Origin of the sequence: Desulfatibacillum alkenivorans DSM 16219, from assembly GCF_900142135.1 — a bacterium.
Classification (GTDB): domain Bacteria; phylum Desulfobacterota; class Desulfobacteria; order Desulfobacterales; family Desulfatibacillaceae; genus Desulfatibacillum; species Desulfatibacillum alkenivorans.
The window spans coordinates 1-46,368 of record NZ_FQZU01000043.1; the positions used below are offsets into that span (position 1 = coordinate 1).

Below are 46,368 nucleotides of genomic sequence, written 5' to 3' on the forward strand. Positions count from 1 at the left end.
AACCGGGAGCTTCTGGACGGCCGGTGGGATAAGAACGACGTCAAGGACGCAGCCAATGTGGCGGACCTGGTTTCCCAGGGCAAATTCCTGTTTTACGACTATCCTGGCCCGGAAGTGCGGGAACTCCAGGATCTCACCTCCTTGAAGATCAAGCTCAAAAAGCTGGAGCATGGACTGAAGGTCCGCATCCGCAACCATCTTGCGGCGGTGTATTTTCCCGAGTTGGACAAGTATTGCGTGCAAAGCTCGGCCCTGAGCCTGACCATCGTCCGGCAGATGCTGGACCCAAAGCTCATCGCCGCCATACAATTTTTGGGGACGTCTTTGCATAATTGACTAACATTAGTTACACAGAATCAGTTAGCACATGCCAAGGCTTTTCATCCTCCGCCACAAACTGGTGCGGCTCATGCCCAGCAGATTCGCCGCCTCCTGACGCTTGCCCCCGGCCTTTTCCAAAGCCCGTAAAATGGCCCTGCGCTCCGAAGCCTCGTCATCAATTTCCTGGGGAATGCCGCTTTTTCGTTTGGCTGCAAATTCCTCGATGGTGGGTAAATGCTTCATCATGATCACGGGGCCTTTTACGAACACATAGGCGTATTCCATGACCCGTTCCAGTTCGCGCACGTTGCCCGGCCAGTGGTACTCCATAAAAAAATTAAGCACCTTGGGGTCCAAGGCCCGCACTTCCTTGTGGTGTTTTTTGTTGAACATCCGAATGAAATGTTGCACCAATAGCGGGATGTCCTCCACCCGCTCCCTCAAGGGGGGCAGGTGCATGGGCACGGTGCGCAAACGGTAGTACAGGTCCTCCCGGAAGGTTCTTTCCTCCAGCATGGCCGTGATGTCCAGGTTGGTGGCGCTGATGACCCGCGCTTCCATGGGAATGGTTTTTGTTCCGCCGACCCGCTCAAACATCTTTTGCTCCAGGACCCGCAGCAGTTTGACCTGGTGCTCGGGCCTGAGTTCGGCCACCTCGTCCAAAAAAATCGTGCCCCCCTTGGCCACCTCGAACCGCCCCGCCCGGGATTGGTCGGCGCCGGTGAACGAGCCTTTTTCATGGCCGAAAAATTCCGCTTCTATCAGGGATTCGGCGATGGCTGAACAGTTCACCGCCACAAAGGGGCCTTTGGACGACGGAGACAGGGAATGGATGGCCCTGGCGAAAATTTCCTTGCCGGTCCCCGACTCCCCCGTAAGCAGTACGCTGGCCTCGCTGGCCGCAACGTCCGGCAGCATCTGAAAAAGCCTGCGCATGACATTGCTTTGGCCCACAATGCCCTGGAACAGCCCGGTTTTGTCCGCCAAACTGGGCAGGTGATACTCGTCCGTCAGACAGCGAAAGGTCTCCACGGCGCCCACCAACTGGCCGTCCGTGTTGCGAAGCACGCTCACATTGACCAAAAGGTTCAGCTTGGCGCCTCCCTTGTCCAGAATGCGCACGTCCTGATCCATCTTGGCGGATCCGGACTCAATGGCCTGACGCATGGGGCAGCCCCGTTCACACAAGTCGGAGCGAAAAATGTCCCGGCATTGCTTGCCCAAGGCCTCTTTGCGGGAAAACCCCGTCATTTGCTCCGCCGCCTGGTTGAAGGAGGTGATGCGCCAGTTGGTGTCTATGGTGAAAACCCCCTCGGGCAGGCTGTCGAACACCGCCCCCAACGAAGAGGGGGAACTCGCAAGGGAATTGTCCTCCTCGGTGGCATCGGCGAAGTATTTCACTTCCCGGAAAACCAGGATGACGCCGATCACTTTGGCGGTGTGCCCCAAAAGGGGATGGACCGAGTATAAGCACGAAAACCGCTTGCCCTCGCCGTCGATCATCTGACCGCGAACGCCGGTCCTGGGAGCGCCCCGGGTGATGGCCGTGTGCATGGCGTCTTTCGCCTGAGTCAGGCTGAGCCCTTTCATGACTCCTTCCAGCGGAAAAGGAACGCCGGGCCTGATGCCTCTCCCCAACAGCCGGCGGGCTGTGCGGGAGCATCCCATCACCGTTAATTCCTTATCCAGGGCCACAACTCCGTCCCCGGCGTACATTGCAAGCTGTCCTTCGATTTCCTGTCTTCTCATGAATGATTCTGCGTCCTGGATTCCATGCCTGAAACACCGGCGATTTATAATGCTTCATAGTACCAGAAGGCGGCCTTTCTGCAAAGGCTTCTTTCCTAAAATGTTTCACCCGTGTTTCAAAAGAGGTATTCAATATATTTATTTGATTTTATTGATAAAATATTTATTTTGGCTCAATCGCCGGGAGTGTTTCAAATCTGTTTCATATTATGTTTCATATTTAATAAATTGCATAATATTAATATGTTATAGTCAAAATCAAATGGAAAGTCACACGCAAGCTGAAACAATTTCCGGCCTCCTGGGTGTTGCAGGGATCGCCTTAACCGCCTGTTGTGTAAATTATTCCTTTAAAAACAAGTTGTTATTCAAGTTGGCCCGGTCCTTGCCTTATAGTAGGTCGCAAGACGAAAAAGGGACCGGCGCCGGATCCGGCGGGCCGCCCCCAAAGATGCTTTAAAAAAGCGACATATAAGGAGGGAACATGCAACAAACCGTAGACATAGAATCGATCATTGATCACTACCCGGGAGTTCAGGAGTCCATGGTGTTTATTCTCCAAGATATCCAAGAAGCCTTTGGCTACATTTCTTTGGAAAACATGCAGGCCGCCTGCGACCACGTAGGGGTGCCTCTGACGCACGCCTACTCCATGGCGACCTTTTACAAGTCTTTCCGCCTGGAGCCTGTCGGCGAACATGAAATTCACGTATGCCTTGGCACGGCGTGCCATTTAAAAGGCGGACCGAGAATCGTCGATGAACTGGAACGGCGTCTGAACGTCCATGCCGGAGCAACCACGGAGGACATGCGGTACACCCTGGAAACCGTGAACTGTTTGGGCGCCTGCGCTCTTGCCCCGGTTGTTGTGGTGGACAAGGAGTACGTGCCCAAGGTGACCGCCAAGAAGATCCAGAAAACGCTGAAAACGATCACAGACAACGAATAGGTCGTAGCAGGAGGCCAATAATATGGGAATTGCAAATTTAGCTGAGAAAATAGACGCGAAACGCCTGGAGTCCTCCGACGACCTGGTGCAGCTCCGTCGCGAGATCCAGATGAGGCAGGATCCCAATCAGGTCCAGATCGTGGTTTGCCACGGGACTGGGTGCCTGGTTAGCGGAAGCCCTGCTGTAACCCGGGCTTTTAAAAAGGTCCTGGGCGAGACGGATATTGAAGCCAAAGTCATGCCCGGCGTTAAGACGACCGGCTGCCAGGGGTTTTGCTCCCGGGGGCCTTTGGTCACCATTATGCCCCAGGGGATCTTTTATGAAAGGGTCAGCCCCAAGGACGTTGAGGACATCGTGGAGCAAACGGTGAAAAACGGCAAGCCGGTGGAACGCCTGCTGTACAAGGACGTGAACACTGGGGAGCCTCTCCAGACCATGGATGAGATTCCTTTTTACAATCTCCAGACTCGCAACGTTCTGAAGAACATCGGAACCATCGACCCCACTGACATCTATGACTACATCGCCGTGGGCGGATATCAGGCCCTGGCCAAGGCTCTCACCACCATGACTCCGGAACAGGTTCTGGAAGAAGTGGAAAAATCCGGCATCAGGGGCCGCGGCGGCGCAGGCTTCCCCGCGGGACGCAAATGGCGCGGCGCGGTGCAGGCCAAAGAGCGGAAAAATCAGCCTCTTTACGTGGTGGTTAACGGCGACGAAGGCGACCCCGGCGCCTTCATGGACGGCAGCGTGATGGAAGGCGACCCCCATGCCGTGCTGGAAGGCCTGATCCTGGGCGCTTACGCCATGGGATCCGAAAAAGGCTACATGTACGTCCGGGCCGAATATCCTCTGGCTATCCAGCATTTGGAAATGGCCATGGCGGCCGCCAGGGAACTGGGCCTCCTGGGCGACAACATTCTTAACACCGGCTTTTGCTTTGACGCCCAGATCAACCGGGGCGCAGGCGCCTTCGTCTGCGGCGAGTCCACGGCTCTGTTCACCTCCATTGAGGGCAAGGCCGGCGAGCCCAGGCCCAAATACGTCCGCAGCGTGGAGGAAGGCCTCTGGGGCTGCCCCACGGTTTTGAACAACGTGGAAACCTGGGCGAACATTCCCAAGATCATCGACAAAGGCGCGGAGTGGTACGCCAGCATAGGCTCCCCCAACAACACCGGCACCAAGGTTTTCTCCCTGGTGGGCAAGGTAAACAACGTGGGCCTGGTCGAGGTTCCCCTGGGAACCTCCCTGTCCACCATCATCGAGGATATCGGCGGCGGCATCCCCGGCGGCGGCGAATTCAAAGCCGTCCAGACCGGCGGTCCTTCCGGCGGCTGCATCCCGTACAAGCACAAAGATGCGCCCGTGGATTACGACAGCCTGACCAAGCTGGGCTCCATGATGGGCTCCGGCGGCATGATCGTCATGGATAAGCGCGACTGCGTGGTGGACGTGGCCCGCTACTTCCTCAAATTCCTGGAAGAGGAATCCTGCGGAAAATGCAACCCCTGCAGGCTGGGCCTTACCCGCATGCGCGAGATCCTGGACGACTTCTCCAAAGGATGCGGCAGCGAGCAGGACATTGAAGACCTGATGTCCCTGGCCACATCCATTCAGGACGGCGCCTTGTGCGCCTTGGGAACCAGCGCTCCCAATCCGGTGCTCACGACCCTGCACTTTTTCAAGGACGAGTACCTGGCTCACATCAAGGATCAAAAATGCCCGGCCGGAGTCTGCAAAGACCTCATCACCTACTCCATTGATCCGGACGCCTGTACAGGATGCGGCGCCTGCGCCAAGCAATGCCCCAACAACGCCATCACGGGCGAGAAAAAGGAACCCCATACCATCGACACAGACGCTTGCATCCGCTGCGGCATCTGCGAGGAAACCTGCAAGTTCAACGCAGTGCTGGTGTCCTAAGGGAGGAGACGAATATCATGCTGAAATTCAGAATAAATGACATAGATGTTGAGGCCGAACCCGGCTGGACGGTTTTGGAAACCGCCAGAGAGTACGGCATCGAAATTCCCACCCTGTGTTTTCACGAAGCCGTGCAGGCCAGCGGCGCGTGCCGCCTGTGCATGGTGGAATTGCGCGAAGGAGACTGGACCAAATTAGTCGCCTCCTGCGTGTATCCCGCCAAAGACGGCCTGAATGTGTATACCGAATCCGAGCGGATCACCAATGTGCGCCGCTGGATTTTCGAAATGCTTCTTTCCGAATGTCCGGCAAGTCAGGAAATCCGGGACATGGCCGCCAAATACGGCGTCACATCCACCCGGTTTGCCATAAAGGACCCTGAACAGGACTGCATCATGTGCGGTCTGTGCACTCGGGTTTGTGCGGAGGTTGTGGGGGTTCACGCCATCGCCACCCAAAGCCGCGGCGTCTACAAAAGAATCGGCTCTCCGTTTATGAAACCGAACGAAGCATGCGTGGCTTGCGGCTCTTGCGTGTCAGTGTGCCCCACCGGCGCTATGGCCAGGCGAATTGATCTGGTGCGCGGGAAGATGGAAGAGAACCAAACCAACGCCGCATAATGGCCGGCAAGGAGGTATGTTATGAGTACTGCACCCAAAGTAGGCGTCTTTCTCTGCGAATGCGGAGACAAGATCAAAGGCAACGTGGACATGGGGCTTCTGGCTCAAAAGGTTGTGGAAACCCCTGATGTGGCTTTTTGCAAAACCATGCCCTATCCGTGTCTTAAACCCGGCATAGCCGGCATCAAAAAGGCCATTGCAGATGCAGGCCTGGATCGTATCGTCATTGCCGGCTGCTCTCGCCGCCTCATGATGAAAAAATTTGAAAACGAAATGAAGGATTCCGGACTGGACGTGGGCCAGATCGCCATGGTCAACCTGCGCGATCACGTGGCGCTGGTCCATCCCGGCCTGGAGCCCGCCCAAAGGGCCGAAAAAGGCGTCAAGCTCATCAGGAGCTCCGTGGCCGACCTGGCCGCCATGGTTCCGGGCCTCCGGTTCCAGATCTCCATTGAAAAGCCTGTGCTGATCATGGGCGACGGCATCGCCACCTATGCTGCGGCCCAGCAGTTCGCTCGCCACGGCGTGGAAAGCATCATGGCCCTTTCCCTGGATGATGAAGAGGAAATCCGCCTGCTTCATGAAAGGTATCCCGGAGAACGCCAGAATTTCGGCCGGGTGCGCAATATCATGAAAGCCGTGGAGGAAAGCCCCCTGGTCCAAAGAATCACGGTGGGAGATCCCATCGCCAAAAACGGAAAGACCGGAAACTACTCCGTCAGCTTTGAAAATCCTGAAGGCGGAGCGCCCATCGCCGTGGAAGCCGGTTTGATCATGGCTTGTCTGGACGGCGAGATGGAAAGCCCCGGACCGGAATTCGGCCATAACGGCGATTCGGTGATCTGCCAGTCCGAGGCGGACGAACACCTTTGGACGGTAGGCCCTTACAAAGGCAATGTGGTCTTCTGGATCAACGACGTGGAAGCCGGAACCCCTGAATTCGCTCATCTCTCCATGCGCGGCGCCTGGTCTTTGGGCCGGGCTATGGTGGAACGCTCCGACAAGTGCAACGTCACCATATTCCATAACCAGGACACGCCCCTGCCTCTGTCTGCGGAAGAACGCCGCATTTCCCGAAAACTGGGCATCCAATGGGTGGCGTACGACGGCAAAATCTGCCCCACGGTCCAGGCGCGGAACCTGACCTATCTGGTGAAGGATGACGGTCTGGAACGGGAGCTCCCCTGGGATCAGCTTATTCTGTCCCCCGTCCGCGTGGTCGGCAGACACGCCATAGACGTGGCCTCCCTCTTGAACCTGGACCATAAGGAAGGCCGGTTCCTGCGGGCTTACCATGCCCAGGTCAGGCCGGAAAACGTAGGACGCAAGGAAGCCATCCTGGCCGGCTCCGCCGCCTATCCCTGCGACTTGAGCCAGGCTTTGGCACAGGGCAGAAGGGCGGCTATCAAGGTCGCCGAAACCATTGACCTTTCCAAGGACGGCAAGCTGTTCTCCCCCGCCATCGTCAGCGTCATCGACCTGGAAAAATGCATCGGCTGCGGACAGTGCGAAGAGCTGTGCGAGTGCGGCGCCATCCAGGTGGTGGAAGGCATCGGCGGCGCCTTCGGAAGAGCCGTCGATCCCTTGATCTGCACCGGCGGCGGAACAGGCGCGGCAGCCTGCCCCGAGCAAGCCATGTACCTGCAGAACGCCTCCACAATTCAGCGTGAAGCGGCGGCCGGCGCTCTGGCCAAGGAACTGGCCCCCGGCGAAGTGGCGGCTTTCGGCTGCACCTGGGGCGGATACGCCGCAGCGGACAACGTGGCCAAATCCGGGCTTGCAATGGATCCCCGCCTGCACATGATCTACGTGCCCTGCGTGGGGCAGATTGATGCAACGGTCATGGCCAAGGCTCTGCTGGACGGCGCCAACGGCGTCATCCTTTTCGGCTGCGTGCCTGAGGAATGCCATCATTCCTACGGCGTGGACCATGGCTGGAGCAGGGTGAACATGCTGAAAAAGCTGCTTGCCCTCGCCGGCTTCGACAGAAAACGCATAGCCCTGGCCCATGCGGACTTCAACAATCCCGAAGGCTTTGTCAAAACAGTCGAAGGTTACACGGAAATCATCGCCGGAATGGAGCCCATTGAAAGGTCGCCCCAGAACCTGGAAAAGCTGCACGCCATCTACGATACGACCAAAAACTCCAGGGTGCGCCTGCTGCTTTCCGCCGCCCTCCGCAGGCCGTGGGAAAGCGTATACCGCGGCGCCCAACGGCATGCTTTGGAATACGATCAGGAATTTGCAGGAGTCCTGGCGGAAGAATTCGCCCAAACCCGTCTTACCAGAGCTCTCAAAGCTCAGGGCGAACCACAGACCATCAAGGACCTGGCCGTCCATCTGGATGCGGACAAGGATTACATCGCCGAGATGCTTATGGAAATGGCCTCTGAAGGAAAGGTCAACATGATCCACAAGCAGCGCAAAGCCCACTTTATGGTATAGAGGGCTGTCAGGCGACTGACTATGCATAAAAAAAGGTTGCAGGGCTTATACGCCCTGCAACCCGCCTCTTCACACCCAAAACGCCCTGAACCACGTTTTGGGTTGGCGCTTGCTCCAAACGACCCTCCCTGTCGCGGCGTGAGAGGACAGGGCGGTTAAGCGGCATCAACGTCTCCAAATGCCGCTTACAGCCCTGTCCTTTTCTGACCACTGGAGCAAAGGCATGGGGGAAAGGCCTCCTGAACCAAGGCCTTTCCCTCTCTACTTTTTTACCTTTTGCACTTGCTTCTTTTTTAAAACCCGGGAACCCTTTCGGGCTCCCGGAACCCCTCGCGTACAAGCCATGCCGGATTAACGGCCGGGCTTTTGCTCCTCCCCGTTAGCAAGGTCGGAATGCCATTTTACGGTACGCTTAAAATTTTTTTCAATGAGACAACCGGGGCCTTTGCGCCGCGCACGGGCAGTCGGATTGTAAAGGCTGCGCCGCTGTCCGCCCGGTTTTCCACGCTGATGAATCCCCGATGCTGGCGAACGAACCCATGAGTGATTGATAAGCCGAGCCCGGTTCCCGTGGGCTTGGTGGTGAAAAACGGTTCAAATATTTTATCAACGATGTTTTCCGGCAGCCCCGGCCCCGTGTCCGCCACCGATATTTCCATCCAGTTTCCTTCGGGCAGGAGTTTGGTTTCAAAGGTAATGGTCCCGCCCGGCTCGGTGGCGTCAATGGCGTTAAGCGCCAGATTGACCAGGCATTGCAGGATCTGCGCTTTGTCGCAGTGCGCCTTGATTTCCCGCTCATGAAGATCGCATGTCAGGCGGATGTCTTTAAAATTCGCAGGCTTCCTGACCAAGGCCGCCGCCTCGGCCACAATGTCGTTCACGTCCTGATCCGACTTGCAAGGCTCGGACTGCCGCGCAAAATCCAGGAGGTTGCTGACGATGTTGCGGCACCGCAGCGCCTCCTTGGCAATGAGCGCCAGTTCCTCGTGCTCGGGATTATGGGCCGGAATATCCTCCTGAATGAGCATGGCGCTGGTCAGGATGGTCGTCAGGGGATTGTTGATTTCATGGGCCACTCCCGCGGCCAATCTGCCTATAGCCGCCAGCTTTTCCTGGTCTCCAAAATGCTTTTGCAGATTGGTTTCCCAGGTGATGTCCCGCAGGAACTGCACCATTCCGGCCACTTCTTCCCCCTCGAAAACAGGATAGGATGAAATGGAATGAATCAGCTTGCGGCCCTCTTTATCCAAATGAATATGCACGCAACGATGGGGCTTACCGGTTCTTTTGACTTCAGCAAGAGGGCAGGTGTATCGCGTGTCCTCGTTGTAGGTTTTTTGATGATGAAAGATTTCATGGCATCTTCTGCCAATGGCTTGCCTTCTGGTCAGACCGTACTTTTCCAAAGGGAGGCTGCTGGCGTCCACAATGCGGAACGCTCCATCCACCACCACAACCTCTTCCTGGCCGAACTCCTCGAATATGCGGTTGCATATTTCCCGGGCCCTTGTAAAATCCAGCTTCTCTTTATGTGAAGGAACGGGATCTTCTTCCGGGCTTAAATCGTTTGCAGCCCCGCGTGACGTTTTCATTCCCTTACTCCCGCTTTTTAAACGAAGGCCCGCCGACAACGTATTCCTCTACGGCCTTGTGCAATGCCTTGGCGCTTAGCTGGATGCAGTCCTGCTTTTCGTCCGGCAGGTATTCCAGCATTCTTACAATGTCTTTTTCTTCAATGGCCAACGCTTCTGTGAGGGTCTTTCCCTTGGCAAGCTCCATCGCCGCCATGGCCGAGGCCACCGCTCCGGGGCAGCCGGACACCAGGGCCTTGGCCCGATCCACTTTACCCTCGCGGATGCGAAGGTAAACCGTTATGCTGTCGCCGCATGGGCCCGCCACTTCCGATACCTGGTCGGCGTCCGAAAGAACGCCCCGGTTGGGTTGCTCATTACAAAATCTTATAGCCTTGGCCGAATAGCCAGCCGTTTCCATCATGCCGGGATCGAAGCCGCCTTCGTCTGTTTCGGGGATGGGTTGCTTTTCCATCATAACCCCCAACCTAGCTGCAAGAAAAATTATCTCGGGGAGCGGCCTCGCCTTGGACAGGATGATCGCCGGGAGACAAGTGGTTAAAAGCGATCCGGCCGCTCCCCGAAAACTTAAAGCATTCTGCTGACGCCGTTAGGCGTATATGTTATCCGGTTTGTACGGATGGGTTCCTTCAATAACCTCCACGCCCGCTTTGGCCTTGATCTTTTTGATCAGGACATCCTTATGGGGGCAGTGGTCCACGATGCAGGGCGCAATATGCACCTTGGTGGGTTTTTCCTCCATGGGGGCGTTCCACAGCTTGAATTGGGCCATCCGGGTGACTATGGCGGCGCCCGGGCAGCCGCCGCAGCCCAGTAAACCGATCAATTCCACGTCCTGGTCCTTGTACTTTTCAAACTCTCCGGCCTTACGGTTGAAGCCCACCAAACAGCGGCTGCAGGCAATGCAAACATCGTCCATGGCCCTTTGGCAGCCAATGATCAAAACTTTTTCCATGTTTCCCTCTTTCTCTGCGGACATCCGGCTTGCAGGTAAATCCATTGGAGGTCTATTTCCAATCTCCCTTAAGCCGTTGGGTTGAATATTCCCTCTTTATGCCAATCCTTTAGTGATCGCACACATGATCCGGCCCGTGGCCGCAGGCATTTTCGCCGGTGATCAGCGCAGCGTTAAGATAATTCATGACCACGGATTCGGGCTCATCGGCCGGAGCGCCGGTGATCACCTGAACGCCCGCCTGCTGAAAAAGCTGGATGGCTCTTCCGCCCATGCCGCCGGCGATAACCAGCTTGGCGCCCTGTTCCGCCACCCAGGGGGGCAGCACGCCGGGCTCATGCGGGGGCGGAGTGAGGAATTCCGTGCCCAAAATTTTCTTGGCTTCCGGGTCTACTTCCACAAAGGCAAAGACCTCGCAATGCCCAAAATGCATACAAAGTTTTCCCTGGGCCGATGGTATGGCAATTTTCATTTCTGTCGTTCCTCCTTGGGTTTATTTTGGGATCAGACAATGGATTTCATGGTTTCCAGAACCGTGTTCCAGATGCTTTTCAATTCATCGCCTATCCGGCTGGACTTATATTCCACAATGGTTTTGGCCTCTATCATGGCCTTGGTGAAATCCGTGTCATAGGGGATTTCGCCGATTATGGGGGCCTCGGCTTCCTGGGCCCACTTTCTGACCGCCTGGGTCACTTCGGGATTCAAATCGCATTTATTGACTATGATGTGGATGGGAATCTTAAAGTGATTGCATAAGTCATTTACTCGAATCAGATCTTTCAGGCCGGACTGGGTGGCCTCGGTGACGGCGATCACCAAATCCGCTCCCGTCAAAGACGCCATGACCGCACAGCCAATGCCGGGAGGCCCGTCCACCAGAACCAGGCCCAGCTTTTCCTTTTCCGCAACTTCGGCGGCGGCTTTCCGCACTTCGGTCACCAGCTTGCCCGAGTTTTCCTGGGCGATGCCCAAACTGGCGTGCACCATGGGGCCCGTCCTCGCCTGGGACAAAAACCAGTACCCGGCCTGACGCTCCACCGTGCCGATGGCCTGCTCCGGACAGTGTTCCTTGCAAACCAGGCAGGCTTCGCAAGCCAGGGGATCCACGGAATAGTTGTCATCCTGGACCACGATCGCCTCGTACCGGCACAAATCGTTGCACAGGCCGCACCCTACGCATAGATCCTGATTGATCCGGGCGATGGGCATGGCGTAAAAATCTACGGATTTCTCCACTTCAGGGGAAAGCAAAAGGTGCAGGTTGGCCGCGTCCACGTCGCAATCCGCTACAACCACCGGAGCGGCAAGGCTTGCAAACGCCGCGGTCACTGAAGTTTTGCCCGTGCCGCCCTTGCCGCTGATAATGGTTATGGTCTTGGCCTTGCCGGTTTCAGCCATTATTCAATCCTTCACTAATTGTATTGATTACTTTTTTAAACCCGTCTTCCAAAGAAGGCATGGACGATAAAATGTCCTTGCCGGCCGCGTAGCCTTCGGCGATCTCCCGGCTATGGGGAATCTCCAACAATATGGGAATGCCGTTGGCCTTGCAGTAATTCTGGATGCAGTCGTCCCCCATGCCGGCCCGATTGAGTATGACGCCGGCGGGGATGCCCAACTCCTGGACGGTCTGGTACGCCATGTTCAGGTCGTGCAGGCCGAACGGCGTGGGCTCGGTCACCAGGATGCAATAATCCGCTCCGCCCACGGCTTCCACCATGGGGCAGGTGGTTCCCGGAGGGCAGTCCAGAATCGTATTTTCCGCCTCGGATAATTCCGCCTGATGCTTCAACGCTTTTATCAGCGGAGGGCTCATGGGCTCTCCAATGCGGAGCTTGGCGTCGTAAAAATCCAAATCGCCCGCCTTGCCCCATTGCATGGTTCCAATCAGGCGCCCGCCTTCGGTAATGGCCTTTGGCTCACAGGCGAGCACGCACCCTCCGCATCCATGGCACAACTCGTTGAAGACAAGAACGCTTTTGCCCAAAACGGCCAGGGCGTTGAACTGGCAAACCCGGGAGCATTCTCCGCAGCCCGTGCATTTGCCGTCGTCCACTTCCGGGATCATGACGTAGGCGTCCTGGGTATTTTGAACCTCGGGATTGAGAAACAGATGCGCATTGGGCGCTTCCACGTCGCAATCCACCAGAACGCACGACCCCATCACCCTGGCCAGGGCTACTGCGGCAGTCGTCTTACCGGTGCCTCCTTTTCCGGATGCGATTGCAATACGCACTACCAGTGTCCCTCCACGTCTGCGCCCGCAGCTTTCTGCAGTTTGCCGGCTTTGTAATCTTCAATGGCCTGGGCCACGGTTCCGTTGCATCCCGTATAAACTTCTATGCCCGCCTTGTTGAGCGTCACATAGGCTTTGGGGCCGCAATGGCCTGTCAGCAGGGCCTTGGCGCCTGCATTGGCCACCGTCATAGCGGCCTGGATTCCGGCGCCTTGAGCCGCCTGCAGGTTTTGCTTGTTATCGACGGCCTTGGCTTCTCCGGTTTCCGTGTCCGCAATGATAAACTGGGCGGCCCGGCCAAACCTGGGGTCCACCTGGCTGTCAAGATCCGGTCCTTGACTTGAAATGCATATCAACATCTTATTCGGTCTCTTTCTTGGTTAGTTGGTTTACAGCCTCCCTAAGGGCCTGTACTTCCGACCTTAAGGATTCCAGCTCCTCCTGGTTACCGGACTCCACGTAATCCGCGTTCACAGGGCCTGCTTGCGCAAACCCGCGATTCCCGAATCCGCGCCCGGCGCCCATTCCATAGCCTAAGCCCCGGCCCATGCCGAGACCGCGTCCGGCGCTTCTGACTCCCCGGCCGCAAAAACCTGCTCCGCGTCCAGTCAACGGGCCGTTACCCAACGGGCCTGTTCCGTCTCCTCCTGGCATAGCTTTCACCTCCTTTCACACGCCGCCTTTGCCGCGGCCTTTATTGGATGCGTTTCCCTGGCCGGAGCCTTTACCTCTCCCCCGGCCTGTTCCGTCCTGCTTTCCAGTGTTAGAGTTCACATTCCTGCGGCGCCCTTGTCCTTGTCCTCCGCCCTGTCCGCGGCCTTTTCCCCGTGGCCCGGTTCCGTCCTGGTTGGGCATGGAACCTCTCCTTTCGCACGGACCGCATGTGCAGGCCCGGGCATAGTACCTGTGCAGCCCCTGGCATCCGGGCATGGCGAAACAGGGATTATCCAGGGCGCCTGAAACACAGGCGTTTACAATCTCATCCACGTCTCCGGCTACAAAGGGCATCACTTCGATCCCCACCGATAAGGCGCGGGCGGCAAGGGGCTCGGATATTGCTCCGCAAACAAGCCCCCTGACCTGCAAATTCTGCAAGGCGGCCAATCGTTGCCCCGGGATATCCGGCAGCGTCTCAAGGCGGCGCTCCACCACCTCTCCCTGCTCCACGTCCAGGACCAGCACTTGACGGGCTACGTCAAATACCGGGGATATCCTGTTGTTCCAAATTGAAAGGGCAATTCTCATTGGTTTACCTCGCTCTGCCGCCCCTATAGAGCAAGGCTCGTGCCAAAAAAGTTTCAATGGCCGCTATTCTCGTTTATAGATAATAAATACAGTGGGTTGTTTTTAGATATGCGGGAAAGATTCAATGACGTTTAGTAGCTGATATGCTACTCAATTTTTGAGTTTTGTTGCAGAAGCGCTACTGTATGGCCGGCGCTATTTGGAAGTGCGGCGCCGGCCGTCCCGGGCGGGCAGGGGAATGCCCAGAGCCTTGATTTTACGGAACAGGGTGGTCTTGTGCATGCCCAGGTCCCGGGCTGCCGCCAGACGGTTGTAATTGTGGCGTTTCAGGGCGTCCTGAATGGCCTGGGCTTCCACGGCCCGCAGGGTTCCGGAGAGGTCTGCATCGCCGTGATGCTCAATGGCGCTGGAGCGGAAATGCTCGGGCAGATGCTGTATTTCTATGGCCCCTTTTTGGCAGAGGACGAAGGCGTGTTCGATGAGATTTTCCAGTTCCCGGATGTTTCCGGGGAAGTCGTGGGCCATAAAAGCGGAAAGCACCTCCGGGCTGATTCCGGTAAGGTACTTGTTTTGCATCCTGTTGAATTTGGCCACGAAGCGGTCCACTAAAAGGGGGATGTCGGCCTTACGCTCCCTGAGAGGCGGGAGTTCCACGGCCACCACGTTAATGCGGTAGTACAGGTCCTGGCGGAATTTCCCCTTTTTTACGAGGCTGGCCAGGTCCTGATTGGTGGCGGCCAGAATGCGGGCGCTGGTTTTTAGGGATTGGGTTCCGCCCAGGGGGTCGTAGGTTTTTTCCTGCAAAACCCGGAGCAGGCGCACCTGGAGGGCGGGGCTGATGTCTCCGATTTCATCCAAAAACAGGGTGCCGTCCTCGGCCAGGGCGAAGCGCCCGGGTTTGTCCTTTTCCGCGCCTGTAAAAGCGCCGGCCTTGTAGCCGAACAATTCCGACTCCAGCAAGGAGTCGGGCAGGGCGCCGCAATTGACCGCGATGAACGGGGCGTCTTTGCGGGGCCCCAGGTTATGCACGGCGTGCGCCAGCATTTCCTTGCCCGTGCCCGTCTCCCCCTGGATGAGCAGGGTGCTGTCGCTGGCCGCCACCTGGGGGAGTATGTCCAGAATACGGCGCATGGAATCGCTTCGGCTGACCATATCCCCCACCTGAAAGCGCCCCTCCAATTCCTTGCGAAGCCCTTCCACCACGCTGAGATCCCGGAACGTCTCCACCCCTCCGGCCACATTGCCGTCTTCGTCCCGCAAAACAGCCGTGGAAACGCTGATGGGGGTCCGGCCGCCGTCGGCGTTCAGAATATAGGCGGATTTATTGATGATTTTTTCGCCGGTGTCCATGGTATGGCGCAGGGCGCAGGCGGTTTCGCACATGCTGGCGCGAAAAACCTCCCAGCACAAACGGCCGATGGCTTCCTGGCGGTTGACCCCGGTGATGTCCTCGGCGGCCCGGTTAAAGGAGGTGATTCTCCAATCGTGATCCACGGTGAACACGCCGTCGGAGATGCTTTCCAGAATGACGTCCGTTCTGTCCAAAAGAGGGGCGGTGTTTTTGTTTTGTTCAGCCAAGCCAGCTCCCTGTTATTTGAAATTTTTAATAAAAATATCAAATTCAAAAGACCTGTCCTACAATAACACCAATTATCCCGTTCGGCAATGTCGGTCCAATTAGTTTTTCGTGTAACGCCCGGCGATTAGTCGGTTTCCGGGTTCATTTCCAGCTTACCCGGCGCCCTGCCCGTCCTGAGTCCGTGATAGACGGCGAAAGCCAGCGCTATGGAGCAGGCCATGGAAATCATCATGGCCAAGGCGGGAGTAAAATACCCGGTCAAAAAGGTTACACATGCGCTGGCCGCCGAACCAATGAACATCTGCAGCGAGTTCAAGGCGCCGGAGGCCGTCCCCGCGATGTGGGGCAGGGGCGCCACGGCTTCGGCCATGCAATTGGGCTGGATGGTTCCGGCGCACATCATGATCAGAAACAAGGCCGGCGCCATGGTTTCCAGGTGGACGAATCCGTTCAATACCAGAACCAGAGCCGCGGCGACCGCAACAACCATGCACGCCAGGCCCCGGTTGATGATGGAGCGCGCGGGAACGTCCCGCTTCCCCAGTCTGTAGCTGATATAGGACCCGCACATGATCCCGAACGAGGTGAATGCGAAAACCAGAGAGTACAGGTTTTCGGATAAGCCAAGCTGCACCTGAAGCAATCCGGGAGACCCGGAAATATAGGAAAACATGCACCCGAAAGTGAAGGCCATTAAAAAGGAAAAGCCCAGGAAGGTCTTGCTCGTTGCAATTTCCGCGTAAGCGCTTCCAATCTGCCTCATGCTCAAAGGGGTCCTTCTGTCTTCCTCCAGGGTTTCCTCAAAACCCATGGCCGTCAGCAAGAGTAAAAGTGTACTTAGCCCGCCTTGGACGGCGTGAATGGTTCTCCAATCCGACCAGCTAAGCACCCAGGCGCCGATGATAGGGGCGATGAGCGGAGCGACAGCCACAACAAGCATGATCCGGGAAAGCAGCTTGGGCGCCTCGGATTCGCTCAGCGTATCCCTGACAATGGCCAGGGGCAGTAAAATGCATATGCCGCTGGCGATCCCCTGGATCAGCCGAAATATCAGCAAGGTCCGGAAAGAGGGGGCGATCATGCACGAAAAAGCGGCAATGGAAGTAAACAGCAGGGACAGCAGCAAGGTGGGCCTGCGCCCGAACCGGTCCGCCACAGGCCCCCCCACGATAGGGGCGATGGCGAATCCCAGCAAAAACAAACTGAAGGTCAAAGCGCCCTGGCCTGAGGCTACTCCCAGGGAGGCCTCGATGGCCGGAATGGCCGGGAGATTCATGTCAATGGATAAAGGCGGCAGTGAAGCCAGCCCTGCGAGCATGCCTGTGTATAGCAGGCTTTGGGGTTTTATGGGTCGAACCAACATCAAATAATCCTGAAAAATTAAGGTTGACGCTCCGGAAAGCGCAGACCGGGAAGAAATTCCGGCAAGTGGGGTTTTATTGTCCTAAGAAGGTCCAGGAGGTCCTGGAGCAGATTTTCGGGAACGCCGGCCATGAAGTCTTCATAAGCGCCGGCTGTGATGGCCTGGACGCTTTCCACAATTTCCAGCCCGGCGGGGGAGAGTATGACGTCCTTCTTACGCCGGCAGTCCGGGTTTGGTTCTCTTTTCACCAGGCCCTGGCGCACCAGCTTGTCCACCATCCGGCTTGCCGCCGCATGGCTGAGATGAACCCCTTCGGCGAGGGAGGCTATGCTTTGCGGGCCCAAGCCGAATATCCTGAAAAGCGCGTTCATCTGGCTGTAGGAAAGGTCAAAAGCATGCATGGTGCGGGCCATGCTGTGGAAAAGACGGGTGACCGCCAGGCCGTGCATCCTTTCCAGGATGATGGAGAGCTCCCTGCTTTTATCGCCGTTCCACTTGGTTTGAGTCGTCATTACGCCGTCCTTGAAATATGCAATTGTGCAATATATGCATCTGTGCATATATAATCCCGAAACAGCGCCTTGTCAATGTGGAATTATGGCGGGTTTCGTCAACGGTTTCCCGGTGTCGAATTTTTTTTCGCATTGCCAAGGCTTTTAGCGAGGCGCGATGGGAAAGCTCTTATTACGGATGCATTCAACGCCAATGCTTGTTAATTAATAATACTAATAATTCGGATGTTTATATATTTTAAGTTGCGATTTTGCTACTGTGTCTTCCGTCGGTGAATTCTGGCGCCTGGTTTGCTCTATTGGTCCATGCCGGGGATGCGCGTCTTTGGCCGGGAGAATTATTGATGAACAGGAGCGGTGCAACGATGATGCCTAAAATCAATCTATTGCCTTTAAGCCAGGATGGCCTTGCTAAAATTTTGGAGCGGGAGAAAGTGCTGTTTGTGAATATGCAGCGCTCCGGCGGGGAAAAAGGGGTGCTTGTCATGACCTGGATTCCCACGGACGGCCGTCCTTTAAGCGATGAGGCCATGGCAATGGCGAAGAAGAATTTCATGACGGCTTCGGAGAACCTGTCCCTGTTCCATCGCATGCGCATGCTGGCCGCTTACGATGAGTTGACGGGCCTGTACAACCGGAGGGTGGGCAAGACGCGTCTGAACGAAGAAATTTCCCGCTCCCAAAGGCGAGGCTCTCCATTATGTGCGGCCATGCTGGATTTGGATCATTTTAAGGCGGTCAATGATACTTTCGGGCATCAGGCGGGAGACCGGGTGCTCAGGCATGTCTGCCGGGTTTTTCGGGAGTGTCTGCGCGCGGAAGACATCCTCATACGGTATGGAGGCGAGGAGATTCTCGCCGTCATGCCCGGCACGGAGTTGGAAGACGCTCGCGATATTCTGGAGCGCCTGCGAGAGTCCGTCGCCGAGGAACCCTTAAACCATAAGGGGCGTTGCATCCCTGTAACCGTGAGTGCAGGCGCGGCAAAACTTCATGAAGCGGAAGACGGGCCTAATGACGCCGGCAGCCTCGTTGCCTTGGCTGACCGGCGTCTATATATGGCTAAACAGAAGGGGCGCAATCAGGTGGTTTGTTTTGATTTAGAATAAATTGCCTGATCTGCGCATGAGCGAGCGGGATTCCGCCTTGCGTATTCTTTCCTCCTGTTCCGCCTTGCGTTTTCTGGCGCCCTCCAGCTTCTCCATGAGGTCCTTGAAATCCGCAGGCTTGTTCAGGTAGTCGAAGGCGCCCAGCTTCATGCCTTCCACGGCGGTGTCCGTCGTGCCGTGGCCGGTCAGCAAAATCACCTCGGTGATGGGCCTCCTGCGTTTGATTTCCCGCAGGGTTTCGATCCCGTCCATGCCGGGCATTTTGATATCCAGGATAACCACGTCCACGTCGGTTGATTCAAGGACATCCAGGCACTCCTGGCCGCTGTTCACGCCTTTGACGATTTCCCCCATTTCTTCCAGCCGCAGGGAAAACATTTCCACAAAATCCTCTTCGTCATCCACGACGAGTATGTTAATGGGCACCCGTACCATGGTTGTCTCTCCTTTCAAGTTCCCTGGCTTTGTCCCGCCAGTCGATATCGTTGCAAACTCCGGGGCAGGTTTTGCTCAGGCGAGGCACGCTCACCTGAAAAATGGTTCCCTTGCCCACTTTGCTTTTCACTTGCATGTCGCCTCCCAGGCGTTTGACAATGTCCAGGCTTACAAAAAGGCCGAGCCCGGTGCCCTTTCCGGGAGGTTTGGTGGTGAAAAAGGGTTCGAAAATCCGCTCCAGGTTTTCTTTGGGGATTCCATGGCCCGTGTCCTTAACCTGGATGGTCGCCCAATCGTTGGACGAGTCAAAACTCAGGGACACCCTGCCGCCCCGGCCGCAGGCGGCGATGCCATTGGAAACCAGGTTGATGAGCACTTGCCTCAACCTGTGCGGGTCCGTCCATAAGGTTACTGAGCTGGGGTTCTTTTCCTTTGCGACGGTCACCCCGGCCGCCGAGGCCTGGCCGGCCGCCAGCAGGATGACTTCCTCCACAAGATCGTCAAGCTCGATTTCCCGGTATACCGCGTCCGGCTGCCCGGCGAAACCCAGAAGCTGCATGGTCGTGCGCCGGGCCCTTTTCACGCTTTTTTCTATCTTTTCTATAGCCTTCTCGAACCGGTCATGAAAAGGCATTTCCCTGCACTCATCCTTTTTCAGGAGCAGTTGCAAGTACCCGGCGGCTTCAGAGATTATCGCCAGGGGGTTGTTGATTTCGTGAGCCACGCCTGCTGCAAGAGTTCCCAAAGAAGCCAGCCTTTCCGCCGTGGCCATTTGTTTTTCCAGGGCTTCCCGTAATTCCGCTTCTTTGGCGAGGTCGTGCTGGTGCCTGCTCTTGTCGTAGGCCTGGTGGATTTTATTGAGCAGGTTCTCCGTTTCCACCGGTTTTTGAAGATAGTCAAACGCCCCGGCCCGAATGCCGGCAATGCCGTCCTCCACCGCAGCATGGCCTGTCAGGAGGATAACCTCCGTATCAGGAAAGTCGCGCTTGATGCAGGCCATGGTTTCCAATCCGTCCATGCCGGGCATTTTGACGTCCATGACCGCCACGTTGACGGGGAATGCCTTAAGCGCTTCCAGGGCGCTTTTTCCGTCGGCAGCCTGGAAAACCTCTATGCGGCGTCGCTCCAGCCTTTTGGCCAAAGCCTGCCGGAAGGCATCCTCGTCATCCACTAACAATACTTTAACGGCCTTTTCGGTGCTCACGATTTATCAAATTCCCCATGTTGAGCGGTTGCGGCGGATCTTATCCGGGATTCGCTGTGGAGGCCCGTGACCCGGACCTCGCATTCAGGAAACAGGACATGCAGCATGGCTGCTATCGCTTTGCCTTCTTTTTCAGGTTTGCTGGAAGTTACGATAATCTTATGCATTTTCCACGCTCCTTTCCGGCTTTCCAGCCATGCTGCTTCCCGAATTCATCCAAAATCTAAGCCGTCCGGCGCCATCGGGGTTTACGTAAGGCCCAGAATATGCCACCAGACTGCAGCCACCAGCACCAGGATGCTCAACAGGATTGGTGTGGCCACCGCACCGACCTTGGTAAGGTCCGATGCCTTAAAGTATTTGTAGCTGTAAGCAATGGCGTTGGGAGGACACCCGATCACCAGCAGCATGGCGAAGGAGGTCGCCGTCCCCAGACACAGGGCCATGATCCGGGGGTCCACGCCTTCCAGTTGGGCCATGGGAATTACGATGGGCAGGATCAACGCGGCCGCGGCCACGTTGGCCATGGCGTTGGTCACCAGAGCGCCGAAGACGCCCACGCCAATGAACAGAAGCAGCCAGCCCCCTCCCTGCACATAGGGGAAGAACAGGTTGGCGAAATAGCCTGCCGCGCCTGAGTAGCCCATGCCCAGCCCCAGGGAGATTCCACCGCCGAAGATGAATAAGGCGGTTCCCCATTCCAGGTGCTCATGTATGTCGTCCCAGTGCAAAATGTCCATCAAAACCAATGCTCCCACGGCTATCATACCGGTAACGGAGTAGTCCAGGCCGTGAAGCCCCTTGGTGAGCCACGCAATAAATGCAAGGCCAATGATTATCATGGTGATTTTTTCCCTGCCGGTCCAGGGGCCCAGGGACTCGTCGAACTGGGGCAGCTGGTATTTCGGGTCGGGCCGATACACCATGTACACAACCATTACAGCCGCGGGAACCGTAATAATGGCCGCGGGCATGCAGTATACAATCCAGTCCAGAAAGCTGATTTCTATGCCCGTGAATTCCTTCAGGAACGCTGCGGCGACCATGCAGCGCCCTCCGCCGATGAGCGACCCCATGCCGCCGCAGGAGCAGGCAAAGGGCAGGGAAAGCATCATGAACTTGGCCGTTTTGGAATGGGGCTGAATTCCGGCCGCTTTCATCAAAGGCAGCATGGTGACGATGCCCACGGCCACGGCCGCCGCGTCGTGCATAAAGGACGAGGCTATCCCCAGCCCAATGGAAATGATAAAGGTGAACTTCACCACGCTGGTTCCAGCCATTTTTACGACAAAATAGCCTAGCCTCTTTGTGAGCCCCGCCTTATCCAGGGCAATGGCGAATATGAGGCAGCACATGATGAAGACGACCACGGGGTGCATATACGGCGCCCAGGCGTCTTTAACATCGGCCACTCCCAGGAGAACAAGCGAAACGCCGATGCCGATGGCCGTGATTTCCAAGGGTATGGGTTCCATGACAAAGAGGAAGATCAAAACTCCCAATATGGCCAGAAACCGTTTCCCCTTGGGATCCAACCCATCCACATATTCCACGGTGATGGGCCCGTCCCCCTTTGTATTGGCGGCAATGTCCCTCAGGTAATCGCCAATATCCGGACCGACCTTTTCGGTGTTGACCACCTTGATGTTGTAGGAATGGTCTTTGGCGTTTTCCGAAACCAGTTCAAAGTCGCCCGACACCTGCTCAAGCACCAGGCGGTCAAAATCGCCGACAACTTTAAAAGTCGTGCCTTCCGGTCTGGGCAATAAGAGGACGATAACCCCCAACCCAAGCGCCAGGCACAATTGAAAATACTTATTTTTGAAAATCATGACTCGTCCTTTCCAGGCGCTGAAACAGCCCTCTGAGCGCAGTCCTTTCCCTGAGACTGGCAAGCCTGAAAAATCTTTTCCAAGAGGTCCTCCAGGTCGCAGGGCTTGGTGAGATAGTCGAATGCTCCCTGGGCCATGCCCTGTCTGGCGGCCTTTTCAGATCCGTGCCCCGTGAGGATGATTACAGGCATCTCAGGGACCATTTTTTTAAAAATATTCAGGACTTCTATGCCGTCCATGTCTTCCATTTTCAAGTCCACCACAGCCGCGTCAAAATCCGTCCCCCGCAATATCCCCACAGCGTCTGTACCGGTGGCGGCAGTGGTGACTTTTATGCCTCTGCGCTCCATCCGTTTTTCCAAAACATGCAGGTATCCTTGCTCGTCATCCACAAGCAGCACCTGGAGCGGAGATTTTTCAGGTCTGTTTTCATTCATGACGCGGCCTTTCTATCCCTAGTCTCCTCGCCTGTTGGCGATGTTCATAGCTCTGGCCTGGGCGATTTTGTGCTCATGATTTTCCTTCTTTGCTTTGGCCTCCCGCACCTTGCTCAGAAGGTCATCCATGTCGCAGGGCTTCATCAGGTAGTCGAAAGCCCCCTGTTTCATTCCATCGATGGCGCTTTGCACCGTGGCATGGCCGGTAAGCATGATCACTTCCACTAACGGATAGCGTTTGCGGATTTCCTGCAGGGTTTGAATGCCGTCCATTCCGGGCATTTTTACATCCAGCACGACAACATCCACGCCAAAGACCTCGTTCAACTTTTCAAGGCCTTCCTCCCCGGAAAAAGCCTGGACGACTTCCAGGTTCCGTTTGGTCAGCCTTTTGGCCATTGCTTCGACAAAAGATTGCTCGTCGTCCACGAGCATCACTTTGATATCAGACATGTTTTCCTCCTGTTAACTAACTGGTTCCGCGTTCCCGCCGTTTTTTTCGCCTTGAGAGGCCGGCAGGCTGATGTGAAAGGTGGCGCCCACCCCAACCGAACTGTTTACTGAGATTTTGCCCCCCATCTTCTCGATAATGCCGTAGCAGATGGAGAGGCCGAGTCCCGTGCCCTTTCCCACGGGTTTGGTGGTAAAAAATGGATCAAAAACTCTTTTAAGGACCGCGTCAGGAATGCCCTGACCCGTATCCGCCACATGAATATTCACCACGCCTTCGCCGTTCTCCGTTGAGATGGTCACTTCTCCTCCCTGTTTGTGATCAATGGCGTCTATGGCGTTATTGATTAAATTAAGCAAAACCTGCTGCAGTTCCGACGGCGAAGCCTGGATAAGGTTCAGATTGTCGTCCAAAACCTGATGCACCTTGACATTGGCGTACTTGGCCCTTTGGCTGCTCAGATCCACCACTTCCCCAATCAGCTCGTTCATGTTTACTTCCTGCTGCCGGGGGTCCGTCCGTCTGGCGAAACTCAGAAGCTTGTGCGTGATTTCCTTGCACCGATCTCCCTGGGTCTTGATCTGGGCGACCGATCTGCTGATTTCCGCAACATTTTCCGTGTCCCCAAACTCGTCTTCCTCCAGCAGATCCCCAATCCATCCGGACTCCTCCACCATGATGGCCACGGGATTGTTGATCTCGTGGGCGATGCCGGCGGCCAGCTCTCCCAGGGAGGCGAGCTTGCCCGCCTCAATGACCTTTTCGTTCATCATTTCCTTTTCGCGGTCCGCCATTTCCAGACGCTTGACCGTTTTCGCCGAAACAAGAAAGGCCATGAAAAAGATCGATAAACTGCCAAATAAAAATATGATGACCGCTACGTTCCGGGTTTTGTACCAGGCGCTGAACGCATCGTGGGTGTCTTGCCGGTAAATCAGGGCCCATTGCCCCTGCTTAAGCTGAGTCATGACATAGATGGAGGTTGCTCCGGGCTTTTGAGGATCGTCTGCCACTATGGCGCGGACCGGCATGGCGGTCGCAAAATCTTTGTATTGGGGCCCCAGCCAATTGTTCATATGGCTATGCGTCAGCTCCGGGGCCGCCGCATGCTTGCCCCACACCAGATCTCGAAGGGATTCCACGTGGGCGTCCAACTGGATTCCCGGCTTTGTCTGAAAAGCGCCCTGCCTGTTTATGATAAAGGCCAGGCCTGTTTCGCCGATCCTTATGTTTTCCACCAGCCTGTTGAAGCCCATGAAGTCAATGGTGCATCGCAGAAGCCACTCCCTGCCATCGGCGGAAATTTTGGTGGCAACGATAAAATGGGGCAATCCTCGCAGGCCCATGAACACGTCGCTGATGTAGTTCTGGCTGCCCATGGCTTCCTTGAACCATGTGGCGTCGGCATACACGGCCTTGCCCAATTTAAACGGACCCGAATACGCCGCCTGAACCCCTTGGTCATCCACCAGGCCCATATCAACGACCATTCCGCCATGCTCCGCCTGTAGATTGCGCAAAAGCTCCGAAAGGAAGGCTTCGTCCTTAAATTGTTCATAGGGATAGGTGTTGGCGATCACCCGCAGATCGGCCAGGTTTTCGTTCAGGAAAGTGTCTATGTTCTGCTTATGCTTTTTAACGACCTGTTCCAGATGCTCCAAAACCTTGGACTCATACGCATGCTTGAACTGGTAGCCGTTCACGATGGCTATGAGGGCCAAAGGCGCTAATGAAATCAACACGATGAGAAACATCAGACGCCTTTTAATCCCGCTGTAATGTCTTTCTTTTTCCATTAATTCGCCCCGGAGGCAGCGCTGCGTTCATTCAAAATTCGGGAAACCACGTCGCGTAATCGATGCGTGCTCTCCCCCTTTTCCAAAATAGCTGCGGCTTTATGCGCGGCCGGATGATTCAGGGCCTCACCGGGAAAGGCGTGAAGCACCACAGGCAAACCGGGCATGAACATGGAAATGCGGGAAAGGATCGGAGAGGAATCCGCACGGGATATCTCCGGGTCCAGCACCAGCAGGTCAGGAGGATGGTCCGACAGACATTTGTCCACCACCTCCTGGGCGGCGCCTGCCATCTCCACGTTGCAGCCAAGGGAGGAAAACTCCCTTCGAAGCAATTCCCTCACCCTGGGGTTTGGGTCGGCGACGCAAATTGTAATTCCTGGTCCAAGCATGCCTATTCTCCTTTAACAGCCTAAGCTGTTAAGGGTGTTCGCAACAGGCGTACCAGAATTCAAGACGGTCTTATATATAAGTAACTATTTGAAATAGAATGGAAAAATTCATGGTTCCTCAAGGGCCTGAAAAAGGCTTTTGACAGGGGGATGTAAAAAACTTTTACACTTTGTAAAAAAGCGCTGGGGTCTAATCCACGGAGGTTCTTATCTTAAGATCGTACTTCTCAATGCGGGATAGCAGGGTAGGCCGGGAAAGGCCCAAAATTTTGGCCGCCCTGGTGCGGTTTCCGCCGGTCATGCGAAGGGCTTCGGCAATGACCAGGCTGCCCAAATGATCCATGATTTGCTCGAACAGGCGCCCATCGTGGTCGACGGTCATCTGCTCCCGGATCCACTTGCGGATGAGGGCGTCAATGTGCTCGGAATCGGTTTCTTCATTTTGAATGCCTTCGGGCATGTTCCATGCCGCGGCGCGGCTGATGTCATTGGACTCCAGGGGGTATCCCTTGGAAAAAATCAGGGATTTCTGCAATGCATTGGAAAGCTCCCGAACATTGCCCGGCCAGGGATGGGATTCCAGGGCGCGGACGGCGTCCTTGGTCAGTCCGGGGTTGGGCATGCCCATGGATTTTGCGTGCCTGGACAAAAAGTAATCCGCCAGCAGGGGGACGTCTCCGGCCCTTTCCCTGAGGGGCGGCAAGGACAGCGTCACCACCTTGAGCCGGTAGTACAAGTCCTCCCGAAAACGGCCCTGGCGCACGGCTTCCTCGAGATTTCGGTTGGTGGCGGCGATAATGCGCACGTCCACGGGGATGGGCTCGCGTCCGCCCAGCCGTTCTATGCTTCTTTCCTGGAGAAGGCGCAGGATTTTTGACTGGATTTCCAGGGGCATGTCCCCGATTTCATCCAGAAAAATAGAGCCGTGGTTGGCGCGTTCGATTTTGCCCACTCTTCTGTTGGAGGCGCCGGTAAACGCACCTTTTTCATACCCGAACAACTCGCTTTCCAGCAGGGTGGGAGGGATAGCCACGCAGTTGATGATCAAAAACGGGCGATGAGCCCTTGCACTGTGCTGGTATATGGCGCGGGCCGCCAGTTCTTTGCCGGTGCCGGATTCCCCTCTGACCAAAACCGTGGCGTCCGTGGATGCCACCCGGCCGATGGCTTTGTAGATCTCCTGCATGGCCGGGCTTGCTCCCACAAGGGCGTCCTGGGGTTCGTCGTCCGAATAAACCCCCACCTGGACCTTGGAATGCATAAAGCGGGAGGCCTTGACGGCTTGGTCGATCATGTCCAGGATGGCCGGAATGTCAAAAGGCTTGAGGATGTAGTCGAAAGCGCCCATCTTGGTGGCTTCAATGGCGGTTTCCGTGGTTCCGAAAGCGGTCATGATGATCACCGGCAGCCGGGGTTCGATTTTGCGGATTTCCTTGTACGTCGTCAATCCGTCCATGCCCGGCATGCGAACGTCCATGATTACCAGGTCCGGCTTGACCTGCTCCACTTTGACAAGACCCGTCTCGCCGGAGGAGGCAGTATGCACCAAATGCCCTTCTTCCTGTAAAATCCGCTCGAAACTTTGCCTCAGTTGGGGGTCATCGTCCACAATCAGGATGGTAGCCACTATTCTTCCTCCTCTAAGGGCAAGGCTGCAAAAAAGCAGGCGCCCATGCCTTCCTCATGCTCCAAACGGAACACGCCGCCGTGCTCCATGATAATGCGCTTGGCTATACTCAAGCCCAGGCCCGTGCCTTCCTCCTTGCTGGAGAAGAACGGCTCAAAGGCTTTTTCCTCAACGTTTTCCGGAATGCCGGGGCCTGTGTCGCAAATGCGAAGACAAGCGCAGGCCCCAAGGCCTTGGACGTCCGCGGCCTCTTCCCGGATGAAAATCTTGCCGCCGTTCACCATGGCTTCGCAAGCGTTCATGATCAGGTTCATGAGGAATTCCTTGAGCTGGTCCGGATCCGCAACCAAAGAAGGCAGCTTGAGTTTGCGCTGCACAATGGCTTCCACGCCGTAGGATTCCAATCGGTGTTGGGCCAGTTGCAGGGTCAGGTCCACCACTTCGGACAGGCTGGTCCTCTGCATGCGCAGCCTGGGCGGCCTTGCAAACTCCAGGAAATTGCCGACAATGGTATTCAAATGCCCGATTTCCTCCGATATAACGTCAAAATCCTCTCTCTGGATATCGTTCAAGTCCAGGGACCTTTCCAAAGAGAAAAGGCGCATCTTGACCGAGGTGAGCGGGTTGCGGATGCTGTGGGCCACGCCTGCGGACAACTTGCCGACCATGGCCAGCTTCTCCGCCTGAATCAAATGCTCACGGCTTTGCTCCAGCTCCATCTGGGCCTGGCCCACGTCCTGCACCAAACTGTCCACCCGGCGTCCCAGGGCCTGGACTTCATTGCCCATGGCCCTGCGGGATCCTGTATCTTCTCCAAAGGTGGCCAGGCGCCTAAGGGGCTCGAGAATCTGCTTGTAAATCATCGTGCCCAGTAAAAGCGCGGATCCCAAGGCTGCCAGAACGGCGGCCACGGAAAAGCCGGAAAGCACAGTCCCCCGTTGCTGGTAGGCTGCATGGGCGGCCTCGATCTGGCTTCTTTGCAGATCCTTATATTCTTCGCAAAGCGTATAAATCGCCTGGAATTGTTTGCGAATCTCCCAGTGTTTGCTGGCGCCCGCCTTGTCGTTGCCGTCCTTGTATAGCTGGATCACGACCTTACGCTGCACGCTGAACTCCAGGTAGGCCTCGGCGATTTTCTCCAGAATCCGGTGTTCGTGATCCGTGGAGGACGCTTTTTCGGCCTGATCCATGCCTTTCACAAAGGCCTGGTGATGGGCCTTGAGGCTTTCCAGCCACTGCAGGTCGCCGTCCAGGAAGAAATAGGTGGTGTAGCCCTTTTGCATGATCAGGGCCGTCTCCAATTCCTGGGCTGCAATGAGCGATTCAATGCCGCTGGAAAGCTCCGTTTTATACAACTTTTGCGTGGAGAAGGTGTACCAGAGTGTGGCGCCGGCGCCCACAAAGTTAACGCCCGCCAAACACGCTAAAAGAAGAAAGATTTTCGAGCGAAGAGTCAAATATGCGCGCATCTGAACTCCTGTAGTCATTAGCGCGTCGCTCACCGGAAAAACAGAGCTACGGGCCGGGATTGGCGTTGAAGGGCGGAATGCATTTCAACCTGCAACGCGCAGGAAGCCGTTAACGCCGGTTTGCACACCATGAAACACATAGCAAAGCCTTTGCCAAGGCGCCAGAAAATCTTACAACAAATGAAGGAGCTCTATCAACTATACTATTTGTTATAATTATAGAGCCTTGTGCGTATGTCTGGCAAGGAGGTTTTTTTAGATTGTAAAAATGACATGCAGAGGAATGCGACAAGTCCTTATGAAATTTTTTCAAACTGTAAAAAAAGCTGACGCTTTTGTAGTTGAACATAACGCCCATTTTTCGGTGCGCAACTGTCCGGAGCCTCTTCCCTCCATCGCTTTCCATCATTTACACGAAAAAAACAACGGGGGGATTGAGGCTGGAGGTGGAGGGGGTTGATCTTATCCCTTCGGAAGTCAGATTTCTTCCTCAAATAGAGTATTGGCAGGAATCGCATCCTCTGACACAAAGCATGCCTGCCTGTTCAAAAGCAACTTGATGTGCGTTCCATCACTGGATGTCCGGTCAGCCGGCGAGGCCAGGCTCATTGGGGAATCCCGCTAGAGAGCTTTTACAGCCCGTAAAGATACCTGACAAAGAAAGCGGTTTATCTTCTGGTTGCCTCAATAATTTAGTTATTCAAATTCACCGTAATTTTAATTTGTTATTCAAAAATGGCCATCCTGAACCCCCTTGGCGCCAATCCTGCCAATATAGCTTTTCGGAACGTTTTTCGTACCGCAATTAATCCAAGCTTAGTGGGGCTGCAATGCAAGAAAATCACTATTTCTCGTTAAAAAGGAAAATTCTGGCCAGCATGCTTATCACCCCCCTGGTCCCTTTTGTATTGGCGGCGGCGGTGGCGTACGAACATTTTTCCATATCCACAAAGGCGGACGCCGTTGCCAGGATGGAGAGGATTGTGGAGGACCACGCCGGCCTGGTGGACACCTTTTTGAAAGAGCGTAAGGCGGACCTGGGTTTTGTGGCTGAAGCCTATGGGTATGAATCGTTGAGCGACCAGAAAACCTTGTCCCAGGTTTTCAGAATTCTTCAAAAGGAGTCCAACGCGTTTTTGGACCTGGGCGTTTTTGACCAGGCCGGAGTGCATGTGGCCTATCACGGCCCCTACGAGCTTGCCGGCAAACTCTATTCAGACTCCCAATGGTTCAATCAGGTCAGGAAAAACGGCAGTTACGTATCTGATATATTCAAGGGGTTCAGAAAAGTCCCTCACTTTGTAATCGCCATTGCCCAAAAGGATGAAGACAGGACATGGGTGTTGCGGGCCACCATCGATCCCTATCTGTTTACGGAAGTGGTGGAGAAGGTCCGCATGGGCAAGACGGGCGAGGCCTACATCCTGAATCAGGAAGGCATGTTCCAGACCAGCCGCCGCTCGGGCGGATACCTGATGGAGCTGGACCCGGAGGCGGAAAACCTGCTCACGCAGCATCATGGCGCCCAAAGCTGCATACTGCAAGACAAGAACGGCAGCGAATATCTTTACGTCGCCACCTGGCTTCCCTCGCAGCCCTGGCTGCTGGTCGCCAGGCAGGAGACGTCCGATACTTTTGCAGACCTTAACCAGGCGGGTTTTTGGGTCTTGATAATCGCCCTGGTCGGCGGCGCCATGATTTCATTCCTGGCCTTTTATATGAGCAACCGGATTATCGCCCGGATTCAGCAGGCGGACCAGGAAAAAAGCCAGCTTAACCAGCAATTGGTGGTGGCCGGAAGGCTGGCTGAAATCGGCGAGATGTCTTCCGGGTTCGCCCACGAGATCAACAATCCCTTACAGATTATCAGGGCGGAAAGCGCGCTTATCGACACCATAATCCCTGACCTGAAAAAACGCGGCGAATTGCAGGAATCCGAGGACTCCAGGGATATGGAAGACTCCTTGGAGCAAATCAAAAAGCAGGTGGACCGGTGCGCGTCCATTACAAGCGCCATATTAAAATTCGCCCGGCAAAAAGATTTGACTCCCCAGACCATTGATCTGTGCGAAACCCTCCCTGAAGTGACGCACATGATCGCCCGAAAGGCTGAGCTGGACGGCGTTGCCCTATCCCTCCAAACCGAGCCCCCCCCAATACGGGTTAACGCCGATCCGGCACAGCTTCAACAAGTGCTGCTCAACCTTATTAACAACGCGATCTACGCCATGGTGGACAGGCACGGAACCGCCGGCGGCGGAGAGTTGAAGCTGGACTGCAACCGGGAAGGCGATAAGGCGGTCATCCGGGTTAAGGATAACGGCGGCGGCATTTCTCAGGAAAACATGGAAAAGATTTTTACGCCCTTTTTCTCAACCAAGCCCGTGGGCAAAGGGACTGGCCTTGGGTTGTCCATTTGCTACGGAATTATTGAAAAAATGGGTGGAAACATAACCGTTAACAGCGAGCCGGGCGTGGGAACCGAATTCGTGATTACCCTGCCGGCGGCGGGATGACCAAAAATGGCTGGCCGAATTGCGCGTCGTAATGACCGGCCATCCGGGAAAGGAGCAAGGGATGGAAAAATTAAAGCTGATGCTGGTGGATGATGAGGAAAGATTCCTGGAAACCACGAAAAAACTCCTCACCAAGGCGGGGTACGAAGCTCTCACCGCCTCCAGCGGGGAGGAATCTTTGGAACTGCTGGGCATGCACACCGTCCACGTGGTTGTACTGGACGTTAAAATGCCCGGCATGGACGGTCTGGAAACGCTCAAAAAGATTAAAACCCTGTACCCGCTTACGGAAGTGATCATGCTGACCGGGCACGCCACCGTGGAGGATGCGGTGGACGGCATGAAATCCGGGGCCTCTGATTACGTGATGAAGCCCTGCGACATCAACGATCTGTTGGGCAGGGTGGAACAAGCCTTTAAAAGGCGCATGGGAATTGAGGAGCGGATTTCCATGGCCCAGGCCCGATCATACGTCAAGTCTCCCAGGGAAATACTCAGGCAAAAGGCGGAGTAGGCGCCTGCCTCCAGGCCGTCCGATAAAGTTCAGGAGATCGCCATGTCAGAAACAAAAAAGGGAAAGGCCACCGGCTACGACAAGTTCGTTGATTGGAAATTGTTCAGCATCCCGGTGATTTTATTTTTCGTCATCCTCATCCTGCCTACGCCTTACGGAATGAAAGACGTGGGCGCCGAATACCAGGTGGGGACCAAAGTCGTCGTTAACTCTATCACTCAAGAACTGTTCGGCAAAACCAGCGCCGATGCCGAGCAATGGCAGCTTTTGCTGGCCAAGATGATGGAACAGAACCTGCGCATGGGCGCGTTGACTAAAGACCGCTTTATGAAACGCAACATGAAATGGTGTTCCAAATACGACATTGAGGCCACGCAGGCCAATTTTGACAAAGCCCAGGCCTATGTCCAGAACAATCTGTCCGGCGAGGCCTTCGGAAAAATGATGCAGGACGCCCTGAAGCTCCGAAAGCACGACCTGAAATACGAGGAGCTCACCGGCAAGGACAAAGCCGCTGCTGACAAAGGCGCCTGGCACATCAAGGTGGCCATAGCCATGATGGCTTTCGTGGTGTTCTGCTTCCTGACGGAGTGCATTCCGTTGCCGGGCGTTGCCTTCTGCATCGGCCTCATACTGGTGTTTACCGGCGTGGTGTCCCGCAACGACGTGGCCGGGCTTTATTGGAGCGACGCCTGCTGGTTTATCATGGGCAGCCTTATGTTCGCCGCCGCGTTTGTAAAAACCGGGGTGGACAAAAGGGTGTGCCTCATGATGTTCAAGAAGCTGGCCGTGCCAAACGTCAAGTGGGTCACCCTGATCTTCTTCGTCATCATTACCCCCTTGGCGGCCTTTATTTCCGACCACGCCCTGGCCGCCATGTTTTTGCCCATCGGCATCCTTTTATATCAAAACAGCCTGAGCAAAGAGGTTCCTGAAGACAAGGAACTGGCCAAACTGCTCATGATCGCCATCGCCATGGCCTGCAACATCGGCGGCCCCGGCGCCCCTTCGGGCGGCGCAAGGAACGTTATCATGATGACCTATCTGAACGACATGTTCGGCATGGATATCGGATATTTCCAATGGGTCACCTATTGCTTCCCCTTTCTCATTATCATGATCCCCATCACCTGGTTCATGGTCAACTGGCGGTTTAAGCCCCAAATCCACTCCCTGGCGCCCGCCATGGATCAGTTGTCCCGCGAGATAGGCAAGATGGGCAAGTGGAACTCCAAGCAAATCTGGGCCTTTGTGATTTTCGTGGTCATGGTCTTCGGCTGGTTTACGGAAAAAGCCTTTTACGACATGGGCATCTACCCCGTCCGTTTGGGCATCGGCGTCATCGCCGTGGCCGGCGCCGTGGCCTACCTGCTTACCGGCGTGTGCAACTGGCGCGACTACCAGGAGCGGGTGGACTGGGGCGTAGTCTGGCTGTACGCCGGCGCCATCATCTTCGGCCGCACTCTGGACAGCACGGGCGCCGCTTACTGGATGGCCAGGAGCATCCTGGACGCCCTGGCGCCTATGGGCATGGACTCGGGCCTGCCTCTCATGCTGGTGAACAACGGCCTCACCGCGGTGCTCACCAACCTCATGGCGGACGGCCCGGCTGCAGCCGCCGTCGGCCCCATATCTCTGAATATGGCCGGCCTGGTTCATCCCGGCACCACCTATCTGCCTTTCATGGCCATGGGTACGGCGATTGCTTCGTCCTTCGCCTACTGCCTGATCATAGGCACCCCGCCCAACGCCATCGTCTACGCGGGCGGATACCTGGAGCCCAAGGACTACCTGCGGGTGGGACTCCCCATGTGGTTCGTCGCCAACATCGTGGTCATTCTCTTGGTCGCGGTTTACTGGTGCTTCAGGGGGTTTTCCGGCTTGCCGGCCTTCTAAGGCCGCCGGGAAAAACATTCAGCCAAGGAGGAAATGCGCATGCATCCATTTGAAGGAAAGGTCAGAGACGACAGCGCCAAACGGTTTGTCCACGAAAAGGGACGGACCTACTTTGACCGGGATACGGAGAGGCTTATATTCTTTATCCTGACAGGCGTCATGCTGGTCCTGGGAGTTCTGGGCAGACTGGGCGTTTTGTAAACCCATATCAGCAAAGGAAGACGGAAATTATGGATTTGGCGGAAAAAGCAAGACCCAACAACTCGGGAATCATAGGTTACTTTCAAGCCCTGACCGGGGTGTTAAGCAGGCCGGGGGTGTTTTTTGCGTCTCTTGACCAGGAAGCCTCCTTGTCCAAACCCCTGGGATTTCTGCTGGCCAGCGCCCTGTTTTTCACCGGCGCCAGCCTCACCTGCCTGGCCCATGATTACGCGATCATGGCGGGCGTGTACTTCATAAACGCCATGTTCATGCCCATGGTTTCCGCGGCGGCTTGCTTCCTGTTCATGACCATGTTCATGGGGCGGACCGTCAAATTCAGGGCTGTCATGGCCATACACGCCTACGCTTCCGGCGTGACCATGCTGGCCGCCTGGATTCCTTTGTTTGTGTGGTTTACCGAACCCTGGAGATGGATTTTGATTATTCTCGGAACGGTCAAGGCGTGCAAAATATCCTGGCTGAAATCCATCCTGGCGGCTTTGGCCGCCTTTGTGACGACCAACGTTTTTTTCTGGTCCCTCATGCTTGCCATAGCAGGCTTGCGGTCGAATTAGGGTCCAACAAGTGGAGGATCCATTGGATAAAATGCAAGACACTGGGTCCCCGCTTGCGGGACAGACCCCAAAAAGCGGGCCGTCCCTTGCGGGGATGACGATCCTTTCGGGCGGACGAAAGTTCCAAGGGCGCATGCAGCCCATTGATGGAAGGGGGAGGGTTCCCAAAATTATTGCGGCTGCAACGGCCTCCAGTCCCCGTCATCCCCGTGCAGGGAGCCGGCGGGATGATTGCGGCAGTATGCAATCATCATGACGCGCTCCCGGAAACGGGGATCCAGCGTCTTTTTGAAATCATGACAAGGCGGCGAAATCGCCCTTTTTTGGTGCAGGCCCGGACAACCCTCCGGCCTGCACGGGAGGAAACATATGAACGAGTCCATAAAAGTCCTGCTGGTGGATGACGAGGATCAATTTCGGGCCACTACGAAAAGGATCCTGGATAAACGAGGCTTTGAAACCTTGGCGGCCGCCACCGGAGAGCAGGCCCTGACGATGATCAAGGAAAAACCCGATGTGGTGATCCTGGACATTAAAATGCCGGGAATCAGCGGCCATGAGGTTTTGAAGGAAATCAAAAAAATCAGCCCGGAAACGCCGGTGATCATGCTGACCGGCCACGGCGCCCTGCCGTCGGCGGAAAAAGCCAAGGATCAGGGCGCCTTCGACTACCTGTCCAAGCCATGCTCCATGGATCTGCTGGCCTCCCGCATTACCGACGCTTACCGGCAAAGCGGACATGACATAGGTAACGGAGACTCCGAAAAGCTGGTGCGGGACGTCATGATTCCCATCAGCGCATACAGCACCCTGGCGGAAAACGCCACCCTGAAAGACGCCGTGGCCACGCTCAAGCAATCCTACCTGGGCCGGGACAACACCTCCAGCCTCACGGAGTCGGGGCACAATTCCCTGCTGGTCTTGTCCTCCTCTGGAAAGATGCTGGGCGTGCTGGCCATAGAGGACATCTTCAACGCGGTCGTGCCCGCCTATCTTTCGGCGCCCAAGCCGTCCACGGCGGACAGCATCCAGTATTCCCCCATGTTCTGGCGAGGCATTCTATGCGCCCAACTGGCGCAAAACGCCAACACGCGCCTGAAGGATATAATGAGCCCGGCGCCCCTGACCATAGACGCCGACGCCAATCTCATGGAGGCCGTGTATTCCATGCTCCAAAATGAAACCGGCAGACTGGCCGTGACGGACCAGGGAGAGGTTCTGGGCATCATACGGAAACAGGACATTCTGTTTGAAATGGGCAGGATTCTGAAAGAATAAAAACACCGAATTGGGTTTGACTCCTGTCGGTGGATAAACCCAGGGGGGCGTCCGCGGAATACGGGGCAATATTCCCGGGCGTCCCCAATTATCCAGCCTTGACGCTGCTCCAATCCAATCCGAACTTGGCAAGATACTTCCGCAGCCAGTCCGCGTCATTGGGGCTTTTTTGCCTTGCGGGATTGGGAAAACAGACTGCGCCCCGCCTCGTCCAAAAAAACAAGACGCCCTTGTCCGCAGCCCGGATGCTTGGCTGTCTTAGAAGAAGAAAACCAGCAAGGCGGCGGCATTAAAGGCCTTGTTTAAAAAACGGGCATGAATGGCTACTGCTCATGCGCATCGTGATCCAAATCTTCTTCCCGCCAGACGGGCAGAAAAATGGAAAAGGTCGTGCCTTCCCCCTCTTCGCTGGCGACAGTGATCCTGCCGCCCATTTTCTCGATGATCCCATAGCTGACGGAGAGGCCCAGGCCGGTCCCCCGGCCCACTTCCTTGGTGGTAAAGAAAGGATCGAAAATGCGTTCCAGGTTTTTTTTCTCGATGCCGCTGCCTGTATCGGCGATATCCATCTTCAGCCAATCGCCTTCCAGGTGGGATTCCACATCAATCCTGCCCCCTTGGGGCATGGCGTGGATGGCGTTCAGGAACATATTCAACAGGACTTGCTGAAGATTCCTGAAATTGGCGCGAGCTTTCGGCAGGCCGATGTCGATGAGGTTTTGCGTCTCCACCTCGTTCAGAGAACACTCGTTTTCCACCAGTTGAAAGCTGGACTCCACAACCTCGCCCAGGTCCACGGGCTCGAATCTCGCCTGATCCTTGCGGGTGAAGTCCAGGAGGTTTTTCACCGTGCCGCTGGCCCGCTCCACCTGGACAAAGATGTCCCTCAGCATTTCCAGGGCTTCTTCCCGGGTATAATCCTCCATCCCTTCCAGCAGGGTTTCCGTGGTCAGGCTTATGTTGTTCAGGGGATTGTTCAACTCATGGGCGATGCCCGAGGTCAGAGTGCCTACGGCGGCCATTTTGCGGGATTGCAGAAGCTCTTCGTGCTTTTCCAAAAGCTCCCGCACCATGCTGTTGATGGCGATGGCCAGGTTGGAAAATTCGTCCCGATACTTCCGCTGGGGCGTGACCGGACGAAAATCCCCGGCGCCGATTCTTTCCGCATATCCCACAAACCTTCCCAGGGGCTGCAGGATCTGGCGCGCCATTTCCGTTGCCACCCAAATCATCACGATGAGATTCAGGATGATGATGAAAATGGCGGCGACCATGAACATATGCGCCATGGCCCGGACTTTCAGGTGCGCCTGATTCATAAGGTTAGTGGCGTGGGTCATAACCTGATGCCCGGCGACGCGCACCCTGGCTTCCAATCCTTTGTCGCCGTCCTCCTGCGCCGTCGACATTGCGGGCGCATGGCTTATTTCGGTCAGCAACGCCGAGTATTCCTTTAACTCTGCTTCCACCTGGGTGAAGATGTCCTCGCTTACCAGGGGCCTGATTCCCTGAGCCTTGCCGTGAAACGCTTCCGTCGCCAGTTGGATGCTGGCGAGAGCGTCAAAGATGTCCGTCTTGGCGCCGTAGAGGAAAAAGTTTTTTTCGTGCCGGCGGGCTTGCTCTATGTTGAAAACCAGGGCGCCGACCCGGTCCAGGTGCTCCTGGTTGACGTTCAGGCGTGATATGAACACTATGGAGGATATGGCGATTGCGAACGAAAACAGGAACGCAATGGTAAAAGCCATGGTGATGCGAAAGCGAATGCTCAATTTAGGCCTTTCCGAAAGAGCCTTTTCAATGGCCATGATGGAATCGGCCACGGAACGGCTGGAAGGTGCAATCACCGCATCATAGGATGCTTGTTCGTCCTTGTTCGACATAGGTTCCCATGCGTTTTTTTGTTTAGAGGCCTGTTAGGGCGCCATTTTGACAACATTACCTAAGGATCAACACTGACGACTGAGCCGTTTCTATCAGCTTGCCAAGGCGTTGTCTAAAGAAGATTTTGTCCAGAAAAGATTGCTTGCCCATCCACAAGGCCACCAGGTCCTTTTGGGCGGCCTGGGCGATGAAAGACTCCAAAGAGGACGCCTCCACCAGCTGGACCCAGGCCCGGATGTCGCTCCCGGCGTAATAATCCAGCAACTGGCCCATCTTGCGGTCCACTTCTTCTTTCAGACCTTCCGCTCCGGTAACCCCCACCAGGCCCAACTCGGCGTGATAGATGGTAACAAGCTGGTTGACCAATTCCAGGGAGGCCTGGCTCACGTTGTCGTTGTCCAGGCAGCAAACCACCATGCGAGGCTGCTTTTCCTCCTTGACGGCGAACACCGAGCAGGACGCGTTGTTGACAATAGTGCGGGGGACTTCCAGGGATCCGTCCCAGGTGCAGCCCACCCCTTTGCCGCATCCAATGACTATGATGTCGCTTTCCAGGACCTGGGCGTGACCCAGGATGATTTTGGCCGCGTTTCCGGCCCGCATGCGCAGGGTTAATTGCTTTTTCCCCGGAGCGGGTTGCTGGCAGTCCAGGTCCCAGGCGCCCTTATCCGCATCCTTCCATTTGTATTCGGTCAGGCTCTGGGGATAAGGGGATTCCGAATCGTTCACCATCTCCAGAAAATCGTGCAGAAAGCCTTCCATAACCTGACGGAAGCCCTTGGGAGGCTCTCCGCCATTATGGTTTGGAGGCGAGGAGTCCACGGGCGTTATTCCCAGAAGCGTGACGTCCGCCCAGGTGTTCCGGGCCAGCTGGGCTGCTTCGCGAACCATGTGTATGCTGGATGGACTGCCGTTCAGGGCCACTAATATTCTCATGATCGCCTCCCGGATTTTTGTAAAATATTAAAGCGTTATTTGCAACCTATCCCCAACAGAGCAGGACGGAGGACAGCACCCTGCCCAGAGTTTCCGCCATGGGGTTCTTTTTGTTGGACGAATGCTTTAAAGCCGACGCGGCCAGGCTGTATTCTCTCAGCGCTTCCGAGATTTCTTTCGGAGACCCGGTGATTTCCCGGCATGCCTTGGGCTCCCATCCGGCCTCTTTCAGCTTGTCCACCGCCTTGGCGAACAACGGCGAGTCGGGCGCCTGGCTCACCACTTCCACATCCGAACCTTTACCAAACCGGCAGTAATAGACGTCCAGGTCCATCACCGGTTTGTTAAGCACGGAAAGAAAAGAGGAAACCAGGGGCGAATAATCGATGTCATCATCCAGGAGCAAGGCCGCCTTCTGCGGCGTCACAAGATTTTTTACGATCATGGCCGCGGGGCAGGGCATGAGCTTGTAAAGGCGTGAGTTGACCAGGGCGTTAAAGTCGGCCGGGTTGAACGTGGGCAGGGCGCCTTCAATGAACAGATCGTAATCTCCCGCCTGAAGCTCGTGCAGCAACTCCTCCTGGCGGTCGCCTAGTAAAATTTTCGGCTTGAAAAACCTGGGGCGGACCGCGTTTTCCAACTCGAGAAATCTCTCAATATCCTCCCGGTCCGTGTTTTTCATGGCGGTTTCCCAGGTCTTGCGCACCCACCCCATGCCTGGCTCAGGGCCGCTTTTATCCGGGACCACCACGTGGACGCTCTGGACGGTCATGTCTATCAGGTCGGAAATGCTCTCCGCATATCGGATGGCGAGGCTCGATCCCAGGTCCAGGTCTATTGCTACGAGTGCATTAATCATAACGCTTCACCTCTCTTATCCTTCCCGCGAAGGCGATTCGGCCTGGCGCTGCCTGACTTTCGCCTCCGCTCTTTTGATCACTTCCAGCATCTCTCCGATTTTGAAAGGTTTGGAAAGAAAATCAAACCCTCCCTTGCGGAAAGACTCCTTGGCGGTTTCCATGGTGGCGAACCCGGTAATTACTATCACCTCGGTGTTGGGAGAGCTATCCTTCACCTCTGTAAGAAACTGCAGGCCGTCCAGTTCCTTCATTTTCAAGTCCGTGACCACGATGTCGAATTGGGCCTTGCGAAAACGCTGCACAGCCTCCATGCTGGAAGTGAAAATTTCCACCTCGTAACCGTTTTTTTCCAAGGCGGGCTGCAAACGTTTGCACACGATGGGTTCGTCATCCAGTATCAGGATGCGTAAGGGTTTTTGTTCCATGGCGGGCGCTCCTTGTCCTATGCTGCGTTGGACTGCATCAAATTTCTAAACATATCAACGTACATGCTTACATGGCTGTCACTGGTCATCTGCACGTCCAGCTGCCTTGCGTATGCCACCAGGACTCCCAGGAAATACAGCTTCCCCTGCATGACCGCGCTGGGCAGCTTTTTCAGACGCGCCACCACCAGATCCCCCCGGATTTCCACCCGAAAATCCCCAATGCTCAGCAATTCCGCTAAAAAGCGGGCTCTTCGGGAGCGTCTGGTCGCGTCCGTAACCCCGCCCATAAACCGAAAGTAGGCGTAGTTGCTGTTTTGGTTGTCGCCGATATAGGAGTCGATCATGTTGAAATGATAGCCGAGCCTCAGGCTGATATTCGCATAATTGTCCGATATGACGGCCAGGTTCTGGCCGACCATGTCCGGGCTGGAAAGCCCGGAAGCGAAGGTCCGGGTCAGGCTGGACATAAAGCTGCTGAAATCCACGTTCGCCGGGGCCGTGCTCCATGCTCCCGGCTTGGTCAGACCGTTGATAAAACTTTTCATGGGCAAAGACTGAATGTCGTCCATGGTGATAACCCGCTTGTTCTCCCGAGGCGCAAGCCCATGGCCGATGTCTATCAGTACAAGATCCAAAGGAACGGGAATTTTCAGCTTACCCGAAACCGTGTCCGGATCGTGGCGGTGGACGTTTTGGAGGTTGATCAACTCCTCCACCGCCTTTTCGTGCACGAACCGGGTGATGTCATGGAAAGTCCGGGCGCCCTGGGGCGAAAAGCTCCTGGAATGCGGATCCACCAGATTCAAAGGGGCGACCTTTTTCAAGATGCGGCGCAGCAGCCTGTATTCATGGCTTTCTTCAATATGCTCCTCGCACAGGTTGTAAGTCTCCAACTCCTTGACTATGCCGTCGTAGATGATGTTTGCTTCCGCATCCACTGTAATTTCCTGGCCCTGTTTAAGTAGGCTGGTGGCCACCTGGCTTCCCACAATGGCAGGGACTCGGAACTCTCGGGCGATGGTAGCCAGGTGGCCTGTAGGCGAACCTACGTCAGTTAGGATGGCGCCCGCCTTGCGAATTATCTTGGCAAAACGAGGAGATGTGTGTCTCGCCACAAGGATTGCGCCGGAGGGAAAGTCGTCTAAATCTTCATCGCGTTGCGTCGCCAGGAACACCCTTCCCGCGCCTACTCCGCGTTGGGCCACGGTTCCCTGGTCCTTGAAGATGATTTTGTAATCGGATAAAAGGGCGGGCAGGTCCCTTGCCAGCAAGATGCACTCCGTCTGCAGCTTTAACGGCCGCGCCTGCAGGATGTACATTTCGCCCTCTTTGTCAAAAGCGTACTCGATGTCCAGCGGCCTTTTAAAATGCCGCTCTATTTGAAGGGCGGCTTCCGCCAATGTCTGCAGCTGCTCCCGGCTGAGAGCCTGCTTCCCTAGCAGGTTTTCTTCCACAGGGGTGAAGTCGACTCCGCCGTTCGGCTTTGGGGACAGAAGTTTTTCCTGGGGCTCCGTCTGCACTTTTTCAATGGCGAAAGGGGCCGTGCGGGAGACCAGATGCCTGTCCCCGGATACGTCGCCCGAAACCACGGATGCGCCAAGCCCCCTGGCGGAAGAAATCACCATCTTGCCGCTGTCGGGGTTCATGGGGTCCATGGTATAGACCACGCCGCTCGCCTGGGCGTCCACCATGACCAGGCATCCCACGGCCATGACCGCCTCGCTTTCCAGAAAGCCTTTGTCTTTGCGGTATTCCATGACCGCCCCGGAATACAGGCTGGCGATCACCCGCTTATAGGCGTCCAGCAACTCTTCCGGGGGAGTATTCAACACGCTTAAATGCAGGCCTGCAAAGCTGTGCTCCCCGTCTTCGCCTCCCGCGCTTGAGCGAACGGCGAAATACAGGTTTTTATAACCCTGCTCCCGCTCCAGTTTGCCCACAGCCTGCTGGATTTCCTTCCGAACCTCTTTGGGAACCTTTGCGTCCAGGATCATGGATTGGATTTTTTCGGACGCGTCTTCCAGGGAAATCTCCCCGGTCTTCCAAGCCTTTGTCAGCGATTCGGTTTTTTCCCAAAGATCGTTGTGATCCATGAACGCGCCGAAAGCGCGGGTGGTCGCCACAAAGCCCGGAGGCGTTTTAAACCCCAATGCATTGGCCACCTCAGCCAGATTGGCGTTTTTGGCTCCGACCACGTCCTGAAAATCCCGGCTTGCCGCGGAATAGGGCATGACATAGTCGGATTTAGGGATCACCAACCTGCCCGAAAGCTCCTGCTCGATTTCATCATTGATCCGCTGGAACACTTCATACAAGCCCTGAAACTTGGGGGACAAGGTGTTCAGGCTGCCTATAAGCTGATACACGGTTTCCGCCAGTTCACGGCTTTTCACTTCAATGAAGTGCTGGTCAAAGATGTAGTCCCCGCTCAGGACGTCTCCGAGCATGGCAATGGCCTCCAGGGCTTGATTATTGAGGCTGAGCGTTTTTTGAAAGATATCAAAGGTTTTTGAAAAAGGACGTTTGGCCGGATTTTGCCCGTCGCGGGCGGCCTTGGATCCGCTCCGTTTGAAAAACAGTCCTTTTTTAAAAAAACCTTCCATAGCTCTTTTCCTTAGGGCGCCAATCCGTCCGCCCGGCTGTTCAACAAGCCCGGACAGGCGGATCGACTTATGGATTAGTGGCTTCCGCCATCGCCGCCGAAAATCAGCCCCATGCCGAGCCCCGCCATAATGGCGATGACCGAGGCGATGATTCCATAAAGGGCGCCGTGCTCATACGCGACTTTCGCCATAAACTCGGGAATCCCGACACGCTTGATCTCAAGAGGCCTGTCATCCCTTTCAGCCGCTTTTCCGTCTTTAATAACCACCGCCGTGACCACGTAATCCCCCTGCTTCATGCGCGGCGGCAGGGAGATGTTGCAGGAGAACGAACGGACGCCATTTTTCTCGCCCGTATACTTAACGGCATTGTTATTGAGGGCGTAGAGCCCTTCCTTTTTCTTCAGCTTTACGAATTCTTCGAACAGGGCTTTGTTATTGGCGTCGCAGTCGGAAGACTCAATGGAAACCTCTCCGGCCAGTTTGTCAAAACCCACGCCCAGGCTCGTCAGGGCGGCGTTGCCGCCGTCTTCTTCCGATGAATAGGCCTCGGGCAGATTGAGCATGTACACTGTGGGGGCGTTTTCCAGGGAGACTTCGCCCGTGTTCATCCACAGCAGGCCAAAGGCTTTGCCTTTTTTGGAAAGAACGACTTTGTCGCGCTCCCCCTTGACTTCCACAAGCACCTGGGCCGAGGCGGGAATCGTTCCTGTAAGCGTGACTTGCGCGCCGTTGTACATGGCGCCGATGGATACCGTACCCGGCTCCAGATGGATGGATGATGAGGTCTGGGCTGCGCCGGACGCAGCACAGACAAGAAGCATTACGAGGGCCAGGCCGATCGCCGGCAAGAATTTATTACGCATAATCAGTGCCCTCCCATATACGCTAACATGATTTCAGGCGGGAATAAAAGGTGAAACAACATTTTAAACATGACCAGCAGCACCAGGACGGCCAGCAGGATCTTCAACTGATCGCCGCCCATTTTTCGGCTGATCTTTGCTCCGAATTGGGCTCCAATGGTGGAGCCGGCCAGCAAGATCACCGCCAGGACGAAATCCACGGTGTGGTTGGTGGAAGCCTGCATGATGGTGACGTTGATGCACGTGAACAAAATCTGGAAGAGCGTGGTGCCCACCACCACGTGCATGGGCATCCTGAGGAGATAAACCATGACCGGCACCATGATGAATCCGCCGCCCACGCCCATGATGGCGGCCAGAACCCCCACCATGGTTCCCAAAAACAAAGGCAGCATCAAAGAAACCCGGATCCCGGACTTCTCGAAATTGGTCTGCCAGGGAAGATTTTCCATCATTCTTGCGTAGGCGTTGTCTTTGGGCTCCGGCGGAGCGGCCGCTGCTTCCGTTTTTCTCAGCCCCTGAAGGCTTTCGAAAAACATGTAGCCGCCCACAAAGCCCAGCATGACCACATAGGTGATGTTGATCAGAAAATCGGCGTTGCCTGAAGCCCGCAGAATCTTGATCAACTGAACGCCCAGCGTCCCGCCCGCCACGCCTCCCAACAAAAGGAGGATGCCCATTTTAAAATCCACGTTGCCCAAGCGGTAATGGGCCAGGGTCCCGGACGTGGAGGCTCCTACGATCTGGTTGGAGTCGGAAGCCGCCGCGACTGTGGGCGGGATTCCGAGCATGATAAGCAGCGGGGTCATTAAAAAACCCCCGCCGACTCCAAAAATGCCTGAAAGAAGGCCGACGCCTCCCCCCACGGCGAAGATCACCAGCACATTGATGCTGTTCCCGGCAATTGGCAAGTACAAGTGTGGCATTATCCGTTCCTTATCTTTTCTTGGGCTGGGTTCCTGGGATGAACAACCTCAATCCGGCACGATGTCCGGAACTTGATCTCCTCCAAGAGGCTGTCCATCTTTTCCAAATCGCCCCTGGTCCCGGCCGGAGGAGCCCCGAGCACCAACAGCGATATCTCCTGATCCTGAATCAAGCCCATCAGCTCTTCCTTGAAGGAGCCGTTGGCTATGTAATATTCGATGGAAATTCCCATGGAGCGCCCGTCGGAAATCAGGGTTTCCAGGCGTTTGCGGAAGGAAGACCCGCCTTGCGGGCCTTTTTCGCTTTCAGAGGGGGATCTCTGGGGACTCATGACAAGCAGCACATAGAGCTTCATCTGCACGCGTTTGGCCAGATTCACGGCGTAAATAAAGGGCCAAAAGTTCTCTGTCCTAGAATCCATTCCAACCAATACCTTTTTCATGGCTGACCATTTCTCCCGTTTTCCACCTGCTCCCCGCTAAATGGCAATTAGGGCGCCACCATGCTCTAGAAGAAGGAGGCTTGGGAGTTGGTTTTTGAAAAAGGACGCCTATATTTGAGGAAAGATGAAGATGAACAATTGTATTTAATACTAGCAGGTTATAAGGAATATGCTGAAGCTGTGAAGGCGGCGCCTCGGGGACGGAAAAATATTTTTCCCAAGGCGCTTTAAATATGGAAAATCAGGAAAAAGAGCTCAATTTCCAGCTCATGCAACGGATTTTGGTTTCATTTTGAAACAAGAACGGCGGAAAAATAGGAAAATGTTGGCTTATTTATAAAATTCAATATGTTATAAAAGTTAAGCTCGTTTCAGAATGAAAACCCGGTTGGAAGCAATCATTCCTCCTTACTCAGATTATACTTGCGCATCCGCCGCCACAAGGTTGTGCGGGGAAGCCCGAGGATATTGCAAGCCAGGCCGATGTTGGCGCCAGCCACGGACAAAACCCGGGCGATGTGCTGCTTTTCCATTTCAGCCAGGGTGAGCAGGCCTTCGCCCTTCATGCCCGAAAACTCCAGCTCCTGCAAGTCCGGCGGCAGGTCCTGGATTTGGATGGAGTCCTTTTCCGCCAGAGCCACGGCCCGCTGTATGATGTTTTCCAGCTCGCGCACGTTTCCGGGAAAGCTGTACCCCATGAGGATGGACAAGGCGGAAGGGGATATCTTTTTGATTTTCTTGCCAAAAGCCTGATTGAATTTTTCGATGAAATGGGCGACGAGAAGGGGAATGTCGTCCAGCCTCTCCTCCAGTTTGGGCAGGTTGATTTCCACAACATTGATCCTGTAAAACAAATCTTCCCTAAATTCCCCTTTTTCCACGGCGCGCTTCAGGTCTTTGTTGGTGGCGGCGATGATGCGGACGTTCAGTTCAATGGGCCGGGCGCCGCCCACCCTCAGGATGCGTTTGTCCTGCAAAACGGTCAGAAGACGCACTTGCATGGAAATGGGCATTTCGCCTATTTCATCCAGAAACACCGTGCCGCCGTCCGCGGATTCGAATAAACCGATTTTGGTTGCCGTTGCGCCGGTAAATGCTCCTTTTTCGTGCCCGAAAAGTTCGGAGGAAATCAGCTCTTCGGTAAATCCTCCGCAGTTGAAGGATACAAAAGGAGCGTCTTTTCTCGGGCTCAGTTTGTGAATGGCCCGGGCGGCCATTTCCTTGCCGGTTCCGGTCTCCGCCTGCAGCAGCACGTTGCAGTCCACGGCCGCAACCTTTTTGATGGTGGCGAAAACCGTCTGCATCCTGGGGCTGGCGCCGATAAATCCGGAGATGAAGTCCGTGCCTGCCAAAGCGGCCCGCAGGCTTTTATTTTCCCGCCGAAGCTGGATTTTTTCGCCGGCCGCCTTGGCCAGGGAGCGCACGTCATGCAGCCGGAACGGCTTGGATACGTAATGGAAGGCGCCGAGCTTCATGGCTTCCACAGCGGACTCGATGGTTCCCTGCCCGGTGATGATGATGATTTCCACGTCTTCGCAGCCGGCCTTGAGTTGGGACAAAACCTGCATGCCGTTCATGTCCGGGAGGGACAGGTCGAGAAAAACCACGTCAAAGGCCCGCCTGCCCATGCGGTCCAGAAAGGGTTTGGCGGTCTGAAAGGCCTCGGTTTCAAAGCCTTCCGCTTCCAGAACGCTTGCAAGACGCTTGCAAACCGTGGCTTCGTCATCAACTATAGCTATTCTCACGCCCATTCCCGCTTCCTTTCCACTTAAGCATCGGCTGCTTTCTTATCCCTGAGAATTCTGCCTCAGCGCCAAGATGCATAATTTTATAAAGACATACAATATATTGTCTTCAATTGGAATACTTACCCAAAATCCGCGATTGGATTTGCCGGAGGGGTGGTTTGAACATTTCAGGGCGTTTCAGCCCTTTTTTTAGGAGTCCGGCGGACTCATCGCCCCCTCCAGGATGGCCAGGGAAGAATCCTCAGCCTGTTTTCTAAGGAAAAGGCCGCACCCCTCCCTCAGACCTTTGCCAAGTCTTTTTTCCGCAAACCATTGAACGCAGCTTTTGTCACCCATAACAAAACTCATAGCTTCGATGTCGTATCTCACGCATCACTCCATAGCCGCCGCGCCGCACCTTCAGAATAACCTCCCGTGCGTGCCTGACGACCTTGCCCGCCAATCCATACAAA

Annotated in this window: 43 protein-coding genes and 1 pseudogene; 12 read left to right on the top strand and 32 right to left on the bottom strand. The window is 55.5% G+C overall.

From position 1 onward, the window contains the following. Positions 1–336 (top strand): annotated as a pseudogene (locus BUE18_RS23040) (IS110 family transposase); the annotation flags it as partial. A 24-nt stretch (positions 337–360) separates the two neighbouring features. Here BUE18_RS23040 and BUE18_RS23045 read toward each other — a convergent pair. After that, positions 361–2,070: a sigma 54-interacting transcriptional regulator gene (locus BUE18_RS23045; protein WP_244549368.1), complete on the bottom strand. Its 1,710-nt coding sequence runs from the start codon at positions 2,068–2,070 to the stop codon at positions 361–363. 484 nt (positions 2,071–2,554) lie between these two features. Here BUE18_RS23045 and nuoE point away from each other — a divergent pair, with 484 nt between their 5' ends. From nuoE to BUE18_RS23065, 4 genes are read left to right on the top strand one after another with little or no spacing between them, the layout of a single operon-like run. Next, positions 2,555–3,019, top strand: a complete 465-nt coding sequence (gene nuoE / locus BUE18_RS23050; protein ID WP_015947040.1) for an NADH-quinone oxidoreductase subunit NuoE — start codon at positions 2,555–2,557, stop codon at positions 3,017–3,019. Between the two features lie 22 nt (positions 3,020–3,041). Continuing rightward, positions 3,042–4,943: an NADH-ubiquinone oxidoreductase-F iron-sulfur binding region domain-containing protein gene (locus BUE18_RS23055; protein WP_015947039.1), complete on the top strand. Its 1,902-nt coding sequence runs from the start codon at positions 3,042–3,044 to the stop codon at positions 4,941–4,943. A gap of 17 nt (positions 4,944–4,960) precedes the next feature. Continuing rightward, positions 4,961–5,563, top strand: coding sequence for a 2Fe-2S iron-sulfur cluster-binding protein (locus BUE18_RS23060; protein WP_073478518.1), 603 nt, complete (start codon positions 4,961–4,963; stop codon positions 5,561–5,563). A gap of 21 nt (positions 5,564–5,584) precedes the next feature. Further along, complete coding sequence (locus tag BUE18_RS23065) at positions 5,585–8,008, top strand: hydrogenase iron-sulfur subunit (protein ID WP_073478519.1); 2,424 nt, start codon at positions 5,585–5,587, stop codon at positions 8,006–8,008. A gap of 401 nt (positions 8,009–8,409) precedes the next feature. Here BUE18_RS23065 and BUE18_RS23070 read toward each other — a convergent pair whose 3' ends face one another. From BUE18_RS23070 to BUE18_RS23125, 12 genes are all read right to left on the bottom strand, one after another. Then, on the bottom strand, positions 8,410–9,600 hold the full coding sequence (locus BUE18_RS23070) for a two-component system sensor histidine kinase NtrB (protein WP_073478520.1): 1,191 nt from the start codon (positions 9,598–9,600) through the stop codon (positions 8,410–8,412). 4 nt (positions 9,601–9,604) lie between these two features. Continuing rightward, complete coding sequence (locus tag BUE18_RS23075) at positions 9,605–10,057, bottom strand: iron-sulfur cluster assembly scaffold protein (protein ID WP_244549369.1); 453 nt, start codon at positions 10,055–10,057, stop codon at positions 9,605–9,607. A gap of 132 nt (positions 10,058–10,189) precedes the next feature. Then, positions 10,190–10,555 carry a CGGC domain-containing protein gene (locus BUE18_RS23080; RefSeq protein WP_073478554.1) on the bottom strand — a complete coding sequence of 122 codons (366 nt, stop codon included), beginning with the start codon at positions 10,553–10,555 and terminating at the stop codon, positions 10,190–10,192. Between the two features lie 109 nt (positions 10,556–10,664). Next, a complete protein-coding gene (locus tag BUE18_RS23085; RefSeq protein WP_073478522.1) occupies positions 10,665–11,027 on the bottom strand; it encodes a NifB/NifX family molybdenum-iron cluster-binding protein in 363 nt (120 codons plus the stop codon). Between the two features lie 32 nt (positions 11,028–11,059). Next, entirely contained in the window at positions 11,060–11,956 is an 897-nt protein-coding gene (locus BUE18_RS23090) for an ATP-binding protein (RefSeq protein ID WP_073478523.1), read from the bottom strand. Then, complete coding sequence (locus tag BUE18_RS23095) at positions 11,949–12,794, bottom strand: ATP-binding protein (protein WP_073478524.1); 846 nt, start codon at positions 12,792–12,794, stop codon at positions 11,949–11,951. The genes BUE18_RS23090 and BUE18_RS23095 overlap by 8 nt, the downstream gene beginning before the upstream one ends. Next, the gene (locus tag BUE18_RS23100; protein ID WP_073478525.1) at positions 12,794–13,153 is read right to left on the bottom strand and encodes a NifB/NifX family molybdenum-iron cluster-binding protein; all 360 of its coding nucleotides are present in this window, start codon (positions 13,151–13,153) and stop codon (positions 12,794–12,796) included. The genes BUE18_RS23095 and BUE18_RS23100 overlap by 1 nt, the downstream gene beginning before the upstream one ends. 1 nt (position 13,154) lies before the next feature. After that, positions 13,155–13,448: a DUF5320 domain-containing protein gene (locus BUE18_RS23105; RefSeq protein WP_073478526.1), complete on the bottom strand. Its 294-nt coding sequence runs from the start codon at positions 13,446–13,448 to the stop codon at positions 13,155–13,157. Between the two features lie 15 nt (positions 13,449–13,463). Continuing rightward, positions 13,464–14,039, bottom strand: coding sequence for a NifB/NifX family molybdenum-iron cluster-binding protein (locus tag BUE18_RS23110; RefSeq protein ID WP_073478527.1), 576 nt, complete (start codon positions 14,037–14,039; stop codon positions 13,464–13,466). A gap of 195 nt (positions 14,040–14,234) precedes the next feature. Then, complete coding sequence (locus BUE18_RS23115; RefSeq protein ID WP_073478528.1) at positions 14,235–15,617, bottom strand: sigma-54 interaction domain-containing protein; 1,383 nt, start codon at positions 15,615–15,617, stop codon at positions 14,235–14,237. A 125-nt stretch (positions 15,618–15,742) separates the two neighbouring features. Next, complete coding sequence (locus BUE18_RS23120; protein ID WP_073478529.1) at positions 15,743–16,981, bottom strand: multidrug effflux MFS transporter; 1,239 nt, start codon at positions 16,979–16,981, stop codon at positions 15,743–15,745. A 17-nt stretch (positions 16,982–16,998) separates the two neighbouring features. After that, entirely contained in the window at positions 16,999–17,493 is a 495-nt protein-coding gene (locus BUE18_RS23125; protein WP_073478530.1) for a MarR family winged helix-turn-helix transcriptional regulator, read from the bottom strand. Positions 17,494–17,858: 365 nt separating this feature from the next. On the opposite strand from BUE18_RS23125, the gene BUE18_RS23130 reads away from it, so the two are divergent. Continuing rightward, complete coding sequence (locus tag BUE18_RS23130) at positions 17,859–18,602, top strand: GGDEF domain-containing protein (protein ID WP_073478531.1); 744 nt, start codon at positions 17,859–17,861, stop codon at positions 18,600–18,602. On the opposite strand, the gene BUE18_RS23135 is transcribed toward BUE18_RS23130, so the two are convergent. The 10 genes from BUE18_RS23135 to BUE18_RS23175 form a co-directional block, all read right to left on the bottom strand. Beyond that, positions 18,594–19,037, bottom strand: coding sequence for a response regulator (locus BUE18_RS23135; RefSeq protein WP_015947023.1), 444 nt, complete (start codon positions 19,035–19,037; stop codon positions 18,594–18,596). The genes BUE18_RS23130 and BUE18_RS23135 overlap by 9 nt on opposite strands. Next, positions 19,018–20,241 (bottom strand): hybrid sensor histidine kinase/response regulator, encoded by a 1,224-nt coding sequence (locus tag BUE18_RS23140; RefSeq protein ID WP_073478532.1) that lies wholly within the window; start codon positions 20,239–20,241, stop codon positions 19,018–19,020. The genes BUE18_RS23135 and BUE18_RS23140 overlap by 20 nt, the downstream gene beginning before the upstream one ends. Next, positions 20,238–20,408, bottom strand: a complete 171-nt coding sequence (locus tag BUE18_RS28085) for a hypothetical protein (RefSeq protein WP_170868441.1) — start codon at positions 20,406–20,408, stop codon at positions 20,238–20,240. The genes BUE18_RS23140 and BUE18_RS28085 overlap by 4 nt, the downstream gene beginning before the upstream one ends. Before the next feature lie 81 nt (positions 20,409–20,489). Beyond that, on the bottom strand, positions 20,490–22,073 hold the full coding sequence (locus tag BUE18_RS23145; protein WP_073478533.1) for an SLC13 family permease: 1,584 nt from the start codon (positions 22,071–22,073) through the stop codon (positions 20,490–20,492). Further along, the gene (locus BUE18_RS23150) at positions 22,070–22,510 is read right to left on the bottom strand and encodes a response regulator (protein WP_073478534.1); all 441 of its coding nucleotides are present in this window, start codon (positions 22,508–22,510) and stop codon (positions 22,070–22,072) included. The genes BUE18_RS23145 and BUE18_RS23150 overlap by 4 nt, the downstream gene beginning before the upstream one ends. Before the next feature lie 18 nt (positions 22,511–22,528). Beyond that, the gene (locus tag BUE18_RS23155) at positions 22,529–22,963 is read right to left on the bottom strand and encodes a response regulator (RefSeq protein WP_073478535.1); all 435 of its coding nucleotides are present in this window, start codon (positions 22,961–22,963) and stop codon (positions 22,529–22,531) included. A gap of 12 nt (positions 22,964–22,975) precedes the next feature. After that, the gene (locus BUE18_RS23160) at positions 22,976–24,757 is read right to left on the bottom strand and encodes a sensor histidine kinase (protein ID WP_073478536.1); all 1,782 of its coding nucleotides are present in this window, start codon (positions 24,755–24,757) and stop codon (positions 22,976–22,978) included. Further along, positions 24,757–25,149 carry a DNA-binding transcriptional response regulator gene (locus BUE18_RS23165; protein WP_073478537.1) on the bottom strand — a complete coding sequence of 131 codons (393 nt, stop codon included), beginning with the start codon at positions 25,147–25,149 and terminating at the stop codon, positions 24,757–24,759. The genes BUE18_RS23160 and BUE18_RS23165 overlap by 1 nt, the downstream gene beginning before the upstream one ends. Before the next feature lie 190 nt (positions 25,150–25,339). After that, positions 25,340–26,776: a sigma-54-dependent transcriptional regulator gene (locus BUE18_RS23170; RefSeq protein WP_073478538.1), complete on the bottom strand. Its 1,437-nt coding sequence runs from the start codon at positions 26,774–26,776 to the stop codon at positions 25,340–25,342. After that, positions 26,776–28,245 (bottom strand): sensor histidine kinase, encoded by a 1,470-nt coding sequence (locus tag BUE18_RS23175; protein ID WP_073478539.1) that lies wholly within the window; start codon positions 28,243–28,245, stop codon positions 26,776–26,778. The genes BUE18_RS23170 and BUE18_RS23175 overlap by 1 nt, the downstream gene beginning before the upstream one ends. A gap of 830 nt (positions 28,246–29,075) precedes the next feature. Between BUE18_RS23175 and BUE18_RS23180 the strand changes: the two genes are divergently transcribed. The 6 genes from BUE18_RS23180 to BUE18_RS23200 all read left to right on the top strand — a co-directional run bounded on the left by BUE18_RS23180 (position 29,076) and on the right by BUE18_RS23200 (position 35,225). Beyond that, positions 29,076–30,761: a sensor histidine kinase gene (locus BUE18_RS23180; RefSeq protein ID WP_073478540.1), complete on the top strand. Its 1,686-nt coding sequence runs from the start codon at positions 29,076–29,078 to the stop codon at positions 30,759–30,761. A 61-nt stretch (positions 30,762–30,822) separates the two neighbouring features. After that, the gene (locus tag BUE18_RS23185) at positions 30,823–31,275 is read left to right on the top strand and encodes a response regulator (protein WP_073478541.1); all 453 of its coding nucleotides are present in this window, start codon (positions 30,823–30,825) and stop codon (positions 31,273–31,275) included. 42 nt (positions 31,276–31,317) lie between these two features. Beyond that, positions 31,318–33,171 (top strand): SLC13 family permease, encoded by a 1,854-nt coding sequence (locus BUE18_RS23190; protein WP_073478542.1) that lies wholly within the window; start codon positions 31,318–31,320, stop codon positions 33,169–33,171. A gap of 39 nt (positions 33,172–33,210) precedes the next feature. Beyond that, positions 33,211–33,372, top strand: coding sequence for a hypothetical protein (locus BUE18_RS28090; RefSeq protein WP_170868442.1), 162 nt, complete (start codon positions 33,211–33,213; stop codon positions 33,370–33,372). A gap of 29 nt (positions 33,373–33,401) precedes the next feature. After that, positions 33,402–33,947, top strand: coding sequence for a hypothetical protein (locus BUE18_RS23195; RefSeq protein WP_073478543.1), 546 nt, complete (start codon positions 33,402–33,404; stop codon positions 33,945–33,947). A gap of 369 nt (positions 33,948–34,316) precedes the next feature. Next, positions 34,317–35,225, top strand: coding sequence for a CBS domain-containing protein (locus BUE18_RS23200; RefSeq protein WP_073478544.1), 909 nt, complete (start codon positions 34,317–34,319; stop codon positions 35,223–35,225). A gap of 323 nt (positions 35,226–35,548) precedes the next feature. On the opposite strand, the gene BUE18_RS23205 is transcribed toward BUE18_RS23200, so the two are convergent. From BUE18_RS23205 to BUE18_RS23245, 9 genes are all read right to left on the bottom strand, one after another. Beyond that, complete coding sequence (locus tag BUE18_RS23205; RefSeq protein ID WP_073478545.1) at positions 35,549–37,105, bottom strand: sensor histidine kinase; 1,557 nt, start codon at positions 37,103–37,105, stop codon at positions 35,549–35,551. 55 nt (positions 37,106–37,160) lie between these two features. Beyond that, positions 37,161–38,042: a universal stress protein gene (locus tag BUE18_RS23210; protein ID WP_073478546.1), complete on the bottom strand. Its 882-nt coding sequence runs from the start codon at positions 38,040–38,042 to the stop codon at positions 37,161–37,163. A gap of 46 nt (positions 38,043–38,088) precedes the next feature. Beyond that, positions 38,089–38,901: a hypothetical protein gene (locus BUE18_RS23215; protein WP_073478547.1), complete on the bottom strand. Its 813-nt coding sequence runs from the start codon at positions 38,899–38,901 to the stop codon at positions 38,089–38,091. A gap of 15 nt (positions 38,902–38,916) precedes the next feature. After that, a complete protein-coding gene (locus BUE18_RS23220; protein WP_073478548.1) occupies positions 38,917–39,327 on the bottom strand; it encodes a response regulator in 411 nt (136 codons plus the stop codon). A gap of 17 nt (positions 39,328–39,344) precedes the next feature. Continuing rightward, positions 39,345–41,933, bottom strand: a complete 2,589-nt coding sequence (locus BUE18_RS23225) for a PEP/pyruvate-binding domain-containing protein (RefSeq protein ID WP_083611246.1) — start codon at positions 41,931–41,933, stop codon at positions 39,345–39,347. Positions 41,934–42,007: 74 nt separating this feature from the next. Then, positions 42,008–42,799 (bottom strand): TIGR02186 family protein, encoded by a 792-nt coding sequence (locus BUE18_RS23230; RefSeq protein WP_073478549.1) that lies wholly within the window; start codon positions 42,797–42,799, stop codon positions 42,008–42,010. A gap of 2 nt (positions 42,800–42,801) precedes the next feature. Continuing rightward, complete coding sequence (locus BUE18_RS23235) at positions 42,802–43,725, bottom strand: sulfite exporter TauE/SafE family protein (protein WP_073478550.1); 924 nt, start codon at positions 43,723–43,725, stop codon at positions 42,802–42,804. Continuing rightward, on the bottom strand, positions 43,725–44,168 hold the full coding sequence (locus tag BUE18_RS23240; RefSeq protein ID WP_073478551.1) for a universal stress protein: 444 nt from the start codon (positions 44,166–44,168) through the stop codon (positions 43,725–43,727). The genes BUE18_RS23235 and BUE18_RS23240 overlap by 1 nt, the downstream gene beginning before the upstream one ends. 398 nt (positions 44,169–44,566) lie before the next feature. Next, complete coding sequence (locus BUE18_RS23245; RefSeq protein WP_073478552.1) at positions 44,567–45,919, bottom strand: sigma-54-dependent transcriptional regulator; 1,353 nt, start codon at positions 45,917–45,919, stop codon at positions 44,567–44,569. Between the last annotated feature and the right edge of the window lie 449 nt (positions 45,920–46,368).

Bases quoted from the DNA above. Each gene is read 5' to 3' on its own strand.
- BUE18_RS23045 (WP_244549368.1), bottom strand. From the start codon at position 2,070: ATGAGAAGACAGGAAATCGAAGGACAGCTTGCAATGTACGCCGGGGAC.
- nuoE (WP_015947040.1), top strand. From the start codon at position 2,555: ATGCAACAAACCGTAGACATAGAATCGATCATTGATCACTACCCGGGA.
- BUE18_RS23055 (WP_015947039.1), top strand. From the start codon at position 3,042: ATGGGAATTGCAAATTTAGCTGAGAAAATAGACGCGAAACGCCTGGAG.
- BUE18_RS23060 (WP_073478518.1), top strand. From the start codon at position 4,961: ATGCTGAAATTCAGAATAAATGACATAGATGTTGAGGCCGAACCCGGC.
- BUE18_RS23065 (WP_073478519.1), top strand. From the start codon at position 5,585: ATGAGTACTGCACCCAAAGTAGGCGTCTTTCTCTGCGAATGCGGAGAC.
- BUE18_RS23070 (WP_073478520.1), bottom strand. From the start codon at position 9,600: ATGAAAACGTCACGCGGGGCTGCAAACGATTTAAGCCCGGAAGAAGAT.
- BUE18_RS23075 (WP_244549369.1), bottom strand. From the start codon at position 10,057: ATGATGGAAAAGCAACCCATCCCCGAAACAGACGAAGGCGGCTTCGAT.
- BUE18_RS23080 (WP_073478554.1), bottom strand. From the start codon at position 10,555: ATGGAAAAAGTTTTGATCATTGGCTGCCAAAGGGCCATGGACGATGTT.
- BUE18_RS23085 (WP_073478522.1), bottom strand. From the start codon at position 11,027: ATGAAAATTGCCATACCATCGGCCCAGGGAAAACTTTGTATGCATTTT.
- BUE18_RS23090 (WP_073478523.1), bottom strand. From the start codon at position 11,956: ATGGCTGAAACCGGCAAGGCCAAGACCATAACCATTATCAGCGGCAAG.
- BUE18_RS23100 (WP_073478525.1), bottom strand. From the start codon at position 13,153: ATGTTGATATGCATTTCAAGTCAAGGACCGGATCTTGACAGCCAGGTG.
- BUE18_RS23105 (WP_073478526.1), bottom strand. From the start codon at position 13,448: ATGCCAGGAGGAGACGGAACAGGCCCGTTGGGTAACGGCCCGTTGACT.
- BUE18_RS23110 (WP_073478527.1), bottom strand. From the start codon at position 14,039: ATGAGAATTGCCCTTTCAATTTGGAACAACAGGATATCCCCGGTATTT.
- BUE18_RS23120 (WP_073478529.1), bottom strand. From the start codon at position 16,981: ATGTTGGTTCGACCCATAAAACCCCAAAGCCTGCTATACACAGGCATG.
- BUE18_RS23125 (WP_073478530.1), bottom strand. From the start codon at position 17,493: ATGACGACTCAAACCAAGTGGAACGGCGATAAAAGCAGGGAGCTCTCC.
- BUE18_RS23130 (WP_073478531.1), top strand. From the start codon at position 17,859: ATGATGCCTAAAATCAATCTATTGCCTTTAAGCCAGGATGGCCTTGCT.
- BUE18_RS23135 (WP_015947023.1), bottom strand. From the start codon at position 19,037: ATGGTACGGGTGCCCATTAACATACTCGTCGTGGATGACGAAGAGGAT.
- BUE18_RS28085 (WP_170868441.1), bottom strand. From the start codon at position 20,408: ATGCATAAGATTATCGTAACTTCCAGCAAACCTGAAAAAGAAGGCAAA.
- BUE18_RS23145 (WP_073478533.1), bottom strand. From the start codon at position 22,073: ATGATTTTCAAAAATAAGTATTTTCAATTGTGCCTGGCGCTTGGGTTG.
- BUE18_RS23150 (WP_073478534.1), bottom strand. From the start codon at position 22,510: ATGAATGAAAACAGACCTGAAAAATCTCCGCTCCAGGTGCTGCTTGTG.
- BUE18_RS23155 (WP_073478535.1), bottom strand. From the start codon at position 22,963: ATGTCTGATATCAAAGTGATGCTCGTGGACGACGAGCAATCTTTTGTC.
- BUE18_RS23160 (WP_073478536.1), bottom strand. From the start codon at position 24,757: ATGGAAAAAGAAAGACATTACAGCGGGATTAAAAGGCGTCTGATGTTT.
- BUE18_RS23165 (WP_073478537.1), bottom strand. From the start codon at position 25,149: ATGCTTGGACCAGGAATTACAATTTGCGTCGCCGACCCAAACCCCAGG.
- BUE18_RS23175 (WP_073478539.1), bottom strand. From the start codon at position 28,245: ATGCGCGCATATTTGACTCTTCGCTCGAAAATCTTTCTTCTTTTAGCG.
- BUE18_RS23180 (WP_073478540.1), top strand. From the start codon at position 29,076: ATGCAAGAAAATCACTATTTCTCGTTAAAAAGGAAAATTCTGGCCAGC.
- BUE18_RS23185 (WP_073478541.1), top strand. From the start codon at position 30,823: ATGGAAAAATTAAAGCTGATGCTGGTGGATGATGAGGAAAGATTCCTG.
- BUE18_RS23190 (WP_073478542.1), top strand. From the start codon at position 31,318: ATGTCAGAAACAAAAAAGGGAAAGGCCACCGGCTACGACAAGTTCGTT.
- BUE18_RS28090 (WP_170868442.1), top strand. From the start codon at position 33,211: ATGCATCCATTTGAAGGAAAGGTCAGAGACGACAGCGCCAAACGGTTT.
- BUE18_RS23195 (WP_073478543.1), top strand. From the start codon at position 33,402: ATGGATTTGGCGGAAAAAGCAAGACCCAACAACTCGGGAATCATAGGT.
- BUE18_RS23200 (WP_073478544.1), top strand. From the start codon at position 34,317: ATGAACGAGTCCATAAAAGTCCTGCTGGTGGATGACGAGGATCAATTT.
- BUE18_RS23205 (WP_073478545.1), bottom strand. From the start codon at position 37,105: ATGTCGAACAAGGACGAACAAGCATCCTATGATGCGGTGATTGCACCT.
- BUE18_RS23210 (WP_073478546.1), bottom strand. From the start codon at position 38,042: ATGAGAATATTAGTGGCCCTGAACGGCAGTCCATCCAGCATACACATG.
- BUE18_RS23215 (WP_073478547.1), bottom strand. From the start codon at position 38,901: ATGATTAATGCACTCGTAGCAATAGACCTGGACCTGGGATCGAGCCTC.
- BUE18_RS23220 (WP_073478548.1), bottom strand. From the start codon at position 39,327: ATGGAACAAAAACCCTTACGCATCCTGATACTGGATGACGAACCCATC.
- BUE18_RS23225 (WP_083611246.1), bottom strand. From the start codon at position 41,933: ATGGAAGGTTTTTTTAAAAAAGGACTGTTTTTCAAACGGAGCGGATCC.
- BUE18_RS23230 (WP_073478549.1), bottom strand. From the start codon at position 42,799: ATGCGTAATAAATTCTTGCCGGCGATCGGCCTGGCCCTCGTAATGCTT.
- BUE18_RS23235 (WP_073478550.1), bottom strand. From the start codon at position 43,725: ATGCCACACTTGTACTTGCCAATTGCCGGGAACAGCATCAATGTGCTG.
- BUE18_RS23240 (WP_073478551.1), bottom strand. From the start codon at position 44,168: ATGAAAAAGGTATTGGTTGGAATGGATTCTAGGACAGAGAACTTTTGG.
- BUE18_RS23245 (WP_073478552.1), bottom strand. From the start codon at position 45,919: ATGGGCGTGAGAATAGCTATAGTTGATGACGAAGCCACGGTTTGCAAG.